Source organism: Wolbachia endosymbiont (group A) of Yponomeuta plumbellus (assembly GCF_947251575.1).
Taxonomy (GTDB): Bacteria; Pseudomonadota; Alphaproteobacteria; order Rickettsiales; family Anaplasmataceae; genus Wolbachia; species Wolbachia pipientis.
The window spans coordinates 980,415-1,038,085 of the sequence record NZ_OX366353.1; the positions used below are offsets into that span (position 1 = coordinate 980,415).

A 57,671-nucleotide genomic window follows, 5' to 3' on the forward strand; every position below is an offset into this window, starting at 1 on the left:
AATCAAGGACAAATAAGTGGAAAAATAAAAATCCCAGCAAATATTCCAGCAGGTACTAAATTAGTACAGTTTTATGGTGATAAAAGAAGCTATGGAGAAGCAACGTACACTGGTAAAAAAACTATTACCATAGAAGAGAGAAGAAGAGTTATCGCAGCAAGAAGAATTGATCCTTTAGCGCAAACATTTACTTTAAATGAGAGTAGGCACATAGGAGGTCTAGAGTTATGGTTTATAAATAAAGGCAAAAAACGTGTTGTTGTGCAGATTAGAGAAACAGCAGTGGGAATGCCATCGCAGACTGTTATTGCTGAAAGCTATATTGAGCCAAAAGATATAAAGATAGATGGCACAGCAACACGTATAGAGTGGTCACCAGTGTTTTGACATGCAGGACGAGAGTATGCAATAGTACTGCTTACTGATGATCAGGGTACTGCAGTAAAAATAGCAGAACTTGGCAAATATGATGCAGTAAATAGCCGTTGGGTAACGAGTCAGCCATATCAAGTAGGAGTATTACTCTCATCTAGCAACGCAAGTACTTGGACTCCACATCAGAACTTAGATTTAACGTTTCGGCTTTTGGCTGCAAAATTTAGCGAAGTTTCTCACATTATTGATCTTGGCAAGGTTACTGCAAATAACGTATCAGATTTAATTGTTTTGACGAACGTCGAAAAAGTAGCATTTGATACCAATGTAGAATTTATTTTAACAGATGAAGAAGGAAAAGAAAATTTTTTGTCTGATAATTTGCCACTCGCACTGCGTGAAAGATTATCTGGAGAGCTAACGGTAAAAGCAAGCCTAAAAGGAGGGCGAGAAAAAAGTCCAGTGCTATATCCTGGGTTACAGCTAGTTCTAGGTAATCTTTCAGAGTCTGGAGATTATGTAACAAGAAGCATTACAGCAGGAGCTAACACTAAAATCACCATAACGTATGATGCGCTAATACCTGGCACTGCAGATGTTAAAGCATATGTGCAAAAAAACGTGGATTGGCAATTAGTAAATTTAACATCAGGAAAACCAATTGGAGAAAATTGGGTAGAAAGAACTCATGTGCTATCAAATTTTAATGCCAATGAGACAAGGGTAAAATTAGTTTTAAGTGGAACGGTTGTTTATCGCCCTAAGGTAAAAAATCTCAGAGTGATTGTCACATAATGACTGTTGACCAAACCAAACGAGGATATCCACTGCCTCATCCAGAAAATATTGCAGTTCAAGATGTGGTACGTATTCGAAGAGCTATAGAAAAAATAGATGAAGATATTACCGAAAGAGAAGATGAGCATAATCAACTAAAAAATAATTTTAAACGATTTAGATTTGAAACTTTTTTGAATTTTTGGGAATGAAAGAAGCAATAGAAGCGTTACATAAAAGGATAAAGGATTTAGCAGTAAGTAGCACAGCTGATCAACTGGCATATCTTGCAAAATCGCTGGAATTGATAGCAGATAAAAAAGCTATTTCCAACGTTGTGCAGATGACTGAAGTAAAAGGAATAATTGATGCACTACAAAAGAGGCTTAAGGATTTAGCAGCAAACAGTACTCCAGATCAATTAGCATATCTTGCTAAAGCATTGGAATCAATAGTCGACAAAAGTGCAGTTTCTGAAATTGTACAGATGACTGATGGTAAGCTAAAAGAGCTTCTTGATAGTGCAAAAAAACACTTAACTGATCTGGATAATAAAAAAGCTAGTTCTTTAGCAGTGATCTCTGAATCAGAGAAGCAGTTATTAAAGAGAATTGATGAAAAAGGAACAACAAATTTATCGCTACTTGATACGAGAAAGAATGCCAATATTGCAGCAATAAATAGCATTAGTAATAGTCATAAAGATGGTCTTAAAGGTTTAGTAGAAGATTTTCGTGCTGTTAATAATGTACCACCTGGCTCATCAATTATAGGAGAAATAGAAACTCGAATTGAAAACATCTCTAATGAGGTAAAAACTCGGGATGAACAGTTAAAAGTGTCTCTTATAAATGAAATAAGAAAGCGCAACATGGTTGAACCAGGGTCATTACCTTTCTTATTTGGTGTACTTGGCAGAAAAAATAATTATTTTGGCCACGGAACTTTTACGACAGAGCTTGGAAAGTGGAGTAGTGATATAACAAAAACTGACTATATGTTACAACTACTAGCAGGTAGCCATACGTACAATACAGATTACGTTAGTTTTTATCGGCCAAGACAACTCTATTTTATAGAGGGAAGTAAAGGAACATTTATTTACGGAGAGTTATGCACAAAAAGTTTTTCTGGTAGTTATGATGAGATATACTATTACCCGTATGCTGCACTTGGAGTAGTATTTGTAAAAAATACAACCAATGTGAACATAAATAAGACAATGGAATTTGTTGGATCATCGTATTCGAGTACGGAGTATGGGGGAGCAGGATTATTTGTGGGAACTCCTGATAACACTAATTCTAATAAATCAAGTATTTCAAAAATAGTATGGAAAAATGTTTACCAATACACGAGTTCTGATAGCAAGTTAGCCGGATCTGGTAATGTGGAGATTCCAGCAGGAAAAACAGTTGCAATATTACTTTACACATCATCTTACCTGTATTCCAGGACACAAGTTAGTCAAGGTATGCTTGCATCAAATTATGTACACAACTATGGTCAATTTATTCAGTGGGGGATTTATAACATACGTAGCAATGTTCTAACTACAGGACTTGAAGTAGATGTGGAGAGAACGCTAAAAGCTTGGCAATGTCCAGGATTATCTAACACGTATGAGATTTGGAGGTAACAAACAATGTCTATCTACATTAGATTTGAAAATGATAAACAAGTAGAAACAACAACACTTGAAAGCAAGCCAACTGAAAATGATTGGTATGAAGCACCAGAAGATTTTGATTGGCAAAAAAGTTATTGTTTAACAGAAGGAGGCAAAATTGCTCAGCGGAATCAAGAAGATATTGAATTGGAGTTACTACAAAATGCGAAGTTTTCTGCACTTTCTAATCTTCATGCTTATTATGATAACTATACTCACCAATACTCAGGATATTCTCATCAGAAGTCTAAGTCGTACGAAATACAAGCAAAAGCCGCAGAGAACATTTTAGCAGCACCAGAATCTATAGACAAAAAAGATGCAGAAATTATAGAGCCATTAGCAAAAGTCCGAGGAATTTCAGTAGTAGAAATGGCAAGAATAATTCAGGAAAAAGCAAAAAGAGCGAAAAAAGCAATAATCAAGTGCGAAGAATTGGTGGATATAGCTGAAAGGGAAATCGGTGAAGCTAAAAGTAAGGAAGAGCTGCAAACTTTGCTAGATAATTGTAAACAAAAAATGCAAGAAAGTTGAAAAGGGGAAAAAGAAATGACAGAACAGTTTCTACATGGAGTAAATGTTATCGAGGTTACCTCAGGAGCGAGGACAGTACGAACAGCTAAATCATCGGTAATTGGAGTAATTGGTACTGCACCTGATGCTGACGGGCAAAAGTTTCCACTAAATAAACCAATATTAATAGCAGGAAGCTTAAAAGAAGCAGCAAAACTTGGTCGATCTGGGACTTTGCCTTCAGCTATTAATGCAATTTTTTCCCAAATTGGTGCAACAGTAGTAGTTATTCGAGTTGAGGAGAAAGTAGAAGAGACGCTCAGCAATGTCATTGGTGGAGTTAACGAAGAAACTGGAGAATATCAGGGAATTCAAGCGTTCTTAAGCAGTGAAAGCATAGTTCATGTTGCGCCAAGAATACTAATTGCACCTCAGTTTACTCATCAATTATCTGGAGATGCTGGAAATCCAGTGGTTAGCGCTTTAATTCCTATAGCAGAAAAGCTAAGAGCAATAATAGTAGCAGATGGACCAAATACCAATGATGAAGAAGCAATAAAATGGAGAAAAAGTGTAGGCAGCTCAAGAGTTTATGTTGTTGATCCGTGGGTTAAGGTTTTTATTGAAGGAAAAGAAGAAATTCTCCCTCCAAGTTCATTTGTAGCTGGTTTAATAGCTAAGATAGATAGCGAGCAAGGCTTCTGGCACTCACCTTCAAATAAAGAGATAAATGGTATTGTTGGAACAAGCAGGCCTATTGATTTTACGCTCGGTAATATAAATTGTAGAGCAAACCACTTGAATGAAAATGAAGTAACAACGATAATTCATCAAAATGGCTACAGGCTTTGGGGAAATAGAACATGTTCAAATGACTCAAAATGGGCTTTTTTGTCAGTGAGAAGGACTGCAGATTTAATCAATGATAGTTTACTTCGAGCTCATTTATGGGCAGTTGATCGCAATATCACCAAAACTTATATAGATGATGTAATTGAGGGGGTGAATTCTTATCTGGCAAGTTTAAAAGCACAAGGGGCGATTATTAGCGGAAAATGTTATGCAACCCCAGAACTCAATACACCAACAAACATTGCAAGTGGAAAAGTATACTTTGACTTTGAGTTTACACCACCATATCCAGCAGAACAGATTACTTTCAGGTCACATCTTGTGAGTGGTACAATATTATAAAAAAGAGGAAAAAATGTTACCGAAGATTTTAAAGAATTTTAACGTATTCGTAGATGGTCGGGGTTACGCAGGAAAAATAGATGAAATTACCCTACCAAAACTTACCATAAAAACAGAGGAGTACCGTGCTGGTGGTATGGATATTCCAGTAAATATTGATATGGGCATGGAAAAGCTTGAAGCAGATTTCACTTTTTCTGAATATGACACAGAACTCTTTCGGCTATTTGGGTTGATAAATGGGAATTCAGTAGCTTTGACACTCAGAGGTGGAATGCAAGGGAGTGGTAGTAACGATATTGAAGGAGTAATAATCAACCTTGGGGGCATATTCAGAGAATTTGATTTTGGTAGCTGGAAACCTGCTGAAAAAGCAACGCTGAAGTGTACTGTAGCTGCTCATTACTATAAACTTACTATCGGTAGTAATGAATTAATAGAAATCGATGCTGAGAACATGATCCGTAAGATTAACGGTGTTGATCAAATGACTTCTATGCGCACAGCTTTAGGAATTTAACTAAAAGGGTAAAACAATGCAAAAAATTAAATTAACTGAACCAATAAAAATCGATGGAATTTTAGTTTCAGAGCTAACTCTACGCCGTCCAAAAGTTCGAGATCGTTTAGCTGTTGAACGTATGGGTAATAGCGATGCAGAGAAAGAAGTAGCACTGATTGCAAATCTTGCAAGTATTTCAAGAGAAGCAGTAGAAGAATTTGATTTAGCAGACTACAATAAGATTCAAGAAACGTTACAAGGTTTTTTGTCTCAGCAGAAGAATTGAGGTTGAGCATATTATCACTTAGCTCAATGGTTGGTGGTGGAATCAATCAGTGGCTTGATATGGATATTGAAGAATTTATTACTTGGTTTGAAAGTAGCGGAAAATTATACAAATGAAGGCAATTTCTATAGTAATTGGAGCAACACTGCAAAGCAGTTTTAATAGTACGATAGCAGGTAGCACGAAGCAACTTTCTCGTATTGGTAGTACGATAAAACAACTTGAATCATCAAGTAAATCAGTATTCAAGTTTAAACAATTAAGCCACGATGCTCTGCTTGCTAGGCGTTCTTGGAATGAACTAGAAATAAAAACAAAATCTCTTGCTCAGCAGATAAAAAATACAGGAGCACCAAGTAAGAGCCTGCAAAACGAGTTTACAAGGTCTAAAACTGCAGCGCTGAAAGCTAAAACAGCTTATTTACAAAAAAGAAGTGCTCTCCACCATTTACGCACGGAGTTCAGTAAAAGTGGTAGAGATATAAAATCTCTTATTGGAGATCAAGTTAAACTTGGCTCTTCTATTGAAAAGCTTAAAAATAACTATACAGCTTTAAATTCCGTAATGCAAAAACGTAAAGGAGTTTTAGCACAAAGAGCAAATTTCAAAGCTCAAATGATGGATGCTGTGGCACTTGGCCTCACCCTTGCAGCACCACTTAAGGCTGCAATTAGTTTTGAGAGTGCCATGGCTGATGTAAAGAAAGTTGTAAAGTTTGAAGATACAGATGTAAATGGCTTGACAAAACTTGGTGAAACATTAAAGGGGATGTCACGAACAATTCCGCTATCTGCAGCAGAACTTGCGCAAATTACTGCAAGTGGTGGGCAGCTTGGTATTGAAGCTAAGGATCTTACGGTTTTCACAGACACTGTGGCCAAGATGGCAACTGCATTGATATGTCAGCAGAAGAGGCAGGAGATGCTATTGCTAAGCTCTCTAATATTTACCAAATTAAAATTGGTGAAATGAAAAGCGTTGGTGATGCGATAAATCATATCTCTGATAACACTGCCGCAAAAGCTAAGGACATTGTTCCTGCACTAAACAGAATTGGTGGTACGGCAAGGCAATTTGGCTTAACTGTAGCGGAAGCAGGAGCTCTGGCAAGTAGCTTCATTAGTCTTGGTAAGACCCCCGAAAAAGCAGGTACAGCAATTAATGCGATGCTCAGTAAGTTGCAAACAGCAAGTAAGCAAGGTGGCAATTTTCAAAAAGCTTTTCAGCAGCTAAAAATAAATGCTAAGGAATTTGAGAAAGCAATTGGCAAGAATGCACAAGGCACATTAGTTAAGTTTTTAGAAACAATTGCAAAACTAGATAAGCAAGAACGTTCTAGCGTTCTCTTTGATCTCTTTGGCCTTGAATATCAAGATGATATAGCACTACTTATTGGTAGTCTTGATGAATACAAAAAATCTTTACGATTAATAAACGGGGAATATAAGGGCTCAATGCAAAGGGAGTTTGAAAATAGAGCAAATACTACAGCAAACAACCTTCAGTTACTTAAAAACTCAATAGCAGAAGTAGGAATGAATCTTGGTTCTGTACTATTACCACCTTTAAATTTTACTGTTAATCTTCTGAGGTCAGCAACTACACAAGTAGCACTTTGTGCCAAGGAATATCCAGTACTGACTACAGTGATCATAAGTACGATTGCAACATTGATTAGTATTAAAATAGCAGCCATATCTCTTGGATATGCTTGGACTTTTGTAAAAGGTTCCTTATTTGCTCTTTTATCTACTTGGAAAATGTTTGGATCTGTTGTTACTTTGGTAAAAATAGGTCTTTCTGCAGTTTTTCCAGCAATAATTGCTGGATTTAAAGCATTGACAATTGCCGTAATGAGCAACCCTATGGGGCTGATTATTGGTGGTCTTGCTGTTGCTGCAACTTTGATAATTACCAAATGGCAAGTGGTAAAGAACTTTTTTGTTACTATCTGGGAATCGGTAAAAATTGTATGGAAATCTTTTTCTGATTGGGTAGGAAAGTTTTGGAATAATATTACTCAGCCTTTTAAAACAATCAATAATCTATGGAGCAAAAAAAATGAGGCTAAACTAGAAGTTAGATCTGTAAGTAATACTATAAGCGACGCCCTTAAGCACCCAATTGCAGCGCACAATAAGACTATAGAGAATAAAACACGCAATAATCACTTTAATGTTAATATTCACCCAAGCTCTGGACAAGACGTACGTAGTATTGCTGATGAAGTAATGGAGCGAATTAGAGAGCAATTTAGTGGCGCACTTTATGATATAAATTAAATTATGCTGTCTCTTGGTCCATATAGATTTTCATTAACTGAGCGAGGTTTCACACGCAGGAATGAATATCGCTGGCCTGCACTTGAGCGTATTGGAGAAAAGCCATTACTTCAAAGTATTGGTCCTGGAGAGGACGTTATTGAGCTTGCGGGAGTAATCTATTCAGGAGGACTGGGGCAAATAAATAATATGCGAAATTTATCGAAACCTCTTTTACTCATTGATGGCCAAGGTAACATTTTAGGCCATTTTGTTATTGTGAAAATAGAAGAAACGCAGAGATATTTTTTTCCAAATGGTGAAGCAAGAAAGATTGAGTTTCACTTAAGTTTGAAGCACTATGATAACGTGTTGTCAGACGGATCACTAAATAATCCAGTTGATGATATACAACTTGATAATGATATATTACAAAACTAAGGAAAATGATATGTTAGATTTAATCTGCTGGAACTACTATGGATTCAGCTCAGGAGCAGTTGAGATTGTGTTAAGAGCTAATCCTGGGCTTTCAGAGTACGAACTTCTTCCTGCAGGATTAATCATTAAACTTCCTGTTATTCAAAAAGAGACACAAAAGCAAGTAGTAAAACTATGGGATTAAAATGACACCAGACTTTAGTATTTCAGTAGAGGGAATTTTAATCACTGAGTTGATAAAAAGTCGGTTAGTATCAATGCATATTACTGATGAAGCTGGAGTAATAAGTGATACTGCTGTAATTCATCTTGATGACCGTGATTCATTATTTGAAATTCCTAGAACTGGGGCAAAGCTAAATATTTTACTTGGGTATAAAGAAACTGGCATTGTGCCGATGGGAGATTACATAGTGAATGAAATTACGCTACAAGGCCCGCCACAAGGACTAAAAATCAAGAGTCATGCAGCGGATCTAAAAGAGTCATTAAAGGAACAAGTGTTTAATGAGTGGCATCAAATCACCTTAAATGATTTGGTAAAAAAGATTGCAGACAAACATAGCTATCAAGCTAAGGTTGCTGCAGAGTTTGCAAATATCATGATATCACATATTGATCAGACTGCAGAGAGCGATATGCATTTTTTAACCAGGCTTGCTCAAATTTATGGAGCAATAGCAAAACCTGCTGGAGGGTATTTACTGTTTGTTTCAAAAGGAAAAGCAAAGTCAGTTACCGGAAAAACTTTAAGCACTATTACTTTAACACCTAGAGATATTACAAATTGGAAAGTAAAATTTAATGAGCGTAATCAATATGGCTCGGTTATTGCTTACTGGTATGATTATGAAAAAGCAGAGACAATAACGGAAAAAGTAGGTGATCAAGAACCAAGCTATATTTTGCGAGATATTTATGCAAGTAGTGATTTGGCACAAAGTGCAGCATCTGCGAAGTTGAATCAGCTGATGAGTAATGCAGCAACACTCAATGTCACAATGCCAGGAAATCCTGAATTATTTGCTGAAGCAAAGATTAATCTTTCTGGATTTCGCAAAGGAGTTTATGGTAAATGGATAATAAATAGGGCTGAGCATGTAATTGATAACCTTGGCTATCGTACTATATTAACAGCAGTTATGGGAAAATAAATTGATAATTTCCTCATAAATATCTTTTTTTTCTTTATTATTGTTTAATTCCTCTACAGCAAGATCTAAAGGAGTTTTTTTATCTTTGTTTTTAGCAAGAGGATTTGCTCCATTTTTCAGTAGAAATTTAACAATTTCCAAGCGTCCTTCCTGTGCAGCATAGTGCAAAGCTGTCCAGCCAAAAGCATCAGTAGTGTTTACATTAATGCCTTCTTCAATTAGAAATTTTACAACTTCCAAACAGCCTCCGCTTGTAGCATAGTGTAATGATGTTGCACCAAAATGATGAGTAGCATTGATATCTACTACATTTTTTATTAAGGATCTTACAGTATCTAAATTACATTTTTCAGCTGCAGTAGATAATGTTTCCAGATCATTGCCACTTGCCTTACTTTTTATTGGCACATCTTTTGATAATTGGTCTGTACTAAAGTGCTGATACAGAACAATAACGCATATCATCGGTATTATTGAACTTGTTAACAATTTCCAAAAAAGGCTAGATTTCATGTTGATTATATTATTTACATCGCTTGTTTAGTGCAACTAATTAACTTTATTTTAGAAAAGATTTTTTGGACGTATTTTTGATGAATCTTGTATATGTATATATACAACTTTTCCTTTAAAAAAGATGACAAACACAGGAAAGATTCCTATGGCAGTAATTGCTACTATGGTGATACAAACAATAGCATTGATCTGGTGGCTAGCTAAGCTCGACTTAAGAGTGCATATGCATGATAAATTTATAGAGCAAAATCAAAGGACTACAGAAATCATCTATCGCCTTGAAGAAAGGGTCAAAAACCTTGCTGAGGAAGTTAATGAACTTGAGCAGAGACAAAAATAAAAAAGTGGCAAAGTATATTTTATCTGTTGATGGAGGTGGAATCAGAGGAATAATTCCTGCCATTATTCTAGCAGAAATTGAATCTAGAACAAGAAAGCCAATTTCCCAGATTTTTGACTTAATGGCAGGAACCTCAACCGGTGGGATTATTGTTGCTGGACTTTGTAAAAGCAATAAACCTCAATACTCTGCCAATGATTTAGTTGGACTGTACCAAGAGTATGGAGCTTATATCTTTCAATCATCATTTTGGAGAAAATCAATTGCTTCTTGGCTGAGTGGTTCTCAGTACTCGTATAGAAATATGGAATTTATTCTCAACAAATACTTTGGTGAAAGTACTATGGCCGATGTTGCAAGTAATCTACTGCTCACCAGTTATGACATTCACAATAGTTGTGAATTTTTCTTCAAAAGTTGGAAAGAAAAAAACATTAAGTTGAAAGATGCACTCAGAGCTACAACAGCTGCTCCAACGTACTTCACACCAAAACGTCTGAAAATTAGCCAAACAGAGAGAGTGTTGATAGATGGCGGAGTGTTTGCTAATAATCCAGCAGCTTGTGCATATGCAAGTGGCAAGAGATTATTTCCAAATGATGAGATTATACTGCTATCAATAGGCACTGGTGGAACAGATAGAAGTATAAAGTATGCTAACTCAAGGAAATTTGGCAAAATAGGGTGGATCAAGCCACTACTGAATGTGATGTTCGCTTCTGGATTGGATTGCGTTGATTATCAACTAGAACAAGTAATAGATGATAAATACATAAGAATACAATCGCAATTGAAAGTAGCATCGACTGAGATGGACAATATTACACTCAAAAATATCAAATTTCTTCAGCAAGAGGCAAGTAAAATGATAGAGGATAACCAGAAAGTGATAGACAAATTCTGCAAGCAAAATCGAAAACTATAACTGAGCTAGAAAAACAAAATAAGCGAGTTTCTAGTATCTACTTTAATAAATTTACTAAAATATTTTTTTAATATTATATATTGAATACAGAAGCACAAGAATTTCATCCAGTAATGCAGATAATTAATTATGTAATCACCTTTGTTGGTATTTTAATATATTGTGTAGAAATCAGTAAACTAATGTTGCTTTTAATTCAGGTTAAGTTTTGGAAGCGTGATTTTCAAGTTCCTCAATAGATAAATCTGTTATTTTAGAAATAGCATCAACAGAAACGTCCAACATACGTAGATTATTTGCAACCTTTATTGACTCTGCTTTGTAAATCGGGAATGTTGCTACCAAATGTTGACATTAAACTTTATGATATGAGGTATCTTTGATGTTTTTACGCTACTAAATTCATGATATCCATCTCTTGGCGATTTAAGCCTATTTTTAGAGTATTGATAAAAAGACGATAAGACCCCTTCTACATCTAAAGCCTAAAATGCAATTCTCAGATGATCTCTGACAGACGTTTTTTTCATCAACACATTCAAAACAATAAAAAGATTGAATATTTCTTCACAATTGTGTATAATTATTAATGCTTTGGTGCACGTAACGATTATACTTTAAAAAGAATGTTGGCTACTGAGAAGAATGAAGACATCTTCATCAGAAAAAAAAGGGGCAAAAACAGAGAAAATTGATGTAACTACTTAAGGCAGGTGTCTCTATTGCAGCTGAGACAGCTGATCACTCATGATCAAATAAAAAAGTTATAAGCACACAGATTGGATCACAGTATCTTTTTTAAGAAGAAGATTTATCTTGCTTAAAAACTTGTAGATACTATATTTTACATAAATTCTTCATGCGAGGCCTTTATGTTTACTAATAGAATATCTAATAATCTGGATCAGCTACAATTTTTTGTAGAGTTTTTAAACGAAAATTATGAAACTCAGAAACATCTTAGTCTTACACCACTACATTTAGCAGCAGGAATGGTCAGTTGGATTTAGTCAACACTTTATTAGGAGGGGGTTTAGATATTAACTCAGAGATTAAGTACGATGGCTTTACGCCACTGTATTTTGCAATTGCAAAAAATCACTTAGAGATGGTTAACTTTCTTATTGCTCATGGAGCAGATGTAAACCATAGGGCCATTCTAGGCTTTACACCTTTAAGTTTTGCATCCCAGCAAGGATATTTAGATATAGTCAACACCTTGATTGCAAATGGAGCAGATCTTAGTACTAAAACAGATAAACTTAATACACCTTTACACCTAGCAGCAGAGAATGGTCGTCTAGATATAGTAAATGTTTTTATTGAAAAGGGATTAGATGTTAATGCTGTAAATAATGATCGAGCAAGACCTTTGCATTCTGCAGTACAAAATGGTAACCTCGAAGTAGTTAAAGCTCTTATTTCACAAGGGTCTAATATTAACGCTGGATCTTCAGGCATAGGTAATCGTAAAGTTGATGCAAACATTACACCCTTACATCTGGGAACACAAACTGGTAGGTTAGATATAGTTAAAGTTCTGCTTGAAGCGGGAGCAAACGTTAATGCAAAAACAGATGATAAGATTACACCTCTACATTTAGCGTCTCAAAATGGCTTTTTAGAGTTAGTAGACATTTTACTAAAAGCAAAATCTAATGTTAATGCTAAGGATTATGAGAATCTTACACCCCTACATTTAGCAGCAGAACGTAATCACTTTGGAGTAGTTAAGTCTCTTCTTCTCGTAAGGGGAATTGATGTTAATGCTAAGGACCACGATAATTCCACAGCTTTACATATAGGATCTCAGAATGGTCACTTAGAAGTAGTGAAGCTACTAATAGAGAAAAAAGCCAATGTTAATGCTAAAAAAAACGAAGGTTTTACACCTTTGCATCTAGCAATTCAGCAAAGTCATTTCGAGGTGAGTGATTTTTTAATTAAAAATGGAGCAAACATTAACACCGTGGATGATCAGAATTGGACTCCTTTACATAATGCAGCATATAATGGTTTTTCTTTAAAAATAGTAGAGAGCTTAATTGCAAAAGGAGCAAATATAAATGCAAAGATGGATGATGGTAGAAGAGCTCTACATTTGGCAGCAGAACATAATCACTTGGAAATAATGAATTTCTTGATTGAAAATGGAGCAGATATTAATGCTCTAGATAACAGAAGTTGGACTCCTCTACATTGTGCAGCATATGATGGTAGTTTAGAAGTTGCTAAATCTTTGCTTGATAAAGGAGCAGACATTAATGCTAAAACAGTTAAAAGTACTACACCTCTACACTTTGCAGTAGACCATGATCATTTAGAGGTGGTTGAATTGCTCTTAGAAAAGGAAGCAGATATTAATGCTTTAGATCACACAAATTGGACTCCTTTACATTTTGCAGCAGAAAAAGGTTATGATCAGATAGCAACCGTTCTATTGAAACATGGTGCTGATGTAAATGTAAAAGAAAATCAAAATAAAGGCACAGCCCTACATCTTGCAGCTCAATATGGTCATCCTAAGGTAGTTAAAACTCTTATTATAAATGGAGCGGATGTTAATGCAAAAATGGATAAAAATGCTACGCCTTTACACTTAGGGGCACAAATTTGTAATTTAGATATAGTTAGGTCTCTACTTATGAGCGGAGCATACTTTAATGCTAGAGCTGAAGGAGGTAGATATGTTTTACCATTACACTTTGCGGAAAGAAGAGGAAACCCAGAAGTAATAAAATTACTAAAATTGGTTGAGAAGTTATTTAAGGCTATAGAAGATAATAATTATTTAGGAATTGAGAGTTCCATTAGAGATGGAGCAATCATTGATTCGAAGAACGTGGATGGAAGAACGCCATTACATTATGCTGTTAATAATGGGCACATAAAAGTTGTAAATATCTTGCTAGCAAATGGAGCTGATGCTACTCAAGTTACTAACAAGGGTAATACACCATTACACACTGCTGCTTCCAAAGGTCATAAAGAAATTATTGAAGCTTTGTTACAACGTGTAAGCCACAATAAATTGAGTGATTTTATTAATGCTAAAACTACTTCTAGTGGTACTACATCACTTCATGTTGCAGCTAAAGGTGGCTCCTTGGAAGTTGTAAAATCTTTATTAAAACATGGTGCAATTTATAACATCAAGAATAAAGAAGGTAAAGCACCACTTGATCTTTCTCGAGACCAAAATATTACTAACCTATTGAAATTAGTAGAAGAGCTGTTTGAGAATGCAAAAAATGGTAATGTTGAAATTATCAGTAAGCTGAAAGCAATAAAACCTGATGAGCGCGTAGCTGTAACAAATGCTCGTAATGATCAAGACAAGTCATTAATCCAGGTTGCAGTAATCAATAAACACTCAAACCTTGCAAGTAGATTATTAGAAATATTAAAAAGTCCAGATCAGAGTTTACAAGATGTCAGCGTAGAAAATCGAGTAAAGAGTTTAAAGTTATAGCTCTCTTAAATGAAACTCTAATGAGGGTGCCAAGATCTAGAAAATATACAAAAATTTTGTTACAAAATAGTGAAATTTAGGAGGATTTTAAAAATATGCTAAATAATAATATTAACAAAGAATTAGAAAAAGCAGTCTATGAACGAAACTTAGAAAAAGTTAAAGCTCTTTTGTCTGCAGGTGCTAATGCTAACCTTAGAGTAGAAAGGAATAGAGATACGTTACTTCATACTACTAGTAGTGTAGAAATTACTAAAGAGCTTTTGTTAGGTGGTGCCGAAGTCAATTCAAGAAACATGTATAGTGAAACTCCACTACATTCTGCTATAACACTGGGGAAGGAATTAGAATTAGTTAGAGAACTTCTGAAACATGGTGCTGATGTAAATGCAACAAACCGTAAAGGCAATACTGCACTGAACCATGCTGTAAAAAAAAGTGGTAAAAATCTGGAAGTAGTTAAAGAACTATTAGAATATGGAGCTGATATTAATATAAGAAATCGTGAACGACGGCTTTATGATAATTGTTCCACATCTTTAGATAACGCTGTAAGTGATCTAGCATGCGCTAAATTGTTGATTAAATTTACTTTAGTAAGGAACTTCAATAAGGATTACGGAAAAATTATTGACTTATCTCCTTATAAAGGATGCAGTAATTACAGTAAATTATCAAGTTATCTAGATGACTGTGTTTGTGAAATTCTTCAAATGAAAACAGATGAAATAAAAGATAGCCTTCCACTATATGAATTTGTTACAAATAACTTCAACATACATGTACTATATAATAATCAATTATCTGTAAGACTAGCAAAAATTGATTATTCCATACGCTATCCTATATATAATGATATCATATTAGATAAGGTAAAACCTTTTTTAGAAAGAGCAGATTTGTTAAATAAGTTAAGTAAGATACAATTTTATACTAAATTAGATGTGGCAGATCAAGATGCCAAAGAAAAGAAAATTATTCTGGATCATGATTCTACATATAATATAACTGAATATCTATCTAATGATAACTTGTTAAACTTTATAGTAGCGTTTGATGATTCCAATAAACGTACTTTTCAATCTTTAAGTTCCTTAAATAATCTCGTAGAGCCTGGTACAAGACTTTATGAAACTTCTATAAGTAATGATACCAAACGTGCAAGATTAGAATAAATACATTTTTTGTCAGTACTAGAGTTTTTTATGAACAACAATTAGTCGTATGGTTCCAGAGAGGTGATACATAAGAGATTGCTATAATGCCAAAACACTAAACTTAGTGCTTTTTTATGTAAGTTGATCATCATTTCTCTTTGTTGTTTTCAAACGGGTTATTATTAGTAGGTGTTACTAATAATTTAAACAACCAACACATTTCCCACACCCAAAATCAAATGTTGTGAAGGCTTTTCGTCCTGAAATTGCAGGATTAGTAGATATTCTCTCAAAAATATTTTATTAACAAAAGATGCTATTTTAATTTTTGCCATATTAAGTAAACTTTGCTATTCTAATACTGGTGTAAATATATCTCAGAGAGGGTTTATGCATGTACCTAAACAACAAACCAGTTTTTATCAAGAAGATAAACAGTTTTTATCACGTTCTTACACATCAAAAGAGGAGTTTATTAGAGAATATAAAAAGCTCTACCGCAGAAAAGCAAAAGCTGAAGAACTTTATCTCCTGGTTTTAACTGAACTCGAAGAGGCAATATCAGATGGTAATGTCGACAGCTTAAAAAAATTAAGCAATTTTATTGATTACATAAGTGATGCAGAAGATCAAGTAACTTTGAGAGACTATTATGATAATGCTAACAATCCTGTTAAGAGTACTAACTTAGTTATCTTAGCTTGTAAACACAATAAGGTAAAGATTTTAGAATACCTACTTGGCAATAATAGTAAAATTCTCAGTAATTTATCTGTTGGCATCAGAGAAACTACTATATTACCAGATGATGAGGATGAAACATGCCATAATGCGTTTTATTATGCTATACGTTCAGGTAATGTTGAACTTCTTGATACACTCATTAATAAATGGCCAGGTAATTATTTTGCTGTTCATTTCAGGGAATTAGATGAAATTCTTTCACGAGCTTATGAGGAATTAAAACTAAAGAACGTATTCTTGTCAGAAGAGATAGAAATTTTTGTTGAAAATAAGTTGATAAACCTCCGTTTTTTCTCTAGTGCTTCTGGACAAGATCAGAATGTGAAGAGTTATCTTAATAACATAAGAGAGCGGATTGAGTTAGTACTTCAAAATATTAGCCTGTTAAAGGCAGAGTATTCAAACACAGAAAAAGTAGATGAAAAGTTTTTATTCATAGCAAAATTTATTGCACAAAATATTCATATATTAAAGCGGCAGTTGAAATCAACCTACGATAGACTACCTTGGGAAGAAATGGAATTTTGTTTGATCAGTTTTGTTTCTTCTCACATAAAACGACAGGAAATGAATCTATTCTATAATGCCACATTGAATAAAAGTAAAATACTAGACCACTTGGAAAATTTTGCAAAGAAACTTAAAGAAGAAAAAGATATTATAGAAGGTGTGGACATTGGTAAATTTGCTGATCTCCCGAAGTTAAAACGTGAGAGGGTTGTTGCAGAGATCGTTAGCAATTATCCTCAATTTGGAGAGTTGTATAGCGATTATCAACAAATTAGGGATATTCATTCTTTAGAGAAAATAAGTGATTATATAAAGTTGGCATTATCAGCTAATCCTAAAGAAAGGGAAGGACAGTTAATTATTACAAGGGTTTTACAGGTTATTGGTGAATATTTAAAAAACACTCTAGAATCTCCCAAGTTATCTAGCACTACAAGCGAGCTTCTTCTACTATCATTACCAAAGAACACAAGAGAAGTCATTATAGATTTACGTAACTCACTATCACATGCTTACTCGCTCTCTAAAAGAACAGAGATTGAGGAAAATACAGATGTTAACTTTTTTATTGGTGTTCAAAATGATACTAAAAGAATCGATAATGTAATTACTGATATTCTTTACAATAACAAGATTAAAATAGTCATAATATTGCTAAAGAAAATTACCAGTAGTGAAAACTTAGACGAGATAAAAGAAGTTGCTGGAATATTTAGTAACGTTGAATTAGATGAAATGATTACAGAGAGTTTTAAAGTGATGGAACATGATAAGCTTGAAAAACTCATAAAAGAATTAAGCAATAATATAACTGAAAAGACGAATTATGAAAAGGAGCTGTTTAATAAAATTGATAACATAATCAATTTTGCAAAAACTAAATCAAAAAATATCAGAACTGATTATGTTACGGCGTTTATATCATTAAAGAGCTTAGATGTTGGTTTGAATGACAATAAGATTGACCATAATGTTATTAGAGGAATAAAATTCTTTGCTAATAAAACACTAGAGAATATTCCTTCCCAAATAGAGTCTCACAATCTTAAAGAAATAGCCGAACTATCAATGAAAATTTCTCATAGTGTTAGGTCAAGAATACAGGATGACAACCTTGATAAAGTAAATAGATTAACTTGTGAGATTTTTTACATTGCTGAACTTGGAACAGGTGACCTTAAATGGATTGAGGAATTAAGAAACAAGTTGAATGAGAAAGGTTCGTTTATTCCTATACATAAACAAAGGAAGGCTTACAACATAACAGAAGAAAAATACAATAACCAGCTTGAACTGAAGTTATCTGAACTGAAAAGTATTTTGAGGAATAACGCATTAAGTGGCAAGTTAACTGAAAAGCTTCCTTCCTACAAGAGGAATAAAAAGTTGCAAGCAGTAGTAGAAATGCTTGTTCTGGATATAATGTCAATTTTAGGTAGATCAGAGAAGCATCTAGAAAACAATCTACTTTTTTTAGATGATAACACTCCTTTATTAACTGGAAAATGTTTGCGTAATCATTTAGCACACGATAATACCTTAGTTGATGTATTGTTATCTGATCCCTCAATAGCAGTTATCTTGAACGCTAAAAAACTTATTTCAGAAAATGTAATAAAAAGTAAGAAGAAAATTGGCAAGTCGGTAAGAGATGATCCTTCCAAGCTGAAAGATAAATACGATCAAAACCTTATCACTATTACTAATCAGGAAAAAATGTTTGCTGCGTTGGAAGAAGGAAATCTTGAAGACTTAAAGAGTTATCTCAAAAAAGGAGCAGACATCAATGCTAGAAGTATTAACTCATGGACTACATTACATTTTGCTGCTAAGGGACCTAGTCTTGAAATTATAAAATTTGTTCTTAATCAAAATTTAGACGTTAATGTTAAAGATATTAATGGTCAAAGCCCACTACATATTGCTGCTGCATATGGAAGGAAAAATATTGTGGAATTTTTTATAGGAAAAACAGGTGTATATGTTGATGATCTAGATAATAGTGGCAAAACATCACTACATATTGCAGCTAAAAATGGTCACAAAGATGCTGTTGAAATTCTACTAAAAAATAATGCTAATACTAATACCAAAGATATAGCTGGTTTTTCACCTTTACACTATGCAATAAAAAACAATCATATTGATGTTGCTAAGATTATGCTGGAAAAAGAAGCGAATGTTGACATCAACGAAACTATGGGTGGCTTTACTTCACTACATATAGCTGCAGAAAGTGGTTATCTAGGGCTAGTTAATTTTTTACTGAAAAATGAGGCAAATGTTAATGCAAGAAACGATAAGGAGGGAATACCATTACATACAGCAGCACTAAATGGCCACCTAGAAGTAGTGAATGCTTTAATTCTCAAAGGAGCCGATGTTAACTCCAGAGTTATAGATGGTTGTACACCATTACACTATGCAATAGAAAACGGTCATGAAAAGATAGCTAATATTTTATTGAAGCATGGAGCTAATGTTAATGTTGTTGACAAAACCTATAATAACACACCTTTGCACTACGCAGCAAAAGATGGACATGAGAAAATTGTTAAGGCTTTACTGACAAATAAGGCAAATGCTAGTATTGCCACTGTGGAAGGTATAACCCCACTACATTTTGCAGTGCAGAGTGGCCACTTGAAGATAGTTGTTGCTCTTCTCGAGCATGGGGTTAACATTCGCGCTAAAGATAAAAATAATGCTACGCCATTACACTATGCAGCAGAGAGTGGTCATAAGGCAGTTGCTGAGCTTTTAATAAAAAATGGAGTAGAAATCAATGATAAAGCCAATAATAATCTAACACCATTACATGTAGCTGCTCTGAAAGGTCACAAAGATATTATTGAACTCCTAATAAGAAATAAAGCTGAAGTTAGAGCTCAAGATATTAAGGGTAGTACACCATTACATGCAGCTGCGATGAATGGTAGCAAAGATATTATTGATCTTCTAATAAAAAATAAAGCTGAAGTTGATGCTAGAACTAATGATGGCATGACGCCATTGCATGTAGCTGCTCTAAGTGGACATAAAGACGCTATTGCTTTTCTAATCAAAAGTAAAGCTGAAGTCAATACTAGTGCTAATTATGGCCTTACACCTTTACATGCAGCTATTGTGGGAGGTCACAAAGATATTGTGAATCTTTTAATAAAAAATAAAGCTAAAGTTAACACAGAAGGTATTGCAGGTAGTACACCATTACATGTAGCTGTGGAAGGAGGTCATAAGGAAATCGTTGGAATTTTGGTAGCAAATAGAGCCAGTGTTAATGTTAAGAGTAACAACCTAACACCATTGCTTTCTGCTATTAAGCATAATCATAAGGAGATCGTTGAAGTTCTTGTAGAAAATGGAGCTAGTGTTAATGCAGAAGGTGGTGAACCTTTATCATTAGCAGTACTCGCTGGTTATAGGGATATTGTAGAGATTTTGCTAAAAGACAAGGCCCATATTGATATAAAAGGTCCTGAAGATGCTACACTATTACATTTGGCTGCTAAAAGAGGACATAAGGGGATAGTAAATGCTCTGATAGAAAGGGGAGCCAATGTTGATGCTATGACTATTAATAGTATAACACCATTATATCTTGCGGCACAAGAAGGCCATGAAGAAATTGCTGAAGTTTTGATAGCAAACAAGGCTAATGTTAACTTTGTAAATGTTGAAGGTACTCCACTACATATAGCTGCAGGACACGGCCATGTTAATGTTGTTGAAGTCCTATTAAGTAATGGAGCAAAAGTTAATGTTAAGGATAATAAGAGCAGAACACCTTTAGAATTAGCAGTTGCACATGGTCATTTGCAAGTGGTTAAAATGTTACTGCAGTATAAAAAAGTAGATATGAATGCTAAAGGCAATGATGATTGGACTATACTGCACATTGCTTCACAGGAAAGTAACTTGGAAATGGTAAAATGTCTAGTAGATGAAGGGTCTAATATTAATGCTAAAAATGCCTCTGGATCAAAGCCTATACACATTGCAGCTAGAGAAGGTTATAAAGATACCGTAGAGTTTTTCCTTAGCAAGGGGTTGAGTATTAATGAGCTTGGTACAGCTAACCAGACATTACTACACTATGCTGCAATGAAAGGTCGGTTAGAAGTTGTAAAGTATTTGATAGCACAAGGTGCTGACGTTAATGCTAAAGATACTAATGGCTTAACCCCTATGCATATTGCTGCTAATTTTGGTTATAAAGACGTTATTGAAGTTTTATTAAAAAATGGTGCAGTTTATAACGCTGTTGACAAGCTTTGTAGAAGACCATTAGAAATGACTAACGATAAAGACGTTATCAATCTATTAGCATCAACTGAGAAATTATTTGAGGCTGTAAAACGTAATAGCTCTTCAGAGGTTGAGAATTACATTAAAGCAGGAGCGTTTGTTAATGCCAAAAATGCTGATAGTGTAACACCATTATATTATGCTGCATGGAAGGGCTATGATGGAGTTGTCAATATTCTATTACAAAATAAAGCTAATCCTAATGTGGTTGGTAACAAGGGGTTTACTCCTCTGCATTATGCTGCTAAGTTCTCTCACTTAAAAGTTGTAAAGGCCCTATTATCTAATGGTGCAGTATACAATGCTGTCTCTGACAGTGGGAAAACACCATCAGATTTTACTGTGGATAAAAGTATAACTAGCTTATTTAAACTAGTCAGTGAATCATTTAAAAAGGTTAAAGATGGTAATGCTCAAGTTATTAATGACCTAAATAAGATAAAGGATATTGATACAGTAAAAGCAGTGATGAGTGCTCGTAATAGAGAGAACAAAACGTTAGTAGTTGCTGCAGTACATAGTAACTTTTCAAAAGTCGAGCAGTTGAAGCAGATATCGCAAAGTGACGTATCCGCTCAGATTGATACAGCTTTAGTGCTCTTGAATCAAGGCAATTACCAAAAAGCCTTAAGTATTTTCAGAAGCGCATTTGAAAGAAGAAAAGAAATACTAGGACCAGACAATCCTGGTACTTTAGATATTCAGACATATATAGCCAAAGTGCTATATAAGCAAGGAATTTACCAAGAAGCTTTAAATATGCTTAAAGAGATTTTTCAGAAACAAAAAGAAATGCTGGGTTTAAACGATAAGGATACTTTAAGTACAAGAAGTACAATCGCTTTAGTGCTGCATAGACAGGGGAAAGATGAAGAAGCTTTTAATATTTATCAAGAAGTCTATCAGAGACAAAAGGAAATACTAGGGTCAAATCATTCAGATACCTTAAATACTCAGTTTCACATGGCATTAGTATTAGATAAACAGGGAAAATATGAAGAAGCGTTAAATATCAATAGGGCAGTTTTTGAAAAGAGGAAAGAAACACTAGGTACACATGATCTAGCCACTGTGAGTGCCAAAAATAATATAGCAATGGTACTAGCTAACCAAGGTAAATACGAAGAGTCCTTAAAAATCTATAAAGAGGTTTTTGAAAAGAAGAAAATAATTTTAGGTATTAATCATGCTGATACCTTGAGAACGTTACATAACATTGCTGGGGTACTCTTCAATCAAAATAAATATCATGAAGCCTTGAAAGCTTTTCAAGAGGTTTTAAATATCCAGAAAAAAGCTTTACAACAAAATCACCCAGAAACCTTGAATACTCAATACAACATAGCAAATGTACTTTTTGCTCAAGGGAAATGGATCAGCGCACTTAAAGTCTACAGAGAAAGTTTAGATCAAAGAAAAGCTGTTTTTGGACCAAGTCATCCGAGTGTTTTAGATATTTTAAAAAAGATAGAGATGATTAATTTTAGATTTAAGCTTGAGGGTAGCGAAGCATCAGAGGTTCTCCAGCATCTGCAGAAAGATATCAACATTGCTGCTAGTAAAGGTGATATACGAACTGTTCAGCGTCTGTTAAAAGATGGAGCTGATGCCAACGATAAAGATATTGATGGAAGAACACCGTTGCATTACGCTGTTAGCAATGGACACATAGATATTGTAAACATCTTACTAACAAATGGAGCTAACGTTAGTCAAGTTACTAATAAAGGTAATACACCATTACACACTGCTACTTCCAAATGTTACAAAGAAATTGTTGAGGTTCTGTTACAACATATCAGTCGTGATAAATTAAATGACTTTGTTAATGCTAAAACTACTTCTAGTGGTACTACATCACTTCATGTTGCAGCTAAAGGTGGCTCCTTGGAAGTTGTAAAATCTTTATTAAAACATGGTGCAATTTATAAAATTGAGAACAAAGAAGGTAAAATACCTATTGATCTTTCTAAGGACCAAAGAGTTACTAACTTACTGAAATTGATCGAAGAATTGTTTAGAGATATAAAAAATGGTAATGTTGAATCTATCAGCAAGCTAAGAGCAGTAAAACCTGATGAGTTCTTAGCTATAACAAATGCTCGTAATAATCAAGGGAATACATTATTGCAAGTTGCTATAGCCAATAAACATAAGAATATTGCAACTAAATTGTTAAAAATGCTGAAGGAGCCAGATCAAGTTCAATCACAGTTTAGCCCTGAATGTGAGTTGGATCAACTTGAGAAGCTTAAAAGTGCTACAGAGGTGCATATCCGTTTTTCTGAGCTTTACCTTCCTATGTTGCGTAGCATGTCGCAACCATATAGTTCAGAAAAGAATACTTCTCCTTGGAAAACTCTTAAGGAAGGTTCTTATTACCTAGGAAATGCATATCGCTTAGTTGAGGTATACAAAGATTGTGTACCTGGTTCGATAAATAATAAAAGCATACAGTCAGTAAATGATATGCTAGTAGCACTAGAATTTGATCCAAAACACATAACGTCAGGGTATACAGATGAAGCTTACGGTGGGAAGGCTGAATGCTTCGTTTCCAAAGGGCAAGGTACAAAATATTATAAGTTATTGCATAGTGAGTTAAAGAAAGATGTAAGATCGTTCATAGAAATGGTTGAACTTAATATTGACATTCCTGTAAAAAGGTTTTTAGAGTCAATCAATCAGAGGTTACAGTCTGCTTTTTCTGAAAAGTTACTTGAGGCCATAGAAAATGACAATCCTTTAGCGGTTGAGAATTGCATCAAAAGAGGGGTAATTGTTAACTTCAAAGATACCGATGGAAGAACGCCATTACATTATGCTGTTAATAATGGGCACATAAAAGTTGTAAATATCTTGCTAGCAAATGGAGCTGATGCTACTCAAGTTACTAACAAGGGTAATACACCATTACACACTGCTGCTTCCAAAGGTCATAAAGAAATTATTGAAGCTTTGTTACAACGTGTAAGCCACAATAAATTGAGTGATTTTATTAATGCTAAAACTACTTCTAGTGGTACTACATCACTTCATGTTGCAGCTAAAGGTGGCTCCTTGGAAGTTGTAAAATCTTTATTAAAACATGGTGCAATTTATAACATCAAGAATAAAGAAGGTAAAGCACCACTTGATCTTTCTCGAGACCAAAATATTACTAACCTATTGAAATTAGTAGAAGAGCTGTTTGAGAATGCAAAAAATGGTAATGTTGAAATTATCAGTAAGCTGAAAGCAATAAAACCTGATGAGCGCGTAGCTGTAACAAATGCTCGTAATGATCAAGACAAGTCATTAATCCAGGTTGCAGTAATCAATAAACACTCAAACCTTGCAAGTAGATTATTAGAAATATTAAAAAGTCCAGATCAGAGTTTACAAGATGTCAGCGTAGAAAATCGAGTAAAGAGTTTAAAGTTATAGCTCTCTTAAATGAAACTCTAATGAGGGTGCCAAGATCTAGAAAATATACAAAAATTACAGTGGGATTTACATCTTACTAATTATGAATTAACTTACTACCTAATCAATTCCTGAGTTATGTATGAGTAACATTTTGATAATATTAGCAGCAGGAAAGAGCAGTAGAATGAATTCTGAATATTCAAAAGCGTTGCACCAAGTGGGAAATCTTACTCTTTTAGAACATATAATTTCTAATGCAAAATTGCTGAGTCTAAAAAGCTTATCAATTGTTGTTAACAACTCCCTTCTAAAAGATTTAGAAAACTTTGATAGCCTAAAAAGTATAATCGATCAATATAATATAAAACTAATAATGCAAGAAGATATTACAGGCACTGGCACTGCAGTTAAAATTGCTCTAGAAAATCTGGAGGAGTTATCTGATCAAGACATAGTTTTAATACAGTATGGAGACACTCCCTTTATATCTAGTGATACAGTTATGAAAATGACTGATTGTTTAAAGTATAATAATTTAGTTCTTCTTGGATTTAATAGTCAAGATGAACAATATGGAAGATTAGTAATTGATAATTACGGAAATGTTCAAAAAATCCTAAAAAATGGAGATAAAATGCTTCTTGCAAACTCTGGAATAATGGCTTTATATGCTAAAGATCTCTTTACCTTAGTAAAAGAAATAAAATTCAATAATTCGACCAATGAATATTGTCTTAATGATATAGTGCCCATTGCAGCAAACAATAACTTGAGTGTAGGTTATGTAGTTTCTGATGAAAGAGAAGCAATGGGAGTAAATAATAAAGAGGATTTGATTAAAGCCGAACACTATTTTCAAGAAAGAAGGCAGCCAACTTTTCTTTCATAACTACATTTTTTTATTCATTAATTTAAGTTGACATTTGTTTTATACTGGTTTTATAATACCTTTTGATTCTTACTTGTAAGATAATTGGTACGACAAATTTTCCTATTTGTAGTGAGAGGGTATACATGGGGATATTAATAACAGGTGCTGCAGGTTTGATAGGATCAACCTTGGTGAAAAAGTTAGAAAACCAGGGCCATGAAGTAATAAGCTGTGATATTAGGTTTCGCAACAATCCACTCAGTTTTTTTTCAGAAGATATAGTACCACTACTTGCTAAGTGTACAGGAATTATTCATCTGGCTGCAATTTCTCGAGTTATACATGGTGAACTTTATCCTGAACTGTGTAAAAAAATTAATGTTGATGGTACAATGCAGTTTTTAGGGTTATGTAAGTCACTTCCAAATAAACCATGGTTTATATATGCAAGTAGTAGGGAAGTCTATGGAGAGCAGAAGGAACTGCCGGTTACAGAATCTGCTAGTATCGATCCAATAAATAATTATGCCAAAGGTAAAGCATTTATTGAGAAGCAAATAACAAGTTTAAAAGATTTTAATGTAGCAATATTACGCTTTTCAAATGTATACGGTGGTTTACTAGATCATAACAGTAGAGTAATTCCCGCACTCTGTATTAATGCATTAAGAGGTGATCCAATTAAAATAGAAGGTAAAGAATGTGTTTTTGATTTTACCTACTTGGATGATGTTATAGAGGGTATATGCTTAACTGTTAAATATTTACAAAGTGAAAAATCTTCTCTTCCTGCTATTCATCTTACTACTAATAGCCCATGTACTTTAGAAAACTTAGCAAAAACAATATTAAAAGTCACGAAAAGTGATTCTAGAATTGATTTTTATCCTCCAAGAAATTTTGACGTAACTAAGTTCCATGGTGATTTTACTAGAGCTAAAGAGCTACTTGGTTGGTCTCCAAAGCATTCATTAGAAGTAGGATTAAGCAATTTTATAAAAAGTCTACAAAACAATATACAAGAGTATCCTAACAATATAGATATGGTAATATATGAAAATATTAAAAGTTATTCATGGTTACCCTCCTTATTATAGCGCTGGTTCAGAGGTTTACAGCCAAACTCTTGCTCATGAACTAGCAAATAACAATGAGGTACAAGTATTTACTAGGTATGAAAATAGCTTTTTACCTGATTTTTATTACACTACAGTCCTAGATCGTAGTGATTCTCGAATCTTACTGCATTTAATTAATATACCCATAGCTAAATATCGTTATAAATTTATTAATGAAGAAGTAGATATAAAATTTAAAAGAGTAATAGATAACTTTCAGCCAGATCTTATACATTTTGGTCATCTTAATCATCTATCAATTACTTTACCAGAAATTGCTTTTAAAGAAAATATACCTACAATTTTTACGCTACATGACTTTTGGTTAATGTGTCCAAGAGGAAGGTTTATTCAACGCAATTCTGAAGATTTATTACAGCTTTGTGATGGACAAAAGGATCAAAAATGTGCAACCCAATGTTACAAGGGATATTTTACAGGAGATGAAGAATTCCTGAATTCAGACCTAAATTATTGGGAACAATGGGTTGCAACTAGAATGAAGCACACAAGGAAAATAATAGACTATATAGATTACTTTATTTCCCCATCGAAATTCTTGATGGATAAATTTACTCAGGATTTTTATGTTCCGATAAACAAAATTTCTTATCTTGATTATGGTTTTGATCTCAATCGTCTTAAGAATAGAAATAGAGTACAAGAAAAAGAGTTTATTTTCGGTTATATTGGTACTCATACTCCCGAAAAAGGTGTTGATCTATTATTGAAAGCTTTTTCTCACTTATCATCTAAAGCAAAACTTAGAATTTGGGGAGCGGCAAGAGAAGAAACTAAAGCTTTAAAAGCGATTGCCGATCAGTTTTCACCTGTTGTTAAAGAAAGAATAGAGTGGATGGGAAGTTATGATAATAAGAATATAGTTACTGACGTATTTAATAAAGTTGATGCAATAGTCGTTCCTTCAATTTGGGGTGAAAATTCACCGTTAGTAATACATGAAGCACAGCAACTTAGAATACCAGTTATAACAGCCGATTATGGTGGCATGGCAGAATATGTAAGAGATGGACTATTATTTAAGCACAGAGATGCAAGTAGTTTGTCAGAAAAAATGCAAGTCCTATCTACAGATCAGGAGTTATATAATAAACTTACCCAAAAAGGCTATCCTTATACTGAAAATGGAAATATACCTTCTATAGGTGAGCATACTGAGAAACTTAACAAGATTTACCGTAATGCTATTGAAAAGAAAGGCAAATCAGTAGCTGTGAAACCTGGTCCTTGGAGAATTACTTTTGATACTAATCCAGATTACTGCAATTTTGCTTGTATAATGTGCGAATGTTTTTCACCATACAGCAAAGTTAAAGAAGAGAAGAAAGCTAAAGGAATAAAACCTAAGATACTGTCGATAGAAACTATCAGAAAAGTAATTAAGGAAGCAGCTGGCACACCTTTAAGGGAAATCATTCCTTCTACTATGGGTGAGCCTTTAATGTATAAAAGCTTTGATGAAATAATCAATTTGTGCCATGAGTTCGGCCTTAAGCTTAACCTCACAACCAATGGTTCTTTTCCCATTAAAGGAGCTAGAAAATGGGCTGAACTATTGGTACCAATTTTATCTGATGTTAAGATTTCCTGGAATGGGGCAACTAAAGAAACTCATGAAAGAATCATGAAAGGTTCAAAATGGGAAGTAGTGACAGAAAATTTAAAAACTTTCCTTGAAGTTAGAGATAAATACTTTAGCGATACAGGTGAAAGGTGTACCGTTACTTTACAATTAACATTTTTGGAAAGTAATTTACATGAACTCTATGACATAGTTAAGATGGCCATAAAAAATGGCATAGATAGAGTTAAAGGACATCATCTTTGGGCACATTTTGAGGAAATTAAGGATCTATCTATGAGAAGAGATGAGTTAGCAATTAGTAGATGGAATACAGAGGTGAGAAGGTTATATGAGCTTAGAGATAATATGCTATTACCAAATGGTAAAAAGATAAAATTAGAAAATTTTACAATTCTTTCTCAAGAAGGTATTAAGGATTTGGCTCCAGGTGGTCAATGCCCATTTTTAGGTAAAGAAGCATGGATAAACAATGAAGGAAAGTTTAGTCCTTGCTGTGCTCCAGATGAACTCCGTAAGACATTAGGAAATTTTGGTAATGTTAATGAGGTTAAACTCGAGGAAATATGGCAGAGTAGTGAGTACCTAAGCTTACAAAAGAATTATTTAAATTACAAATTATGCAAAACATGCAACATGAGAAAACCTTTGATCAATTAATCAAAGATAATCTTAGATCTATTAAAATTTCACCGTGTGAGAGCTTTCACGAATTACTAGGAAATCCTTTGTATGAAAATAGGTTTATAAAGGTTGGTAAATTTCATGAGCCCGGTCTTGCACCGGTTTATGATCAGACAGGTGCTTATCATATCAATGTAAGAGGAGAAGCAGTTTATCATAATAGATTTCTAAAAACTTTTGGATTCTACTTTAATAGAGCAGCCGTAGAAGATGATACAGGGTGTTACCATATTGATTCATTTGGATGTAGAGTATACAAACAGTCTTATCAATGGATTGGAAATTATCAGGAAGATGCTTGTGTAGTTAGAAGACATGATAAATGTTTTCATATTAATTTAAATGGCAACAGGATTTATCAGGAGGAATATGATTATGTTGGAGATTTTAAGGATGGTATCGCTGTAGTCTATAAGGATGGTAAAGCTACACATATTAATCATCATGGAAAGTTAGTACATAATAAATGGTATAAAAAACTTAATGTTTTTCATAAAGGTTATTCTATTGCAGAAGATCAACATGGTTGGTTTCATATAGATATTAATGGTGATCCTGTTTACCAGCAGAGATTTAAAATGGTAGAAGCATTCTATAATGGGATGGCAAAAGTTGAAACTTTTGAAGGTGTGTTAGGACAAATCGATATTACCGGAAATGTAAAGTTTAGTATTTTTGATTTAGGTAAAGAATCTCAAGTGCATAGGATTTCTGCAGAACTTTCAGCCTTTTGGAAAACTTACCTAACAAGCGTTGCTATTGAACTTGATTTGTTAAATATTTTACCTGCAACTATGCCAGTTTTATCTAAAAAGTTAAACATTATCGTACCAAATCTAGAAAGGCTGTTAAGGGCGTTGTGGGAAATAGGGTTTATTGATTACGATAAGGACAAGGACTTATGGCAACTATCATCAAAAGGTAAGTGTTTTAAGGAAATACCATTTTTGCCAAAAGCAGCAACGATGTGGGCAAGAGTTGCCGCTGAAAAGAATTGGTTAAAGATTGCCGATATACTAAAACAGAAGTCAATCTCTTCATTTGAATCTTTTAAGGAAAGAGAAGCATCAGAAGATAAGAAAATAGCGTTTTACCAAGCATTGCTAGGATATTCTAGATTTGATACTAAAGAGTTTAATTCTAGAATTAATATAGATGATGCTAAGAATATATTGCTATTTGGTGTACACTCTTTATTTCTTGCTTATTCTGATATACACAATAAAGGTTCCATAGGCCTATATAACGAACATAAAGTGCCAAGACAGTTAGTAGAAAATTTAAAAGTCAAACTTATAACTCAGGAAGAACTATCAGCTACAAATTATGAATTAGGTGTCTTTTGCCGCTTTCTACAGCATTATGATGATGATAAAGTATTATCTTATTTAAAATTGGTCAAAGGAATATCTCGTATTTTATTGATAGAAACTATTTTAGATTACCGCTCTCCAGATGGAGGCTCTGTAGATATTAATGTAATGGTTGAAACAGGAGGTAAACTAAGAACATTAAGCAATTGGGAAAAAATACTCAAACAAGTAAAAGGATTCAAAATTTTTGCTGTTATACCTTTAACAGATTACTTATCAGTTATTGATGTCAGGTGTTAATCATATGGAAACATTACAAAAAAATGGTTTTTTTATTATCAAAAATCTGGTTCCTTTAGAGCTAATAACTCAGTCTTTAAGTGATATAACAAATAAGATATCAAAGCTATCCCAAGAACTAAGTGTTTCAACTTCTGACTACTTAAAACCTCAGTTATGGATTAGCCGATAAAGAAAGGCATAGAAATAGAAGGCTTTTTGGACTGCATGGAGTAGGAAATCAGAACAGAAAAAACATGAATTAGGAAATTTGTTGGCGATCTATGTCTTGTATGCTCAATCTCAAATTTGTTTTTCAAGGAATCAAAAACAGTCTCAATAATCGACCTTTTCCTTAATAAAATCTTCTCTTTAAGTGAAATTAGTGCGTTTTTCATACCTTTTTTTACTTTAGTGACTAACTTTAGGCCTCTATCGAAGAGTTTCTCAAAAAGCTCTTTCTTTATATAGCCCTTATCTCCAAACAAAAGTCCGGTCAGTCTTTTAGTGAGAGTTGGTAAAGGTTTTCTGTCATCAACGTTACCTTTGGTTAGGGTAAGTGCTTGAATTTCACCAATTTCGTTAATCACTAAGTGCAACTTGAAGCCAAAAAACCAACCATACGTACTCTTACTAATTTCTGCTAGATGATTAAAAACTTTATTCCTAGAGATCCTTTTTTTGTGGCAAACGGCAATCGTAGAGGTGTCGATGTAGGAAGTGCCGGTCATTTTCGCTTGTTCACAGAACCATTGCAAAAGTAATGCTAAATACCACAAAACTCGCGGCTTTAAGGCAATAAATCTGTGATATGAAGGCAGCTTTGAAAACTCTGATCTATAGAATAACTGAAGATAACAAAGATAAAAAGCCTTGAAGTTTTTACATGGTGATTTATGGTATAACAGGATTATGGTTAGAATTTCTGAGTGCGCTATTTCTGGTACTCTGGTTGGTTTTTTGCCGTTTGATAAGAACCTATTTGCAAAATTATCATCTACCGCACGACAAAAATCCTCGACGCAACAGTACAGTTCTGTAATATCTTTCTTCATGGGTAACCTCTTATTATTACTAAAATACTCGAGTTTACCCTGTTTCCCTCTTCTTAGTTATACTTTTATCTATTTTCTAATCCATAACTGAGGTTTAAACTGTACCGGCAGATGGGGCACGTCATCTCAAGTAACTAGAATTATCTCTCAAGCATTAGATAAAATTATTAAAAATTACCTTGAAAAGTCACTTCAGTGTCAGATACTGCAGAAAAAATCAAATGTTATATGTAAAACTGCTGATTTAATAGATGCAGTTCCCTTCCATCAAGACATCTCCTATAGTTTCAATGATCCTTACCACTTTTCTGTTTGGTTAGCTTTGAATAATGTAAGTGAAACTTCAGGTGCACTGCAAATTATAGAAAACAGTCATAAATGGGAAATACAGCCTTTAGTTGATTTTTGGTACCCATATTTTTTTGATCAGTACTCAAGTAATCGGGAAAATTACAAAATTAAGTCACTACCTATTTCAGCAGGAGATGCGATAGTTTTTGATTCACGGTTATGGCATGGTAGTGATAAGAATACAGATGCTAAAGATAGATTTGCTTATGTAACAAGGTGGATTGTAAAAGATCAAGATCTTCCCTATGTGCCAAAACCTCAGCCTTCAGTTTTTGGTATACTCAATTGTGGTGAGTTAACAGAATCTATACTGAGAGAATGCTTGTCATTATTTTGCTACCAGGAAAGTATAAAAGTAAAAAACATGGAAGAACTTATCAAGAGCTGGTTAGCCTTTATTACAGACACAACTACAAATATTTCTGAGATCGACACTACTGAGGCTAAGCGAGATTTATATAAGCTACTTATTCTGAATCGAGCATCAGCACTACATGATGCTGGAGACATCTCAGGAAAAATATACAAAAATTTATGGTTTTCACTACTTGTATTTCTCAATAAAAAAGTCAACGTAGTGGAGCTAGCATTGTAAATGAACAGAAGTAGAGTTGATAGCTTCAAATGTGTATTGATGTTCATCTTGAATATAGTATCTAAATTCAAACTTAATGTACTTATAATGTCTTTAGTTGCCCTGGTGGTAGCTGTTGATTTGTCTTTTAGAAAGTATTTAGTAAAAAATATTCTAGATACAGCTGTAAAATATCAGGAAGGTAATGTAATTGAAAATCTTTTATTACCTGTAAGCGCTTATCTTGGCATGGCATTACTTATCACTACTGCTTTTAGATTCTATGGCTATTTTGTTGACATTCGAATGTTTACCTTAATGCGTCAAAAAATAGCTGATATATCTTTTTGTAGGCTACTCCAACAAGACCATTCCTATTATCAGAACAATTTATCTGGAAGCTTAGTACATAAGGTCAGTAGCTTAATGGATAGTGTGATAGAGTTAATAAGATTGCTTATAGATTGTTTTTTCGGTTACAGTATAGCATTAGTCTTAGCTATTTATACCTTATCATTAGTAAACATAAAGTTTGCAATCGCTACATTCACTTGGGTAAGCATTTTTATTTTAGTCTCGATTTTCAGCTTTCGTGTACTTACTGAACTAGCTGATAATTACTCTAAACAAAATTCAAAAGTAATAGCTAGTATAGCAGATAGTATTTTAAATGTTATATCAGTAAGGTTATTTTCTCAGCAAGCACATGAGAGACACAAATTTTTTCAAATATGCAAGAAAAGAACTATTGCAGAGAGAAAATTACAATGGGCATACTTTTGTCTTTGGTTTATATATGGCTATTCATTCGATATACTCCAAGCAGTAAACTTGTATTTTTTAATTCATGATTATCAATTGAACAAGATCGCAATAGGAGATATTGCTCTTGTACTTGGAATTAATATATCGATTATAGAGTTTCTTAACCATCTAACTAGGAATCTTACCCAATTTTCTACTCATTTCGGCAAAGTTTCAGATGCATTGCCAATCTTGACTACTGTACCAGAAATTCAAGATAAGGAAAATGCTAAAGAATTAAATTTATTAAGTGGAAGAATAACGTTTAACAATGTTTCTTTTTCTTATGAAGGTCAGGAGCCATTATTTCAAGATTTCTCAGTTACCATTAATCCTTGCGAAAAGGTAGGTCTAGTTGGTTATTCTGGAGGTGGTAAATCTACTTTTATAAACTTAATTCTAAGGCTATTTGATGTTAAAAAAGGTAATATACAGATTGATAATCAAATAGTATCAGAAGTTACACAGAGTTCTTTGAGGCAACAAATATCTGTAATACCTCAAGACCCATTGTTATTTCATGATACTATTTTAGCAAACATCATATATGGTAGACTTCAATCTACTATCGAAGAAATAATGAGAGCTGCAAAGCTGGCTGGTATTCACGATTTCATTATGACTCTACCAGATCAATATGGAACTACAGTCGGAGAAAAAGGCATCAAGCTATCTGGAGGAGAAAGACAAAGAATAATAATAGCCAGGGCATTTTTAAAAAACGCTCCAATATTATTTCTCGATGAACCAACTAGTCAGTTAGATTCTATAACAGAAAAAACAATTCAAATGAGTTTATTCAAATTGATGAAAAATAAAACTACGATTACTATAGCACACCGTATTTCTACACTTTTACACATGGACCGAATTCTAGTATTTAACAAAGGAAAAATTGTCCAAGATGGTAAACATGCTGAATTAGTTTCTAAGCAAGGTCTTTACAAGGAACTTTGGAATGCTCAAATTGGTTGTTTGAATGGCAAAAAATAAGATGGAAAAAATTATTGATCTGAGAAGTGACACTACAACTCTGCAGGGCTCCAACGTTATACATGCAATAAGTAATGCAACTGTTGGAGATTTTGCTTATGGTGAAGACAAAAGCTGTAATGACTTATCAGAATATTGCAAACAATTATTCAAAGTAGAAGAAGCATTATTTGTAACCAGCGGTATGCTTGCAAATAGATTAGCCATTGCCAGTCAAACAAGTCCTGGTGATGAACTAATAACTCATTATAATTACCACGTTAATTTTTTCGATAGCGCAGGCAATGCAAAAGTAAATAATATCGTATTTAATTGTATTAGAAATAATAGCGGAATCTTAGATGTTGATGAAGTAGAATATGCTATTAATTCTAAGCCGAGGTATAAAATTTTTGCTCAGGTGAGTCTTGTTTCTATAGAAAATAGTATAAATGGGTTTAATGGTAAAATTTATCCTTTTGAAAAACAAGTCGAGTTATATCACTTTTTAAAAGCTCACAATGTAAATCTTCATTTAGACGGTGCAAGAATATTTAATGCTCATATCGAAACAAATATTGCTTTAGCAGATTATGCTAAATATGTGGATACAATGAGCTTTTCTTTTACTAAAGGACTTGGCGCTCCTTTTGGTTCAATGCTTATGGGTAAAAGAGAGATAATTGAAAGGGCTAAAAAGCTACAGGTTTGGCTAGGTAGTGGTTATCATCAGATAGGGTATTGTGCTAATGCAGCAAAATACGTACTACAGAATAATATCTCTAGGCTTAAAGAAGATAATAAGCTCGCTAAATTGTTTGCAGATAAGATTAAAGAAATTCCACACATAAAACTGGTACTACCTTATCCAGAAACTAATATAGTAAGCTTCAGTATAAAAGCACTAAATGTAACTAATGAGGTTTTCTTGAGTAAGTGCCAAGCTTATGGTTTATTGCTTTTTCCTTGGCTCGAGTCTCATATAAGAGCAGTTACCCATCTTGGCACAAAGGAAACAGAAATCATGAAAGCTGCTGAAATTATAAAGGAGGTTGTGTTAAATTTAATATGAGAATAAAAATAGATTTCTTTAGCGATTCAAACACTGACCCTTCAGCTAAAATGAGGGAAGCGATGGCTAAAGCAAAAGTTGGAAACGAAGCTGCATGTGAAGATCCAACTGTAAACGAATTAGTGGCAACCGCATGTAAAATATTAGGTAAACCTGCAGGAATCTTTTTGATTTCAGGAACGATGTCCAATGTAATTGCTTATAAAGTACACATTCAAAGACCTGGTGATTACTTGCTGCTTGATGAAACTTCACATCCACTCATAGTACAATCTGGCTTGATCGCAGCCCAGGCACATGCCACTCCTTTGCCCATCAAAGGTACGAGAGGAATATTTACTGGAGAACAAATTGTTGAGTTTATTACTCGTCCTAGTTTAAGAAATATTCCGAGAGTTGGGCTTGTTTCTATCGAACAAACGACAAATTTTGGTGGTGGAGCTGTGTGGCCTTTAGAATATATTCAAGAGATCTCAAGTCTCTGCAAAGAGAATGACGTATTCACTCATTTAGATGGAGCAAGACTGTTCAACGCTTGTGCTCATACTAAAATATCTCCAAAAGAGTATGCAAGTTATTTTGATTCGATATTTATTGATTTTAGTAAAGGATTAGGTGCTCCAATGGGCGCAATATTGCTTGGAAGTGAAGATTTTATTGAAAAAGCTTGGTACTATAAGTTTCAAATTGGCGGAGGTATGCACCAAGCTGGCATTATTTCAGCTGCATGTTTATATGCTCTACATAATAATGTAAATTCTTTAGAAGAAGATCATAAAAAAATGCAGCACCTTATAGAAGGCCTAGGCTCTATAGATCAAGTTATAATTGATATCGACCTGTATAAAACTAATATAGCGTATTTTTCATTACATACTAATTGTATATCTACTCAAGAATTAATAAACGTACTAATGACAAATTATGGAATTAGAATGGCTAACATCAAAGGTAAAATCAGAGCTATAACACATAGAGATATAAGCTATGAAGATATTAATACTACTGTATCTGCTATAAGAAAGATACTAAGTAAGTAATTTTCTGCACTAATTGTTTGCAAACTTCTTGTCAAACAATATTATACCAATATAGTATTATGCTAGCATCTGCATAGAGCTATTTGGGAATAGGTGTGAACTTTGTCTTCTTTCAATATTTACTATTCTTCTGTGGATATATGCTGCTTTATTTATCAAGACAAAGTATACCAATTGCTCTACCACTGTTAATAGATACTGACCATGTAAAATTAAGCTATTTTTTTGCCTGCCTTTCTTTTTTTTATGGAGTATCAAAATTTGTTAATGGAATAATCATGGACTCCAAAAATAATCCATTATTTATGTTTGGGCTATGCAATATTGCAACTGGATTATTAACCATTGGTATAACTTTATCATATAATAATCTGACTTTATTACTGTTAACATTAATATTATTAGCTTGGACACAAGGGTTAGGTTGGCCAGCTATTACCAAGTTTATGGTTACAAACTCTAGCATCTCTTCAATTGCATCATTATGGGGAGTTATGAGCTCATCTCAGCAACTTGGTTCTTGTATTACTTTAATTGTATTACCAAGTATAATTAAAATATATGATGCAAAAAGTGCATTTTTGTACTCTGGTCTCTTATGCTTACTTTTTGGAATTTATACAATATTAAAAGCATATTACAAAGAAAGTGCCAACTTTACTACCTATTATAAGGTGCAGAAATCTCAAATAGGTATCAAGGTAACAAGTTCCATATGGTTTCTATGTTGTGCTACTTTTTGTGCTTATATTATAAAAATGGGAATCTTCTTTTGGTTTCCTATAATTTTAAGGGATAAATTACAAATTTCTCTTGTACAATCCTCACTAATAACAGGCGTATATGATTTAGGTGGAATCCTTGGAACTTTAATCACAGGAAGAATTAGTGATATGTACTTCTTTCAAAATAGAAGCTTGCTGGCATTACTTTACATGTTGGGTATAGCACTCACTTTTATTGCAATGAACTTTGGTCAAAACATAATTCTTATGAACCTTGGTGCAATCTTATCAGGATTCTTTATATTTGGAGTGCAAGTACTGACAGGTGTTATAGCTGTAGAAATTGCTCCACAAAATAATGTGTGTGCAATTGTAAGCTTAACAGGATTATTTGGGTATATTGCAAGTTCAATATTTTCATGCGTGCTCTTAGGAGTACTTGTTAAGCACTGTGGTAACAGTATTATGTTTTCATTTTTTTCCATTTGCTCTGTTGTTGCACTCGTTTGCTTTTCCATACTATCAAGCAAAGATCTAAAAAAACTAAGTAAAGCGGTGTAAAAAAAATTTCTCAACAGTTAAACTTTGTAGATAGATTTTTTACCCAAGGAATAAACATGGTAACCATATCTTAGTAATAGCTCGCTATCTAATAAATTACGGAAATCAAAAACATTAGGTGCAGCCATAATACTCTTTAAACTTGCAAAATCTTGATTTTTAAATTCTTTCCACTCCGTTAATAATAATAAGGCTTCCGCGTCTCTTGCAGCCCCTATAGCATTGTCTGCGTACTCTATATCCTTTAGAACTTGCCTAGCATTATCCATCCCCATTGGATCATATGCAGTAATTTTAGCCTTGTTATTCACTAACAATTTTGCAATATCTATAGCTGGGCTATTTCTTACATCATCAGTACCAGACTTAAAAGTTAGCCCCCATATTGCTATTTTTTTATTTTGGACTCCATTTAATACATATTCTACCTTTTTAGCAATGTTTGTTATATGATTATAGTTAGATTCTTTAACTGAATTTAAAATTTGTAGCTTAACATTGTAGTCTTCAGCAAGCCTTAATAAAGCTGACAAATCCTTAGGAAAACATGATCCTCCAAATCCTGGACCAGCTTTGAGAAATTCCTTACCTATTCTATGGTCCATTCCCATACTGTTAGCTAAAAGGTCAATGTCTGCTCCTAATAGCTCACATAAACCTGCCATCTCATTGATAAAAGCAACCTTTGTTGCTAGAAAGGCATTAGAAGCATATTTAATCATTTCAGCAGTAACTGTATCAGTGACTATTAACGGAATATTCTTATCTATAAATGATCTATATATAACTTCTAGTTTTGCCCTAGCTAGCTTAGTTTTTACTCCTATTATTATCCTATCTGGGTATAAAAAATCTGATACTGCAGAGCCTTGCTTGAGAAACTCTGGATTAACCCCCAAATCAAAGTTATAGCCCTTATTAGATAAATAATTATGTATATTTTCTGCAGTACCAGGAGGAACAGTTGACTTTATCACTATTAAGCAATCTTGATTAATTCTCTCAGAAACTTCACTTACTGCATTATATACATTCTTTAAATTTGCATTTCCTAGGGAGTCTGATGGAGTATCTACAGTTACAAATACTACTTCTGTATTGGGATTTATTTGAGAATACGAATCGAAAAATCTTATCCTTTGTGACTTTATATTATTCTCTAAATAATCTGCTAATCCAGGTTCATATAGAGGAATTTTCCCTGATTTCAAAAGTTCAATCTTCTCAGTATTTATGTCAATGCAATCAACTTTATGGCCCTGCTCCGATAACATTGTACCAGATACTAAGCCTACATACCCTACTCCTATAATAGTTATGTGCATTTTATTATCACCTTAAAAATATAGCTTAGCATCTAAAATAAATACCATTAACAATTATAAACTTTTGTTGTTACATTATTTTTCTTAATTGCCTTACCTTCCGAATAAGCTATAAATAAGGTTGATGGTATTAATATCAAAGTACCATATAAAGCACTTTTATCAGGTAATTCATTAAATATAACGTATGTTACTATTGCAGAAATTATTAGCTCTATGTATCTATACGGTGCAAGTGCAGTAGCATCAGTAAGAGCAAAAGCTTTTAACATGAAGAACAGAATTAGGTTTGAACTTATTCCTAAAATCAGCAGTAATACTAACTCCAACAAGGAAGGCATATGCCAATAAAATAACAAAGGTGGAGTAGAAAAAATAGTTGTCGTTAGAGCTGAATAAAATAACATACTTATTACTGACTCTTTTATTACAAGTTTCTTATTAAGTATATCTAATATAGCAAAGATCAATGCAGATACAATAAAAATAAGAATTTTAGGATTAAAATCTTCACTATGAGCTTTGGTAGTAATAGCAATACCAACAAAGCCAATAACAGTTACTATCCATCTTTGCCAAATTATATTTTCGTTTAGCAAAGGGATTGCAAGAAGTATAACAAATAATGGTATAGAAAAACTTATAATCGTTGCAGTTACTATGGGGAAAGCAGTCAACCCGTAAGTCCATAAGGTCATTCCACAAAACAACAACCCACCCCTGGTTATTTGAGTAGATATTTGACTTGTTTTAAAAGTTTCTATTCCATAGTAAAACATAAAAGGTACAAGGGTAATAGTGGTAAACAGAAAGCGGAAAAAAATTATTTCAAAACTCTGAAGATGTAAACTTAGATATTTTGATATAGTATCATTAGCTACACTACTAAATAAGCTAAGTATAAACCAGATAACCCCAAACAAATAAGCTCTCAATCTGTAATCCATAAAGCTTATGATTTAATAGATACGATGTACTCATATAATTTTACTACAAAACTAATTCTTTTGCAGCAGGTCTATAATTACTGCTTAAATTTAGGTGCACACTAATTTTTCGATTTATATATTATTCTAATGCTTGTATAATACCTTCATTGAATATTTGATTTTGAGGTAATTAGATGCCAAAAAGTAAAACTAAACGTGGAACGGAAGATTTGAAGGGTAATGCAGGCCCAAGCAAAAGATCTCGTCTCAGTTCTGATCCTAAAAAAAATAAAGAGATTATCTCTAGCAAAGTAATAAGTAAGCTGAAGGATGTTGTTAAAGGTGATAGAACTTCAGCTATTGAGGAATGGGTCAAGGCTCACCCTGTAACAGTAGAGGGTCTAACCGTTGAGCAATCGGACCTCTTATGTAATGCGTTTCGTGATGAATCTTGTTGGTCAGGTGCGACACTAGATGTTGCTAAATTGGTAGGAGAATTAGCTAAATCAGGTGTGTTGAATCCATTTGCTATATATAAAATAGCATGTATTGAGTGTGTAGAGAGTGAAATTAAGCAATTATTTGACAAGGCGTTAGAGTCTTTTAGATCTGACTTATCTCATAAAGGTGCATGTGAGGAAGATAGGAATTTAGCTTGCAGTGATAAGCTTGCAAGAGTTGAATTGTTAAGTTCCATGGGAAGACGTGATCCTGTTTTCAATTTCTGGATTGATCAAGAATCAGGTAACCTTAGAGAAAATATAGAAGCAGAAGATGGATTTAATAAGGCTGTAGATTTCAAGTGGAGTAAGGGAGTGGAACACTTCTATAATCGTCTGTGTTCTGAAGAAAAATTAGTGAAAGAAGAGAGAGAAAAATTGCTAGTTTCTGCTATTGCAAAATTATCTCCATTGCAATCTAGCTATAAACTTGCTTCTACCTTAAGTTCCCTTCTAGGTAAAGTCATAAGCGCAAAAGTAGATCATAAGTCACTACTTGGGCTACCGAATAAGAAAGATAGGGGTGTGATCTACCGTCCTCTTAGTTACTTAGTAGAGCACGGTTTTCTTTGCACAACTAAGTATGTTATCCAGTACTTGAGCGAGGGATGTTCAAGATCTGAAGTAGAGAAAATGCTTTCACCTAGAGGATATGCACATCTTCTCTCATCGCTTTCATTTGTTGTAGTTTCTAAAGATTATGACTTGGATAACAGGAATGAAGCAAGGTCAGCTATTAGCAGTCTTTGGGAATCTAGTGTATTTAACCAAAATAAAATAAATGTTGTCGATCCTTTTAAAGATAGGATTGCTTTTGTTGCAATGGAAAATGCAATTTCAAATTTGATTGTAGATCAGGAGAACAGCAAGGATACTCAAAGTGCTGGCGATGGTGAAAAAGTTGATTTGGTCTTGAGTATTTTAAAGTTTGCTAAAGATTGTTGTTCAGACAAAAGCTTTAAATCATTAAAAGAGAGGATAGCAAATAGTTTAGATAAAACAAGGAATTCTAAGATGATAGATGCAACTAGCTCCTGCAATTTAATAGAAGAGTTGTGTAAGTCAGCGAGAAATTTGAATTTATTCTCTGCTAGCACTGAAGGTCCTCAATCTACGTTAGTGGGTACTAATGTTAGTATTTCGCCTGCTGCAGTTGTTAACAAATAGGAGTATTTATGCATGGTAGTAATGAAGATCGTGAATTAGTTAGGGCTTTATTAAGTGGAGGTTGTGATGAGTTTAGTAGACAATTTGTAGGTTTTTTAAACAACTGTCCATCTTTTTTGCATTCGGCTAATAAGCCTGGCTTTTTTCCTACATTCTTTTTTGGTATGTTTTCTACTGCACATGATGCAGGTATATTAGTTGAAGATGAAAGAGTCTATTTTCGTTTTGACAATTATGGAAATCTAAAAGTTGCTGTTCTCACTAATAAAGAAAATAGAAGAATAGTCAGGTGTTATACTGTTGCTGATAATGAGAACAGCCCTGGGTCAAGGTTTAGTGCAGAAGAGAAGCAGCAGGTAGAAGAGAATCTTCCACAAGAATTACAGGAAGATGAGGATCTGGATTGGGAAGAGTATAAAATATTTCGGTTTGGAGAAGAATGTAGGTTTATTCATGAAATAGATAGATTTCCTCAACGTGATGAACCTGGAGCTCCAATTTTTATGAAATTAACCCAATCAGAGAACAAGGTGAATTGTTAGACCTGATGAGTGAGTTGGCAAATGATGATACAGGAGAAGTGCGTACTAATGTTAAAAGAATTTTGGAATATGTTATTGATATCCATGATGAACATGAAGATAGCTTAGTGTTTCGTGCAGAGTCTGATTACCACGGTTTTCTGTGTGGGTTTTTAGTAAATTTTAGATACCGAGCTGTGGCTGATTTCTACCCAGAGCTACTTATAGGAAAAGGTTATGCAGATGTTGTTTTGCTTGTTCGTGGTGTTGATCAGACAAATGATTCGGTTCCAATTATAATTGAGTTGAAGGTTGGTGATGAGGAAGGATTAGAGCAAGCTAAAGATTATGCTAAAAGTTGTTCTGTTTCGTCTTTGCCTATTCATACCTCATCACCAAGTGCTGTTTGTGTAGCGTTAAATTTTCAATTACGTGGAGGTGCTGGTCTCCGAACTTCTGTGCAGGCCTTTTCAGAAGGTGGTCTTTCCTTAATACCGGGTTTACTACATCCTCATGGAAATGGAGTTAGGGGAAATGTAAAACGTTTTTTACAACCCATAGCATCAGAGTTCACTCAATCGCCTCATTGTAACACTTTTTCCTGTACGTCATCGTTTGTTTTTGGAAATGTTTTATCTACAAGGAGGGACTTAGAAACAAATGATGGGCGGGAGGTAAGGGTTACCAAGTATCTATTTAACCACTCTCAGGGAGAGAAAATGAAACGTACAGGTGGTAGGGGAGATGCAGCAGATATTGTAAGCCATGCGTTAACTTTAGCTCTATTTTTATCAAATATTGGTTTTGTTGTGCTTCACATTTTTCGTCGTTTAAAGTGGCAGACTTTACCAGACAAGGCATTGAACCTGTCGTTACTGCCTCAAGCCACAGATGATGCTAAGGTGCGTCAAGTACTTTGTGAAGTAGATGTCCAGGGTCATCTGGAAGTGGCTTCTGCAAAGAAATTCGAATCACTACGTGCTTACTCACGTTCTCATAGTGAAGGTTATTTCGAGGGAAGGTTTTCAGAACAAATGGGTAATGTTAGGAATTTACATCAACTTGCAGATCAGTTGATGAGTGCTGAGCCTAATTTTGGTAATGATGGTAATGTTAATGGTGAGTACAGGGCTAGGTATGAAGTTTTATTTAATGAGATTTCTCGTCTGTTGTCTCCGTTATTAAATGGAACCCGTCTACTCGTGAACAATGAAGCTAAATTTCAGGCTTTGTTGCGTGGGATATTTCAAAGTTGCGATAATCCTGCCAAGGTAATTATTGAGTTCCAGCTACAGAGAGGAAGGAAAATAGACCTAGTATTATCAAAATCTGCGGAAAATGATGATACTCATCCAATTGGAATAGAGTTGAAGTATGCTAACACCGCAGAACAAGTTGAACGAAAAAGGGTGGAGGCAAATCGACAGTTAAGTGAATACGAATTTTGTGGAGGATGCAAGCGTATTACTGGGGGAGATGCGATGGTTTTGTTATACGCTATATTAAATGCTGTAGGACAAGAGCAGGATCTGATATTGATTGGTGGGCTTCGTAGAGCATCTGGGTTTTCTAGATGACTTGTAACTAATAAAAGTACCAAAGATAAGGTTGTTTATGGGTAAAATTATGCATTAAGCTAGAGTACGTTTGAGTAAGGTTGGAGAAAAAGCAAGGTCTTTGAGCAAGAAAATTTGATTTATGTTTTCTTAAGTTAAAGTTAACCTGATGAAGTTTGTATAATTTATTGTTGGAGTTTTTTTGTTCTATTTTTACTGTAAGTTCAATCTGCTCTATCTTTGGTCTTTTTTTCTTAGTTTTGCGGCAAGTCTAATATTTTTACTACTTAATGGAATAACTTGCAGAAAGTGGAGATATAATGCTAAGGCAGAGGAGCTCAGACAGTTATCTTAAACAATAAAGAAATACTAAAGGCAAAAGATACGCTTGCGTAGTTCGAAAGCTTTCTATAGGATAAGCCTCACCTGATTTACAAATAGAATTGTTATGTTAGATGTTTGCTATTTATTCTTAAGCTCATTTTAACAGCATTTTGCTTTTTTTAGTATGTAGGGGTTTTCTAGGAATTATCCTACTGAATTCTATGATATTATTTTTTGTAACATTGTTATACATTATAATGCACCCATTTGTCTAGACCATTTTTTTCAAAGTGATCCGATTTTTAAAATGAATATGTTGATAAATACGTCGACACATATTTAAAGTATTTATGAATATATTCATTTACTGTTTATGATAATAGAGATCAGCAGGAACTTTATAATGTAGAGTCTGATGTCGCCTTCTATAGTTATACCAAGCAACAAAATCGTTTATTATAAGATTCAAATCTCTGATACTATTTGGTCTATAATAATATATAGCTTCTTGCTTTAAAGTTCTCCATAAGCGCTCAACAAATATATTGTCGAAGCAACGTCCTTTATGGTCCATACTGATTTTAATATTAGCACGCTCTAATTCCATAATAAAGTTGTAGCTAGTAAACTGCACCCCTTGATCACTATTAAAAATCTCAGGTTTACCTTGTTTTAGAGCTTCTTTGAGAGTATAAAGGCAAAATCCAGCATCGAGATATGGTGATAATGAATGAGCAATAATATAGCGACTATACAAGTCCATTATTGCCACAAAATAGACAAACTTACCTTCTACCATAATATATAGTAGCCCATACCTGATTAACTCTACAAATAATCAAATCTTTGAGTAAATAAGGATATATTTTATGCTTTTTTTCTTTAATACTTGTATTACATCTTTTTCTACAATACAGCCCACTAATCTTCATTTTTTTCATAATTCTTAAGATTTTTTTGTGATTGACTACTACTCCACTCGCTATGATCTCAGCAGTAATTTTACGATATCCATAACGGCAATCAGAAGCCAAATATACTTCTTGAATCAAATTTCACTTTCGTTATTAATTATAGGCCTATAATATAGGCTAGATCTGCAAATCCCCAGTAAATCAGCCTGTTTCCTAATTGACAGATCAGAATCTTTTTCTATAAACCTTACTCTATCTTTTTTGCTTATTTCAGTAATTTTTTTTTCAAATAACTATTTTCCACTGTCAATTCTCCTATTACTTTATGTAAACTTTCTATTTCTTGCGCTAAGATTCTTTGTTTTCTCGCACTTTCACTTTCTTCAACAAATAGGTCTTTTAACCTTGCCAATACTCTATCACGCCAATCATATAGATTTGTTGATGGTATTTTATATTCACTACATATCTCAGCTGTGCTTCTTTGATTTTTTATTGCTTCCAAAGCTATCTTTGCTTTTAACTCTGGTTCATATTTTTTTGTTGCCATACTTTTACCCCTTTACTTTCCTACTCGGATCAACCATTTTTTTTGGTCTAGTTTATGGGGTGCATTATATTCTATGAGAAATTCTACAGATGGTAAATGGCCTTCCTTGGCAGCATAGTAGACTGATCTGTAGTTTTAGAATTATTAATATTAGAATTATTAATAAATGATTCTTGTTGTTGCTTTTCTATTAGAAGCTTTACAATTCCTAGATATCCTTTATTGGTAGCATAATGCAAAGGAGTCCAATTGTTTTTACCTTTTGTACCAACTTCTACTCCCTTATTAAGAGAAAATTTTACAATATCGATATTTCAAAAATCAGCTGCAATATGAATAGGCTTGTTTTCGTCATTAGTTTTAGCGTTAAAACTTACACCTTTATTATTTACTAAAAATTTTGTTACTTCTAAGCTATCAAACTTAGCTGGATGGTGCACAGCCACCTTGACCAAAAAATCATCCCCTATCGCGTTCTTATCATTATGCCTTATACGCTGTATTACACCTTCAGATATAGTCATTGCTAACCTCCAACATCCTTGCTAATAAACCCTCGCTAAAACTGCCGAAAAGACTTTATAAGTTAATATTCTAAATCTCAATATTTTATGGTGCAGGTTTTTATTTTTAAAACATTATACTTTGTGTAGGGTATAACTACACGCATCAAAGTGAAAGAAAAGCAAAATGATGAAGAAAATGAAAGTTTAAGTTTTCTTCAACGACTCAAGGAGAGAATTTATGCTTTAAAGCCTGTATTAGCAAGAGCCTTAATCACTAAATGAACAATGTCACGCAGAGTTTCATCCTCAATTTTTCTATATTCCCTCACTAGCCTTGATATTTCTTCGCTGCCTACATCGCTATGGAAGGCCTTATCATGTAAGTCTTCAGAGGCTTTGGTAAAAAAATACGACATATCAACCGATAGTACTTCTGCTAATTTATATAACCTATCAACTACAAGCCTAATCTCTCCGCTTTCATATCCTTGTACATGCTGAAATGAAATTTCAAGCTTTTTTCCTAAGTCTCTTTGACTAAAACCACACATTAGCCTTCTTTTCCTTATTCTTTCACCTATTTGTTTATCGATAGGATGTTGTATAGTCATTTTACGTATCAGGTAATATTAACTATGTATTATCACTTTGAGAAAAAGATTTTACCAATATATAAACTGCACTACGTAACCTTTTGCTCTTAATTTCGTTATATCCTTTGACTAACTTTAGTATTTCTTCATCATAAGCTTCATGTGAGTCAGTGTGCATATCAGTAAAAAAGTTAGCAACATCTATCGATAGTGCTTTTGCTAAATCATATAATCTACTGGCCAAAACACAATTTGAACCATTTTCGTACTTTTGTATCTGTCTATACGAAACACCTATTCTCTTTCCCAATTCGGTCTGTGTCAAAGCACGATCTAACCTAAGTTGTTTTATTTTTTTACCTAATTGCACTTTTCACCTCTTATTCAAATTTACAACAAATTTTATGAAGTGGAAAAAAAGCTAGCAAAGTAATTGCTTTAATAATTTCTGCCTCTCGCTAATTAAATCGTTTGGCCTTACGTATTTTTTCTCAATTTCCCTCATCTCTTTTTCTCGTTCTGCAATGCTATTTCGTATTACTTCAGCCGAGTATCTGCTTTTGCCACTTGCAAACTCTGATCTTAATCTTCTAACCTTGTATTCGAGCTCAGCAAATCTTTCGTGTTGCTCAAGAAGTTCTATCATATGACTAATTTCAGAGTTTAGCTTTTTTTCCTCAACATCTCTTACAATAAAAGAAAGTAGAAGCTTATCTATTTGGTAATCAATATTTGGTTGAGCAGCAAATAGATCAATTATGGCTTTTACGTCAGTAGGATTTGTAACTAGTAAGTTAAAATTACTACATAAAAAACTATAGAACTTTATCGTCTTCTCAAGATAATTTTTCATATCTTGTGATAATTGCAATTCTTTGTGAATTCCTGACAGCAATATTTTCAATTCTTCCAAGTATTTCGTGTCAAAATTACTTACTTCTGTAGGTGAAAGGATCATTAGCAGCTTTTTTACAAGCTCAACATCATTTAACTTTACTGCATTATAAAGAGCTTTTTCTTTGTCTTCTTTTAAATCATAAAGCTCTGATGAGTTATCTATGCTGAATAGATATTCAGTATTTCCTTGAGGAGAGTAGATTAAAATGTCCACTTCTCTTAGCGGGTGATCATCATTAAACTTTTCTAGTAACTGCTTATCGGTAGTTTCCTCTATTGCTACAACTGCTTTGCTTACCTCTTTCAACTTTGCAATATCATCTCTTGAGTTTTCAAGTATATCTTTAGCCTTGTCTAGCAGCTGCTCATATAGAACTATTTTTTCTTCATCATCAAGTAGCTGACAATGCTTTTTCAGCTTTTCAGTAGAGTAAGATAGGATATCCATTTTTTTCAATTTTACGATTACGATACCCCATTTTTGTTGAAACTGAAATAATTTTTATAGGATGTGTTTTTCTAGTGTAGATGCCCGCAAAACTTGTTATTATAATATACAGTAAATCAATAAGTCGTATAATATTAACAATTAAATAATATTTATCACGATATGATCGAATAGTAATGAAATTAAGTGAGGGTTACAATGAAAAAAATAAATGGTAAAAAATTGTCTAGTAAAATGTTAAAAGCGGTAGAGCGAATAGCAAAAGAAGGGTTATTACCTAATTTTATAAAAGCTGCTCCAACAGCAAATAAAAAGATTAGTAAATTGCCTGTCTTAACATATCCTGAGGAGCTCAATCCATTTCGATCAGCTTTATGCAGGATAAGACTAAGTGAATATGAAAATATGAAACTAAATGAATTCCTGGAAAAAGCTATTGCAGCTAAAAATATAAACGAGTTAAGTAAAGTTATCGATGAAGCTTTGGACTTAGGAATAAGAATAAATGCTGCCAATGAAGATGGCTTTAGCTTTGCTAACGTTACAATGTTTAAGATGTATCGTGATGAATTCAAAGGAAATAAACAAGAGGATATAATCAGGAGGTTAGCCTTAAATGGAGCAGATTTTAATGTACAAGTTGATAAGAAAATAACTGAAATGTATCAAAAAGTGCAAAAAGAAATTGAGCCACAAATATATAGTAGGCTCAAGAAACTTAGGGAAGTTGGAGAAGACGCTACTATAGAAGGAACTGTTGAAGATGTAGAAATCGATAATAAGACCTTCTATATTGAATTTTCACATAGCTGCATAGTTGATGTTGCCAAAGTTGTAGAAGGTGCAAAAAATTTGGGCTTAAGTAAAGGAGACTTAAACCTTGGCGGTAGTATCATAAAAATAGGTGATGGTGAAGTTGAGGTCAAAACTGGGAAGACGGTAAAAGAAATTACGTAGATATATCCGATAACAGCGCTTTTACAGTAACACTTTGCACTAGCCTAGGAGAGCTAAATTTAATGGTATATCATGACACAGAAGACTATCATCAAGTACAAGTTGAGGTAGAAGATGAAGAAATGTGGAACGAGTTGCAAGAAATAGGAGAAATCGTAGGAAAGGGTTGTTTATTTGGTGGAATGTCTGTTAAAGAAGTAGTGGAAAAAGGCAGCTTTACTAGATGTGGAAGGTGGGGCGACCAAAATTCTAAAAGTAGTGAGACCTTTTCTTGGGTGAGCAAATTAAAAGATACCAAAACGACATCTGTAGGACGTTCTTGATTGGTGGCTATGTTTTTACATAGCCATAATTATTGCAAAGTAAAGTAGTTCTTGAAATTTAATCAAAATTACCATAAAAAATTTACCTTAACTAGCATTGCTTGTAGAAGTGGATTGAAGATATATTCAGGCAATATTATTTATTGGCAAGCGCTTTTATCACTGAATGCACAATATCACGCAACGTTTCATCCTTAATTTTCCTGTATTCCCTCACTAGCCTTGATATTTCTTCACTACCCACATCGCTACAAAAGGCCTTATCGTGTAAGTCTTCAGAAGCTTTGGTAAAAAAATATGACATATCAACGGACAAAGCTTCTGCCAAATTATACAATCTATCAATTACAAGCCTTACCTCTCCAGTTTCATATCCTTGTATATGCTGAAATGAAATTCCGAGCTTTTTTCCTAAGTCTCTTTGGCTAAAACCGCATATTAACCTTCTCTTCCTTATTCTTTCACCTATTTGTTTATCAATAGGATGTTGTTCATCTTGTACAATCATTTATTAATATATTAACTGAGGTATTGAAGCAATACTAACTCTCATTGTAACTTTGAGAAAAAGATTTTACCAATATATAAACTACGCTACGTAACCTTTTGCTTTTAATTTCATTATATCCTTTGACTAATTTTAGTATTTCTTCATCATAAGTTTCATGTGAGTCGACATGCACATCAGTAAAAAAATCAGCCACATTAATCGATAGTGCTTTTGCTAAGTCGTATAGCCTACTGGCCAAAATTTGGTTTGAACTATTTTCGTACCTTTGTATTTGTCTATACGAAACGCCTATTTTCTTTCCCAACTCAGTTTGTGTTAAACCACAGTATAATCTAAGCTCTTTTATTTTTTTGCCTAATTCCACCTTTCATTACTAATTTTAGCTGCTCAAGCTTATATTGAATTTTTTAATTTATGAAGTAGAAAAAAAGAAGGAAAGTTGGAGAACTTTCCTTCCGGTCTACAGATTACAATAAACCACTATCATAAAAACTAAAGTGGCTCTTCTGTGTTACGATTATGTGATCTATTAATTTCATTCCTACATTTTCGCAGGTTGCAGCTAATGTAAGTGTGTTATCCTCATCCTCCTTTGATGGTTCTGTATCTCCACTTGGATGATTATGTGAAATTGCAATAGATGATGCATCGATCAGTAATCCCTGTTTGATTATTTCTCTCACATATAGAGGTACTCTGTCTATAGTTCCACAGTCTTGAATATACTCGTATATCAAATGACCACTTCGATCTAAGTATATTACTCGCAAGCTTTCCTTTCGTGACTGCCCTATTGCTGTTTTAAAGTATTTTAGTAGCTCTTCTCTGTTATCAAGAATCGACAGCTTTTTTAACTTACCTTTCAGTATCCTATCGAAAATCTCTTTCAGACAAAAGATACTTGCTATTGCTCCATCATTCATTCCTGTAACATTTTTTAGCTCATGAAAGTCAGCGTTAATTACCCTTCCTAAACTACTAAAGAGCTCTATTAGCTTTTTGGCCACTTCTCTTCCTTCTTCACATTCAGATAGAGTACGTTCCAGTAGCTCATGGTCAAGTAAAGACCTGCCTCTACTTGATAAAATGCGAGTTTCCAATTTTTCTTTTCTCTCACTATTATTCATAAAAACCTCCAAGGTCAACATTATATACAAATTCAACGCCAACTTTCTGACGCAGTAGTTCTCGAGGAATAACCCTTTTGAACTCTAAATTTGCAATGTTGTCCTTGTTGCTTTAAAAGCTGGAATACCATTTGCCATATGAATTTGTGCATTGACATTTACTGTGCTAATTCCCTGAAGCGCAACGGTATTTATATTTGCAATCATAATATATTATATAAAATTGTTAATATAATATATTAAAGAAGCGATGAAGTAAAGGCTACAGCAATTAAAGATGGCTTAACTTAGCAAAAAAGTGTAGTATTCTATCACTTTGCTGATTACAAATGTTTATAAGGATAATCACTTTTTTCTTACTATATTCAAGTACGGCTTTTTGTAGTGATTGTAATTTTAATTTACCATACTGTGGGCTCAGTTGTAATCTAGATCTATCATATAGAAATTTAAGTAATATAAAAAAATTATTGAATAACGACGATAAGTTTGTTGCGCTTACGTTTGATGATGGACCTTCCAACAATAGAATAAACGATATTATTAATGTTCTGGAAAGCTATGAAGCAAAAGCAACATTTTTTGTGCTTGGTGAACGTATAAATGAAAAAACGTCTGAAATAGTAAAGAAAATTCATGAATCAGGTCATGAGTTAGGCAATCACTCTTGGTCGCATAGGAAGTTGACATCACTTTCAAGTGAGGAACAATTGCAAGAATTGGAAAAGACAAATACAGCAATTAAAAATGCAATAAAACAAGATGTAAAATGGTTTCGTCCGCCATATGGATGTTATGACGATAATCTGATTGAAAATACTGATCAATTAAATATGTATTCAATATTATGGACAGTTGATTCGCTAGATTGGCAAGGTGATAAGCCAGAAACTTTAGTTGAAAGAGTTTTAAGTAATGTACATAATGGAGCAGTTATACTGTTTCATGATCACAATAACAGGTCAAACACAATTGAAGCTTTACCTCATATTATTAAAATACTAAAAAAATCAGATTATAAGTTTGTGACCTTAAGTGAGTGGGAAAAAAGGGTTTGTAATACGGTAAAAGCCAGAAGTGTAACAATAAAAGAGGGGAAAAAGTGTGTTTTGAAGGAATGTTATGTGGACAAAAAACAAAGTCTTTAACCGCAGAGCATTCATATTAGGTGGTATTCAGCTTACCATTTCTGCGGTTTTTAGTTGCAGGTTATATAATTTACAAATACGAAACAGACAAAAGTACGAAGCACTATCTAATAGTAATAGAATAAGAGTTGCTACTATTATGCCTAAGCGGGGCAAAATTTTAGATAGGAATAGCATTGAACTTGCGGTAAACAAAATTTCGTATGTTGTTTTGTTTGATGGTTCTGGTAAGGAAGTTGATTTGCAGACATTATCAGAAGTCGAGTCTAAAATAGCAAAATCGTCAGAAAAAATAACTGCTCTTTATAAACGTTATTACCCGTTTGGTTCAATGTGTTCTCATGTAATCGGATATACAAAAAGACAGCAAGGCATAAGCGAAGTAGGAATCAGCGGTATTGAATATACATATGATCATATATTGAAAGGCAAGTCAGGAAAATCTGAGCAGGAAATAAATTCTAAAAAACGCGTCATAAAAGAATTATCAAGCATACCACAACAAGACGGACAAGATGTACAACTGACAATTGAGATTAATCTGCAAGAGAAAACCGCAGAGGTATTTAAAGATCACCAAGGCTCCGCAGTGGTAATTGATGTAAATAATGGAGAAATTTTAGCATTATATAATTCACCTTCTTACGATAATAATCTTTTTGCTAGCAGGCTATCAAATGAGACTTGGGAAAACTTGAATGCTCCTTCATTACCGCTTGTGAATCGTGCGTTATCATATCAAATTCCACCTGGTTCAATATTTAAAGTAATAGTTGCGCTTGCGGGTTTAAAAGACGGGATAATAACACCAGAAGAGAAATTCTCGTGCAAGGGCTATATGAAAATAGGTGAGCGGAAATTTCGTTGTCTGAAAAGCAAAGTCCATGGGTATGTATCTTTAAATGAGGCAATGGCATTATCATGCAACACTTACTTTTATAATATAGGGAAAAAAATAAGTGTAGACTCTCTAGTAGAAATGGCCAGAAAATTTGGTATTGGAAGTGGGCCACTGATTGGAACGTTTAAAGAAGAAGCTCCAGGGTTGTTGCCAGATAGAGATTGGCGTACACGAAAGCTATATTCGCAGTGGTATTTAGGTGACACTATCAACTTAGTTATAGGACAAGGGTATATGCTTACAACACCACTACAGCTTGCAGTTCTTGCAGCGAGGATTGCAACAGGAAAAGAGGTAATTCCCCACATTGAGATGAGTAAAACGATACAAGATTTTCCCGATATTGATGTGGATTGTGAGCATCTTAGCATAGTTCGAAAAGCTATGTTTGATGTGGTGAATTCTAAAACTGGAACCTATAAGAAAGGGCTAAGCGGTATACAAATTGCTGGCAAAACCGGTACACCAGAAATAAACTCTAAGGGCGAAAGTCATAAGTTATTTATCGCCTATGGCCCTTACCATAACCCGCGCTATGCAATCTCTGTGTTTATAGAACACGGCAAAGCCCCACGCCAAGATGTTGCAATTGCTAATGAGATATTTCAGTATATGCTTGAAACTATGAGTATTAAACTTCTTGCATAACCATATAACAAACTTTTATTGGGAATAGAAACGAAAAAACTTCCTTGACACCCTTCGCCAGCCCCCTTATCATAACAGTGAAGCTATTGTATTTGCTTTCGCCAATCTGCAGATTAAAAGGTAAGGATTACTTAATGTATCGGCGTCTTATGTTCAATTTTTTGCAGTATATAGATACTGTATGTCTTTACAAAACTTCATCTACATCTAGATTTTTATCTAAATAAGCTGAACGCGCTTATAAAGCGTTACAAGACATCAAAAAATGCCAATACTCGACAGAGATAGTAAAAGACTAGCTAACTCGGGGATTCTTTGTCTTTTTTTCTGCTTAGTAAATTTCTTAAACATTTGCAGCGTAAGTTAGTTGCAATTAAAAGCGGCTGAATCTCGCTTGTCAAGCGTTTAAAACATAAAAAACGCCAATATTTTAAAGCAGATAATAACCCCAGGGCTTCTTTTGCCTTTTTTTTCATTTAGTAAATTTCTTAATATTTATGGCTAAACGACAACCGTCATCCCGCTACTTGTTAGCGGGATCTATGTTGAGAGATACCGCGGCGGTATGACGGTGTAGATAGTAATTCGTCATCCCGCTGCTTGTTAGCGGGATCTCTTGTTAGCGCCGCGGCGGTATGACGTAGGATTGTTGTCATTCCACTACTTGTTAGCGGCTGAGATACCGCGGCGGTATGACGGTTCGCGGCGGCATAGTAATTCGTCATCCCGCTGCTTGTTAGCGGGATCTAGAGATACCGCGACGTCTCACCTATAGCCTTCAGTGCTCCTTTTTTTGTCATCCCAGCGTCACGCGTTGGTTTCAACATTATATCATGAACTTTCTAAAATTCATTGAACTGTGCTTTCAAACGGTGGTGCCGGGGTGTGAGTATAATGATTATCAGTATATAAAAGTCATAGCAGACAGACTTGAAGCGGCAAATGTTGGCAAAATGAGGCGAATAATATTCAATATGCCTCCGCGTTCAATGAAGTCCCTGTGCGCTAGTGTTGCGTGGCCCGCATGGATACTGGGAAACCAACCAACTGCGAGAATAATAGTTGCAAGTTATTCTCAGCGGCTCAGCGAAAAGCACTCGCTCGATACAAGATGCATAATGCAGTCTAGTTGGTATAGAGCGCTATTTCCAGAGATAGAACTATCCAAAGACCAGAATACAAAATATAAATTTCAAACAGTGCAGAGAGGATACAGAATCGCAACATCAGTTGGTGGAACACTAACTGGTGAAGGTGGTGATTTTATCATTGTGGACGATCCGCTCAGTTCTGCTCAAGCTTTGAGTGAAACGCTTAGAAAGCGTGCCATAAACTGGTTTGATCAGACTTTAGTAACCAGGCTGAACGATAGAAAAAAAGGAGTCATCGTTCTTGTAATGCACAGGCTACACCAGGAGGACTTAACTGGACACCTTCTCTCCAAGCCAAAAAACATATGGCATCATATTTGTTTGCCAATGATTTCTGAAAATAAGCAGGTTATTTATTCAATCAAAAAGCCAATGCCTCCCGTTCCTGTCATCCGAGTAGCTCAGCACTGTGCGACCAGGCGATTATATAATAAACCAGCGTCACCTGTAAGGATATTATATTCAAGAGAAGAAAGTCAGTTGCTATATCCCCTAGATGGAGGAAAAGAAGAAATTGAGATGATAAAGGTTGAACTTGGGAGTTACGCTTTTGCTGCTCAATATCAACAAAACCCTCTGCCGCTTTCAAGTGGTATAATTAAACCAGAGTGGTTGAAACGCTATAAAAAATTTCCTGATAATCTCTCGCATATAACACAAAGTTGGGATACTGCGGTTTCAACAAGCAGCATGAGCAACTTTAGCGTCTGCACCACCTGGACAAAAGTGGGCAATAAATTCTATTTACTCGATGTATATCGCGCAAAGCTTGAGTATCCAAAGCTTAAAGAGCAAGTTCTGTCACTAGCTGCAAGATGGACACCGCACGCAATTTTAATCGAAGCAAAAACAAGTGGTCAGCAATTGGTGCAAGAGCTAAAGACAAACAGTGATTTACCAATTATCGAAATAGTACCACATGATGACAAACTCACTCGATTTTATCAAATTGTTCCGATTATAGAGTCTGGCAAGGTTTTTCTGCCGCACCAAGCAGTATGGCTGAACGATTTTGAGTATGAGATTTTAATGTTTCCTGAAACTCGACACGATGATCAAGTGGATAGTACCGTGCAATATTTGCAGTGGGTGAGAAACAGTACCTCCAGGGTTGCAGCTATACGAGCATTGTGATTTGAGTCTACCAGTACTGGGATGACAGCTAGGAGACAACCGTCATCCCGCTGCTTGTTAGCGGGATCTAGAGATACCGCGAATGAATCGCGGTATGACGGTTCGTGGTGGTATGACAGTTCGTGGCGGTATGACGGTTCGCGGCAGCATGACGATAAGCTCGTCATCCCGCTACGTGTTAGCGGGATCTATGCTAAAAGATACCACGGCGGTATGACGTAGAACTGCTGCTTGTTAGCGGCTGAGATACCGCGAATGAATCGCGGTATGACGGTTCGCGGCGGCATGACGGTAAGCTCGTCATCCCACTACTTGTTAGCGGGATCTCTTGTTAGCGGATGAGATACCGCGAATGAATCGCGGTATGACGGTTAAGTACGTGTTAGCGGCTAAGAGATACTGCGGCGGCATGACGTAGAGCTCGCGTTAGCTATAAGATTAGCTAAATTCTGCACGTCCATAAAAAACAAACCTTCTTTTTCGTCTTGAACGCTAATAATAGCGTGAGTGTTAAAAGGTAAAGGATCATTTGTATGTCCATGGCCTACCCCTTTCATTGTAAATACAGGAAAGTTAACACTTTTTGCAAACCTTTCTTTTACAACTTCAACAAGGTTATCGTTATAGCAGTTAACGAAATCCCCAAAGATTACTGCATGTACTCCATCAAAGATGTGAGCTTGTTTTAGGTGATCTAAACTGCGCTCTATTGCGTATGGGTAGACTCTTATGTCCTCTAAAAATAGAATTTTACCTTTCGCATTTATTTGCCAAACAGTTCCTATACTGTTTTCAACTAAAGTCATATTACCACCGATGATTTTAGACTTTAATCTGCCATCTTTTAGTCTAATGCCATTATTTATCATCTTTAGCTTATCAAATCTGATAGAATCCTGCTTGTTAAGAATTAACTCTTTCAATTTTTTAACAGAGCTTTCAGAAATGGAGTTATTTACTATCATTTCCAACATGGTGCCGTGAAGAGTTTGCCAATTATATTTAGCTTGTAGATAGGTGTGCAAGGCAGTTATATCGCTATAGCCTATGAGGATTTTTTTGTTTTGAGCAATCCTTTCTTTTTTATCATTGGGTAACTTTTCTAGATAGGGAATTAACCGAGAAGCCCCTTCTCCTCCTCTGATACACCAAATTATTTTACTGTCATTAGTTAGTGCACTAATCAAATCATTTGCTCTGAATTCATCAGAGTTGGAATAAAATGGATTATCATTACTATATATTTTCTCCGAAATATGGGGATTAAAATCCAAAGCTTCTACATATTCTTTTATAGTAGTCAGATCTGATTCTTTTCCCTTCGAAGAAGGAGCAATAATATCAACTTGGTCGATTGCATGAATACCTGTGTTAGCACATAAAGTGAGAATGAAATATAAAAGGTAAACAATCATTAAAATATCTTATAAAACTCTTTTTTTAGTATATCATCCAATTCAGAGAGTGGAACTTTCACTCCTAGTTCTTCCATTGACGTGACGCCATAATCTTGCAGTCCACAAGGAATAATACCCTTATAATGAGAGAGGTCTGGAAAGACGTTAAGCGCTATGCCATGATAAGTTACCCATTTTCTTAAACGGATACCAAAAGCTGCAATTTTTTTTTCTACTCCGTTATGGTTTACCCAAATACCTATTCTATCTTCTCTAAACTCTCCAAGTATATTAAATTGCTTTAAAACATTTATGATCCACTTACTTAGATCTCTAATATATAGCTTTATATCGCATTTGTTTCTTTTTTTAAGGTTTAACATTAAATATATAATGCGCTGTCCTGGACCATGATATGTGTGTTTACCACCCCTTCCTGTTTTATATATGGGAAATAGTTTTTCAACAATATCATCAGCTGTTGCACTGATTCCTGCAGTATAAAGTGGAGGGTGCTGGAGTAGCCATACCAATTCGTCTGCTGAATTATTGTGAATTTGTTGAATTTT

The 57,671-nt window shown here is 34.2% G+C and carries 50 protein-coding genes and 3 pseudogenes (2 of these 53 cut by a window edge); 35 read left to right on the top strand and 18 right to left on the bottom strand.

Features of this window, described 5'->3' with window-relative positions:
* The 11 genes and pseudogenes from OPR39_RS04810 to OPR39_RS04860 all read left to right on the top strand — a co-directional run.
* Positions 1-1,170, top strand: a pseudogene (locus tag OPR39_RS04810) (hypothetical protein); it begins 15 nt to the left of the window's first position.
* Positions 1,170-1,364 carry a hypothetical protein gene (locus tag OPR39_RS04815; protein ID WP_114517444.1) on the top strand — a complete coding sequence of 65 codons (195 nt, stop codon included), beginning with the start codon at positions 1,170-1,172 and terminating at the stop codon, positions 1,362-1,364. Before OPR39_RS04810 ends, OPR39_RS04815 begins: the two are co-directional and overlap by 1 nt.
* On the top strand, positions 1,361-2,791 hold the full coding sequence (locus tag OPR39_RS04820) for an SF-assemblin family protein (RefSeq protein WP_265039276.1): 1,431 nt from the start codon (positions 1,361-1,363) through the stop codon (positions 2,789-2,791). The genes OPR39_RS04815 and OPR39_RS04820 overlap by 4 nt, the downstream gene beginning before the upstream one ends.
* Positions 2,792-2,797: 6 nt before the next feature.
* Positions 2,798-3,355: a hypothetical protein gene (locus OPR39_RS04825; protein WP_226079826.1), complete on the top strand. Its 558-nt coding sequence runs from the start codon at positions 2,798-2,800 to the stop codon at positions 3,353-3,355.
* A 15-nt stretch (positions 3,356-3,370) separates the two neighbouring features.
* On the top strand, positions 3,371-4,528 hold the full coding sequence (locus OPR39_RS04830; protein ID WP_265039280.1) for a phage tail sheath subtilisin-like domain-containing protein: 1,158 nt from the start codon (positions 3,371-3,373) through the stop codon (positions 4,526-4,528).
* Positions 4,529-4,541: 13 nt separating this feature from the next.
* Positions 4,542-5,048, top strand: coding sequence for a phage major tail tube protein (locus OPR39_RS04835; RefSeq protein ID WP_265039282.1), 507 nt, complete (start codon positions 4,542-4,544; stop codon positions 5,046-5,048).
* Positions 5,049-5,064: 16 nt separating this feature from the next.
* On the top strand, positions 5,065-5,316 hold the full coding sequence (locus tag OPR39_RS04840) for a phage tail assembly protein (RefSeq protein ID WP_015588509.1): 252 nt from the start codon (positions 5,065-5,067) through the stop codon (positions 5,314-5,316).
* A gap of 688 nt (positions 5,317-6,004) precedes the next feature.
* Positions 6,005-7,599, top strand: a pseudogene (locus OPR39_RS04845) (phage tail tape measure protein).
* A gap of 3 nt (positions 7,600-7,602) precedes the next feature.
* Complete coding sequence (locus OPR39_RS04850) at positions 7,603-8,019, top strand: phage tail protein (protein ID WP_191110947.1); 417 nt, start codon at positions 7,603-7,605, stop codon at positions 8,017-8,019.
* A gap of 10 nt (positions 8,020-8,029) precedes the next feature.
* Positions 8,030-8,203, top strand: coding sequence for a tail protein X (locus tag OPR39_RS04855; protein ID WP_255586148.1), 174 nt, complete (start codon positions 8,030-8,032; stop codon positions 8,201-8,203).
* Position 8,204: 1 nt separating this feature from the next.
* On the top strand, positions 8,205-9,173 hold the full coding sequence (locus OPR39_RS04860; RefSeq protein ID WP_265039283.1) for a phage late control D family protein: 969 nt from the start codon (positions 8,205-8,207) through the stop codon (positions 9,171-9,173).
* Here the strand turns inward: OPR39_RS04860 and OPR39_RS04865 are convergent.
* Positions 9,150-9,662, bottom strand: coding sequence for an ankyrin repeat domain-containing protein (locus OPR39_RS04865; RefSeq protein WP_264711400.1), 513 nt, complete (start codon positions 9,660-9,662; stop codon positions 9,150-9,152). The genes OPR39_RS04860 and OPR39_RS04865 overlap by 24 nt on opposite strands.
* 148 nt (positions 9,663-9,810) lie before the next feature.
* Between OPR39_RS04865 and OPR39_RS04870 the strand changes: the two genes are divergently transcribed.
* Together OPR39_RS04870 and OPR39_RS04875 are read left to right on the top strand one after the other, a co-directional pair.
* Positions 9,811-10,029, top strand: coding sequence for a hypothetical protein (locus OPR39_RS04870; protein ID WP_264711399.1), 219 nt, complete (start codon positions 9,811-9,813; stop codon positions 10,027-10,029).
* 4 nt (positions 10,030-10,033) lie between these two features.
* On the top strand, positions 10,034-10,954 hold the full coding sequence (locus tag OPR39_RS04875; protein WP_264378081.1) for a patatin-like phospholipase family protein: 921 nt from the start codon (positions 10,034-10,036) through the stop codon (positions 10,952-10,954).
* A 201-nt stretch (positions 10,955-11,155) separates the two neighbouring features.
* Here OPR39_RS04875 and OPR39_RS04880 read toward each other — a convergent pair whose 3' ends face one another.
* On the bottom strand, positions 11,156-11,299 hold the full coding sequence (locus tag OPR39_RS04880; RefSeq protein ID WP_226079608.1) for a hypothetical protein: 144 nt from the start codon (positions 11,297-11,299) through the stop codon (positions 11,156-11,158).
* Positions 11,300-11,826: 527 nt separating this feature from the next.
* Here OPR39_RS04880 and OPR39_RS04885 point away from each other — a divergent pair.
* The 3 genes from OPR39_RS04885 to OPR39_RS04895 all read left to right on the top strand — a co-directional run bounded on the left by OPR39_RS04885 (position 11,827) and on the right by OPR39_RS04895 (position 15,601).
* Positions 11,827-11,964 carry a hypothetical protein gene (locus OPR39_RS04885; RefSeq protein WP_265039285.1) on the top strand — a complete coding sequence of 46 codons (138 nt, stop codon included), beginning with the start codon at positions 11,827-11,829 and terminating at the stop codon, positions 11,962-11,964.
* The gene (locus OPR39_RS04890) at positions 11,955-14,426 is read left to right on the top strand and encodes an ankyrin repeat domain-containing protein (RefSeq protein ID WP_265039286.1); all 2,472 of its coding nucleotides are present in this window, start codon (positions 11,955-11,957) and stop codon (positions 14,424-14,426) included. Before OPR39_RS04885 ends, OPR39_RS04890 begins: the two co-directional genes overlap by 10 nt.
* Positions 14,427-14,521: 95 nt before the next feature.
* Entirely contained in the window at positions 14,522-15,601 is a 1,080-nt protein-coding gene (locus tag OPR39_RS04895; RefSeq protein ID WP_174516910.1) for an ankyrin repeat domain-containing protein, read from the top strand.
* A 185-nt stretch (positions 15,602-15,786) separates the two neighbouring features.
* On the opposite strand, the gene OPR39_RS04900 is transcribed toward OPR39_RS04895, so the two are convergent.
* Positions 15,787-15,918 carry a hypothetical protein gene (locus OPR39_RS04900; RefSeq protein WP_264954044.1) on the bottom strand — a complete coding sequence of 44 codons (132 nt, stop codon included), beginning with the start codon at positions 15,916-15,918 and terminating at the stop codon, positions 15,787-15,789.
* A gap of 55 nt (positions 15,919-15,973) precedes the next feature.
* Here OPR39_RS04900 and OPR39_RS04905 point away from each other — a divergent pair, with 55 nt between their 5' ends.
* The 6 genes from OPR39_RS04905 (at position 15,974) to OPR39_RS04930 (ending at position 30,614) form a co-directional block, all read left to right on the top strand.
* Positions 15,974-24,571: an ankyrin repeat domain-containing protein gene (locus OPR39_RS04905; RefSeq protein ID WP_264683035.1), complete on the top strand. Its 8,598-nt coding sequence runs from the start codon at positions 15,974-15,976 to the stop codon at positions 24,569-24,571.
* Positions 24,572-24,692: 121 nt separating this feature from the next.
* Positions 24,693-25,442 (top strand): NTP transferase domain-containing protein, encoded by a 750-nt coding sequence (locus OPR39_RS04910; RefSeq protein ID WP_265039289.1) that lies wholly within the window; start codon positions 24,693-24,695, stop codon positions 25,440-25,442.
* 125 nt (positions 25,443-25,567) lie between these two features.
* Positions 25,568-26,521 (top strand): NAD-dependent epimerase/dehydratase family protein, encoded by a 954-nt coding sequence (locus OPR39_RS04915; RefSeq protein WP_264376250.1) that lies wholly within the window; start codon positions 25,568-25,570, stop codon positions 26,519-26,521.
* Complete coding sequence (locus tag OPR39_RS04920) at positions 26,478-28,805, top strand: glycosyltransferase (protein WP_265039290.1); 2,328 nt, start codon at positions 26,478-26,480, stop codon at positions 28,803-28,805. The genes OPR39_RS04915 and OPR39_RS04920 overlap by 44 nt, the downstream gene beginning before the upstream one ends.
* The gene (locus tag OPR39_RS04925) at positions 28,766-30,442 is read left to right on the top strand and encodes a WG repeat-containing protein (protein WP_265038716.1); all 1,677 of its coding nucleotides are present in this window, start codon (positions 28,766-28,768) and stop codon (positions 30,440-30,442) included. The genes OPR39_RS04920 and OPR39_RS04925 overlap by 40 nt, the downstream gene beginning before the upstream one ends.
* Positions 30,443-30,446: 4 nt before the next feature.
* The gene (locus OPR39_RS04930) at positions 30,447-30,614 is read left to right on the top strand and encodes a hypothetical protein (protein WP_265038717.1); all 168 of its coding nucleotides are present in this window, start codon (positions 30,447-30,449) and stop codon (positions 30,612-30,614) included.
* Here the strand turns inward: OPR39_RS04930 and OPR39_RS04935 are convergent.
* Positions 30,604-31,476, bottom strand: coding sequence for an IS982-like element ISWpi16 family transposase (locus OPR39_RS04935; protein WP_007301954.1), 873 nt, complete (start codon positions 31,474-31,476; stop codon positions 30,604-30,606). The two genes, OPR39_RS04930 and OPR39_RS04935, sit on opposite strands and share 11 nt — an antisense overlap.
* A gap of 205 nt (positions 31,477-31,681) precedes the next feature.
* Between OPR39_RS04935 and OPR39_RS04940 the strand changes: the two genes are divergently transcribed.
* The 5 genes from OPR39_RS04940 to OPR39_RS04960 all read left to right on the top strand — a co-directional run bounded on the left by OPR39_RS04940 (position 31,682) and on the right by OPR39_RS04960 (position 37,575).
* Entirely contained in the window at positions 31,682-32,422 is a 741-nt protein-coding gene (locus OPR39_RS04940) for a phytanoyl-CoA dioxygenase family protein (protein ID WP_406833341.1), read from the top strand.
* Complete coding sequence (locus OPR39_RS04945; protein ID WP_108784045.1) at positions 32,423-34,198, top strand: ABC transporter ATP-binding protein; 1,776 nt, start codon at positions 32,423-32,425, stop codon at positions 34,196-34,198.
* Position 34,199: 1 nt separating this feature from the next.
* The gene (locus OPR39_RS04950) at positions 34,200-35,249 is read left to right on the top strand and encodes a threonine aldolase family protein (RefSeq protein WP_211908672.1); all 1,050 of its coding nucleotides are present in this window, start codon (positions 34,200-34,202) and stop codon (positions 35,247-35,249) included.
* A complete protein-coding gene (locus OPR39_RS04955; protein WP_211908064.1) occupies positions 35,246-36,289 on the top strand; it encodes a threonine aldolase family protein in 1,044 nt (347 codons plus the stop codon). The genes OPR39_RS04950 and OPR39_RS04955 overlap by 4 nt, the downstream gene beginning before the upstream one ends.
* A gap of 95 nt (positions 36,290-36,384) precedes the next feature.
* The gene (locus OPR39_RS04960; RefSeq protein WP_265038718.1) at positions 36,385-37,575 is read left to right on the top strand and encodes an MFS transporter; all 1,191 of its coding nucleotides are present in this window, start codon (positions 36,385-36,387) and stop codon (positions 37,573-37,575) included.
* Positions 37,576-37,592: 17 nt separating this feature from the next.
* Here OPR39_RS04960 and OPR39_RS04965 read toward each other — a convergent pair whose 3' ends face one another.
* Together OPR39_RS04965 and OPR39_RS04970 are read right to left on the bottom strand one after the other, a co-directional pair.
* Positions 37,593-38,900 carry a UDP-glucose dehydrogenase family protein gene (locus OPR39_RS04965; RefSeq protein WP_265038719.1) on the bottom strand — a complete coding sequence of 436 codons (1,308 nt, stop codon included), beginning with the start codon at positions 38,898-38,900 and terminating at the stop codon, positions 37,593-37,595.
* A gap of 47 nt (positions 38,901-38,947) precedes the next feature.
* On the bottom strand, positions 38,948-39,847 hold the full coding sequence (locus tag OPR39_RS04970) for a DMT family transporter (protein ID WP_265038721.1): 900 nt from the start codon (positions 39,845-39,847) through the stop codon (positions 38,948-38,950).
* A 176-nt stretch (positions 39,848-40,023) separates the two neighbouring features.
* Between OPR39_RS04970 and OPR39_RS04975 the strand changes: the two genes are divergently transcribed.
* The 3 genes from OPR39_RS04975 to OPR39_RS04985 are packed head-to-tail and all read left to right on the top strand — an operon-like array spanning position 40,024 to position 43,594.
* Positions 40,024-41,496 carry a hypothetical protein gene (locus OPR39_RS04975; RefSeq protein WP_077188281.1) on the top strand — a complete coding sequence of 491 codons (1,473 nt, stop codon included), beginning with the start codon at positions 40,024-40,026 and terminating at the stop codon, positions 41,494-41,496.
* Positions 41,497-41,504: 8 nt separating this feature from the next.
* Positions 41,505-42,038, top strand: a complete 534-nt coding sequence (locus tag OPR39_RS04980) for a hypothetical protein (RefSeq protein WP_265038725.1) — start codon at positions 41,505-41,507, stop codon at positions 42,036-42,038.
* A 5-nt stretch (positions 42,039-42,043) separates the two neighbouring features.
* Positions 42,044-43,594 (top strand): PD-(D/E)XK nuclease domain-containing protein, encoded by a 1,551-nt coding sequence (locus OPR39_RS04985; protein WP_265038727.1) that lies wholly within the window; start codon positions 42,044-42,046, stop codon positions 43,592-43,594.
* Between the two features lie 667 nt (positions 43,595-44,261).
* On the opposite strand, the pseudogene OPR39_RS04990 reads toward OPR39_RS04985, so the two are convergent.
* From OPR39_RS04990 to OPR39_RS05010, 6 genes and pseudogenes are all read right to left on the bottom strand, one after another.
* Positions 44,262-45,361, bottom strand: a pseudogene (locus OPR39_RS04990) (IS3 family transposase).
* A gap of 83 nt (positions 45,362-45,444) precedes the next feature.
* A complete protein-coding gene (locus OPR39_RS07280) occupies positions 45,445-45,672 on the bottom strand; it encodes an ankyrin repeat domain-containing protein (RefSeq protein ID WP_082246108.1) in 228 nt (75 codons plus the stop codon).
* A gap of 3 nt (positions 45,673-45,675) precedes the next feature.
* Positions 45,676-45,885, bottom strand: a complete 210-nt coding sequence (locus OPR39_RS04995) for a hypothetical protein (RefSeq protein ID WP_265038730.1) — start codon at positions 45,883-45,885, stop codon at positions 45,676-45,678.
* A gap of 218 nt (positions 45,886-46,103) precedes the next feature.
* A complete protein-coding gene (locus OPR39_RS05000; protein ID WP_007549999.1) occupies positions 46,104-46,478 on the bottom strand; it encodes a helix-turn-helix domain-containing protein in 375 nt (124 codons plus the stop codon).
* A gap of 22 nt (positions 46,479-46,500) precedes the next feature.
* Positions 46,501-46,830, bottom strand: coding sequence for a helix-turn-helix domain-containing protein (locus tag OPR39_RS05005; protein WP_007549995.1), 330 nt, complete (start codon positions 46,828-46,830; stop codon positions 46,501-46,503).
* Positions 46,831-46,881: 51 nt separating this feature from the next.
* Entirely contained in the window at positions 46,882-47,805 is a 924-nt protein-coding gene (locus tag OPR39_RS05010) for a hypothetical protein (protein ID WP_012673225.1), read from the bottom strand.
* A gap of 198 nt (positions 47,806-48,003) precedes the next feature.
* Here OPR39_RS05010 and OPR39_RS05015 point away from each other — a divergent pair, with 198 nt between their 5' ends.
* Together OPR39_RS05015 and OPR39_RS05020 are read left to right on the top strand one after the other, a co-directional pair.
* Positions 48,004-48,762: a hypothetical protein gene (locus tag OPR39_RS05015; protein WP_265038732.1), complete on the top strand. Its 759-nt coding sequence runs from the start codon at positions 48,004-48,006 to the stop codon at positions 48,760-48,762.
* A 62-nt stretch (positions 48,763-48,824) separates the two neighbouring features.
* Positions 48,825-49,085 (top strand): hypothetical protein, encoded by a 261-nt coding sequence (locus tag OPR39_RS05020; protein ID WP_264331268.1) that lies wholly within the window; start codon positions 48,825-48,827, stop codon positions 49,083-49,085.
* Positions 49,086-49,221: 136 nt separating this feature from the next.
* On the opposite strand, the gene OPR39_RS05025 is transcribed toward OPR39_RS05020, so the two are convergent.
* From OPR39_RS05025 to OPR39_RS05040, 4 genes are all read right to left on the bottom strand, one after another.
* Entirely contained in the window at positions 49,222-49,593 is a 372-nt protein-coding gene (locus tag OPR39_RS05025; RefSeq protein WP_041582616.1) for a helix-turn-helix domain-containing protein, read from the bottom strand.
* A gap of 34 nt (positions 49,594-49,627) precedes the next feature.
* On the bottom strand, positions 49,628-49,960 hold the full coding sequence (locus tag OPR39_RS05030; RefSeq protein WP_041582615.1) for a helix-turn-helix domain-containing protein: 333 nt from the start codon (positions 49,958-49,960) through the stop codon (positions 49,628-49,630).
* 103 nt (positions 49,961-50,063) lie between these two features.
* The gene (locus OPR39_RS05035) at positions 50,064-50,723 is read right to left on the bottom strand and encodes a JAB domain-containing protein (RefSeq protein ID WP_012673223.1); all 660 of its coding nucleotides are present in this window, start codon (positions 50,721-50,723) and stop codon (positions 50,064-50,066) included.
* Between the two features lie 84 nt (positions 50,724-50,807).
* The gene (locus OPR39_RS05040; RefSeq protein WP_255317433.1) at positions 50,808-50,930 is read right to left on the bottom strand and encodes a hypothetical protein; all 123 of its coding nucleotides are present in this window, start codon (positions 50,928-50,930) and stop codon (positions 50,808-50,810) included.
* Positions 50,931-51,193: 263 nt separating this feature from the next.
* Between OPR39_RS05040 and OPR39_RS05045 the strand changes: the two genes are divergently transcribed.
* The 3 genes from OPR39_RS05045 (at position 51,194) to terL (ending at position 55,705) form a co-directional block, all read left to right on the top strand.
* Positions 51,194-51,871: a polysaccharide deacetylase family protein gene (locus OPR39_RS05045; RefSeq protein WP_265039291.1), complete on the top strand. Its 678-nt coding sequence runs from the start codon at positions 51,194-51,196 to the stop codon at positions 51,869-51,871.
* On the top strand, positions 51,846-53,420 hold the full coding sequence (locus tag OPR39_RS05050; RefSeq protein WP_015589167.1) for a penicillin-binding transpeptidase domain-containing protein: 1,575 nt from the start codon (positions 51,846-51,848) through the stop codon (positions 53,418-53,420). The genes OPR39_RS05045 and OPR39_RS05050 overlap by 26 nt, the downstream gene beginning before the upstream one ends.
* Positions 53,421-54,253: 833 nt before the next feature.
* Positions 54,254-55,705: a phage terminase large subunit gene (gene terL, locus OPR39_RS05055; RefSeq protein ID WP_265038812.1), complete on the top strand. Its 1,452-nt coding sequence runs from the start codon at positions 54,254-54,256 to the stop codon at positions 55,703-55,705.
* Positions 55,706-56,094: 389 nt separating this feature from the next.
* Here the strand turns inward: terL and OPR39_RS05060 are convergent, their stop codons facing one another.
* Together OPR39_RS05060 and lipB are read right to left on the bottom strand one after the other, a co-directional pair.
* On the bottom strand, positions 56,095-57,120 hold the full coding sequence (locus OPR39_RS05060) for an LD-carboxypeptidase (protein ID WP_015589333.1): 1,026 nt from the start codon (positions 57,118-57,120) through the stop codon (positions 56,095-56,097).
* Positions 57,120-57,671: the 3' portion of a lipoyl(octanoyl) transferase LipB gene (gene lipB / locus OPR39_RS05065; RefSeq protein ID WP_141456645.1), read on the bottom strand. It continues 66 nt past the right edge of the window; 552 of the gene's 618 nt are visible here — the last part of the coding sequence; its start codon lies beyond the right edge, outside the window; it ends in the stop codon at positions 57,120-57,122. Before lipB ends, OPR39_RS05060 begins: the two co-directional genes overlap by 1 nt.

Bases quoted from the DNA above. Each gene is read 5' to 3' on its own strand.
- OPR39_RS04815 (WP_114517444.1), top strand. From the start codon at position 1,170: ATGACTGTTGACCAAACCAAACGAGGATATCCACTGCCTCATCCAGAA.
- OPR39_RS04820 (WP_265039276.1), top strand. From the start codon at position 1,361: ATGAAAGAAGCAATAGAAGCGTTACATAAAAGGATAAAGGATTTAGCA.
- OPR39_RS04825 (WP_226079826.1), top strand. From the start codon at position 2,798: ATGTCTATCTACATTAGATTTGAAAATGATAAACAAGTAGAAACAACA.
- OPR39_RS04830 (WP_265039280.1), top strand. From the start codon at position 3,371: ATGACAGAACAGTTTCTACATGGAGTAAATGTTATCGAGGTTACCTCA.
- OPR39_RS04835 (WP_265039282.1), top strand. From the start codon at position 4,542: ATGTTACCGAAGATTTTAAAGAATTTTAACGTATTCGTAGATGGTCGG.
- OPR39_RS04840 (WP_015588509.1), top strand. From the start codon at position 5,065: ATGCAAAAAATTAAATTAACTGAACCAATAAAAATCGATGGAATTTTA.
- OPR39_RS04850 (WP_191110947.1), top strand. From the start codon at position 7,603: ATGCTGTCTCTTGGTCCATATAGATTTTCATTAACTGAGCGAGGTTTC.
- OPR39_RS04855 (WP_255586148.1), top strand. From the start codon at position 8,030: ATGTTAGATTTAATCTGCTGGAACTACTATGGATTCAGCTCAGGAGCA.
- OPR39_RS04860 (WP_265039283.1), top strand. From the start codon at position 8,205: ATGACACCAGACTTTAGTATTTCAGTAGAGGGAATTTTAATCACTGAG.
- OPR39_RS04870 (WP_264711399.1), top strand. From the start codon at position 9,811: ATGACAAACACAGGAAAGATTCCTATGGCAGTAATTGCTACTATGGTG.
- OPR39_RS04885 (WP_265039285.1), top strand. From the start codon at position 11,827: ATGTTTACTAATAGAATATCTAATAATCTGGATCAGCTACAATTTTTT.
- OPR39_RS04895 (WP_174516910.1), top strand. From the start codon at position 14,522: ATGCTAAATAATAATATTAACAAAGAATTAGAAAAAGCAGTCTATGAA.
- OPR39_RS04900 (WP_264954044.1), bottom strand. From the start codon at position 15,918: ATGGCAAAAATTAAAATAGCATCTTTTGTTAATAAAATATTTTTGAGA.
- OPR39_RS04905 (WP_264683035.1), top strand. From the start codon at position 15,974: ATGCATGTACCTAAACAACAAACCAGTTTTTATCAAGAAGATAAACAG.
- OPR39_RS04910 (WP_265039289.1), top strand. From the start codon at position 24,693: ATGAGTAACATTTTGATAATATTAGCAGCAGGAAAGAGCAGTAGAATG.
- OPR39_RS04915 (WP_264376250.1), top strand. From the start codon at position 25,568: ATGGGGATATTAATAACAGGTGCTGCAGGTTTGATAGGATCAACCTTG.
- OPR39_RS04920 (WP_265039290.1), top strand. From the start codon at position 26,478: ATGAAAATATTAAAAGTTATTCATGGTTACCCTCCTTATTATAGCGCT.
- OPR39_RS04925 (WP_265038716.1), top strand. From the start codon at position 28,766: ATGCAAAACATGCAACATGAGAAAACCTTTGATCAATTAATCAAAGAT.
- OPR39_RS04930 (WP_265038717.1), top strand. From the start codon at position 30,447: ATGGAAACATTACAAAAAAATGGTTTTTTTATTATCAAAAATCTGGTT.
- OPR39_RS04935 (WP_007301954.1), bottom strand. From the start codon at position 31,476: ATGAAGAAAGATATTACAGAACTGTACTGTTGCGTCGAGGATTTTTGT.
- OPR39_RS04945 (WP_108784045.1), top strand. From the start codon at position 32,423: ATGAACAGAAGTAGAGTTGATAGCTTCAAATGTGTATTGATGTTCATC.
- OPR39_RS04950 (WP_211908672.1), top strand. From the start codon at position 34,200: ATGGAAAAAATTATTGATCTGAGAAGTGACACTACAACTCTGCAGGGC.
- OPR39_RS04955 (WP_211908064.1), top strand. From the start codon at position 35,246: ATGAGAATAAAAATAGATTTCTTTAGCGATTCAAACACTGACCCTTCA.
- OPR39_RS04965 (WP_265038719.1), bottom strand. From the start codon at position 38,900: ATGCACATAACTATTATAGGAGTAGGGTATGTAGGCTTAGTATCTGGT.
- OPR39_RS04970 (WP_265038721.1), bottom strand. From the start codon at position 39,847: ATGGATTACAGATTGAGAGCTTATTTGTTTGGGGTTATCTGGTTTATA.
- OPR39_RS04975 (WP_077188281.1), top strand. From the start codon at position 40,024: ATGCCAAAAAGTAAAACTAAACGTGGAACGGAAGATTTGAAGGGTAAT.
- OPR39_RS04980 (WP_265038725.1), top strand. From the start codon at position 41,505: ATGCATGGTAGTAATGAAGATCGTGAATTAGTTAGGGCTTTATTAAGT.
- OPR39_RS04985 (WP_265038727.1), top strand. From the start codon at position 42,044: ATGAGTGAGTTGGCAAATGATGATACAGGAGAAGTGCGTACTAATGTT.
- OPR39_RS04995 (WP_265038730.1), bottom strand. From the start codon at position 45,885: ATGACTATATCTGAAGGTGTAATACAGCGTATAAGGCATAATGATAAG.
- OPR39_RS05000 (WP_007549999.1), bottom strand. From the start codon at position 46,478: ATGACTATACAACATCCTATCGATAAACAAATAGGTGAAAGAATAAGG.
- OPR39_RS05010 (WP_012673225.1), bottom strand. From the start codon at position 47,805: ATGGATATCCTATCTTACTCTACTGAAAAGCTGAAAAAGCATTGTCAG.
- OPR39_RS05015 (WP_265038732.1), top strand. From the start codon at position 48,004: ATGAAAAAAATAAATGGTAAAAAATTGTCTAGTAAAATGTTAAAAGCG.
- OPR39_RS05020 (WP_264331268.1), top strand. From the start codon at position 48,825: ATGGTATATCATGACACAGAAGACTATCATCAAGTACAAGTTGAGGTA.
- OPR39_RS05025 (WP_041582616.1), bottom strand. From the start codon at position 49,593: ATGATTGTACAAGATGAACAACATCCTATTGATAAACAAATAGGTGAA.
- OPR39_RS05035 (WP_012673223.1), bottom strand. From the start codon at position 50,723: ATGAATAATAGTGAGAGAAAAGAAAAATTGGAAACTCGCATTTTATCA.
- OPR39_RS05040 (WP_255317433.1), bottom strand. From the start codon at position 50,930: ATGATTGCAAATATAAATACCGTTGCGCTTCAGGGAATTAGCACAGTA.
- OPR39_RS05050 (WP_015589167.1), top strand. From the start codon at position 51,846: ATGTGGACAAAAAACAAAGTCTTTAACCGCAGAGCATTCATATTAGGT.
- terL (WP_265038812.1), top strand. From the start codon at position 54,254: ATGAACTTTCTAAAATTCATTGAACTGTGCTTTCAAACGGTGGTGCCG.
- OPR39_RS05060 (WP_015589333.1), bottom strand. From the start codon at position 57,120: ATGATTGTTTACCTTTTATATTTCATTCTCACTTTATGTGCTAACACA.